We start from the raw sequence: 57,671 nt of genomic DNA, 5'->3' as shown, positions 1-57,671 counted from the left end.
TCTATAGGCAATTTTTTTAAAAGATAGGATTTCAAGTATAAATCAAATAACTTTGATCTTATGACAAACAAAATAAAACATATCGCTGTGCTCACTTCTGGTGGTGATTCGCCCGGAATGAATGCCGCTATAAGGGCGGTTTCTCGGGCTTGTGCCTTTCATGAAATTAAATGTACAGGAGTTTATCGTGGCTATCAAGGCCTTATTGAAGGAGACTTTAAAGAATTAGGTCCGCGAACGGTAAAAAACCTTATCAATAGGGGAGGAACCTTCTTAAAGTCGGCTCGATCTAAAGCATTTATGACTAGAGAAGGTAGAAATCAAGCTTTTGAGCATTTAAAGAATAATTCTATAGATGCGCTAGTGGTAATAGGAGGAGATGGAACCTTTAAAGGAGCCGAAGTTTTTGGCAATGAATTTCAATTTCCTATTGTCGGCGTACCTGGAACTATAGATAACGATATTCGCGGTACAGATCATACCATAGGCTACGACACCGCTCTGAATACCGTAGTAGAGGCAATAGATAAAATAAGGGATACTGCCAATTCGCACAATCGTTTGTTCCTTGTTGAAGTAATGGGGCGCAATGCGGGTGATATTGCTTTAAACGCTGGGATAGGAGCAGGGGCAGAAGAAATTTTAATACCCGAAGAGAATTTAGGAAAAGAGCGCCTACTAGAATCGTTGAAACGCAGTAGAAAATCTGGTAAAACCTCTAGTATTATCGTCGTAGCGGAAGGAGATCAAATTGGAAAAAACATTTTTGAATTAGCCGATTATATCGATACTAATTTAGATTCTTATGAAGTAAAAGTGACCGTTTTAGGGCATATTCAGCGTGGAGGTTCACCTAGTTGTTATGATCGGGTATTGGCCAGCAGGTTAGGAATCGGCGCGGTTGATGCTTTAATCAATCAGCATAAAGCGGTAATGGTAGGAATTGCTCATAAAAAAATTGTGAATGTTCCTTTTGAGCAGGCGCTAGCAGGAAGTAATGATATTGATACCGATTTGTTACGAGTAGCCGATATAACATCCATATAATAACATCAATCTAATAATAAAAATATGAAGAAAATTAAAATAGCTATAAATGGCTTTGGTAGAATAGGAAGATTGGCTTTTAGAATTGCCAGTAAAAATGATGCTTTTGAGGTAGTGGCAATAAATGATTTGGTTGATGTAAATCATTTAGCTTATTTATTAAAATACGATTCTGTACACGGCAGATTTGACGCTGAAGTTTCTACCAAAAATGGAGATTTGGTGGTAGACGGTAAACAAATCCGGGTAACCGCAGAAAAAAATCCTGAAAATTTAAAATGGAATGAGGTCAATGCTCAATTGGTTTTAGATTGTACCGGTTTATTTAAAACAGTAGAAAGTGCTAGTGCGCACCTAAGCGCTGGTGCTCAAAAAGTACTTATCTCGGCACCATCTAAAGATGCTCCTATGTTTGTTATGGGCGTTAATCACAAGGATATGCTTGCAGATCAAAAAGTAATTAGTAATGCCTCTTGTACAACAAATTGCTTGGCGCCATTAGCAAAAATTGTGAATGATCATTTTGGTTTGGAAGAAGGGCTAATGACTACCGTGCATGCTTCGACCACCTCACAGTCTGTAGTTGATTCTCCATCTCGTAAAAACTATAGAATAGGGCGCAGTGCCTTAAATAATATTATTCCTACTACAACAGGAGCGGCCATAGCGGTTACAAAAGTAGTGCCCGATTTAAAAGGTAAATTAACGGGTATGGCTTTTAGAGTACCTACACCCAATGTTTCGGTAGTAGATTTAACCCTTAAAACAAAAAAATCAACTAGTTTAGAAGAAATTAGAAAAGTATTTAAACACCAGGCCGAAAATGATTTGAAAGGCATTTTGGGCTATACCGAAGAAGAATTGGTGTCACAAGATTTTGTGTCTGAACCAAACATCTGCGTTTTTGATGCCAATGCTAGTATGGAATTAAATAATAACTTTTTTAAGTTAATTGCCTGGTATGATAATGAGTATGGCTATGCCAGTAAGTTAGTCGATTTGGCCGAATATAGCGCAAGTTTAAAATGATTTTAATAGCCGATAGCGGATCGACCAAATGCGATTGGGCATTATTAGATTACCATAAAAATACAGTATTAAAAACCAATACGGCAGGATTAAACCCTGCCGTATTAAGTGTGTCGCAGCTTCAAACTATAATATTAGAAAATGAGAAGATGTTGGCTCATGCTTCACAAATTCAAGAGGTATATTTTTATGGTGCTGGGTGCAACACAAAAGAACCAAAAGCTATTGTTGAGCACTGTTTGCAAACCGCATTTAAACAGGCTAAAATACATGTAAGTGAAGACATGCTTGGCGCTTGTTTGGCGGTGACCAATGCCCCTGGAGTGGTTTGTATTTTGGGAACGGGATCTAATTCCTGTTTTTTTGATGGTAATAAAGTGGATTTACCTTTTTTGGCACTTGGTTATACTTTAATGGATGAAGCCGGTGGTAGTTATTTTGGTAAGCAACTTTTGCAGGATTTTTTTTACAATAGAATGCCCGAAAAACTAAAAATTCATTTTGAAAATAGGTTTGAGCTAAATCCAGATATCCTTAAAAACAAATTGTATAAAGAAGAAGCTCCTAATGTTTATTTAGCTGAATTTTCTAAGTTTATCTATGAATACTACAGCCAAGAAAAACCTTATTTTAAATCGCTGTTAGAAAACGGTTTTAATCTTTTTATCGACAATCGTTTATTACCCGATGATCGCACGCGCAGTTACCCCGTGCATTTTATTGGTTCAATAGCTTATTTTTTTAAAGAAATCCTTGTAGATTGCTTAAAAAATAAGAATTTAGCCCCTGGAAAAATTATTAGACATCCTATTGATGGTCTTATTGATTTTCATAAACATAATATGTGATGGCATTAATTGCAAAAAATCCTACAGAAACAAAAGCTTGGGCGCAACTACAAGCCCACTTTGAGAAAATTGAGACGGCCGAAATGTTGACTTGGTTTAAGAAAGATGCTAAACGAGTAGAGCAGCTCAGTTTGGAATGGGAGGATTTTTATGTGGATTTTTCAAAAAATAGAGTTGATGAAAAAACAGTGGAGCTGTTACTTGATTTAGCGCATGAGATGCAATTAGAGCAAGCTATTCAAGCTCAATTTAATGGAGTAAAAATCAATCAAACAGAGAATAGAGCGGTATGGCATACTGCCTTGCGTGCGGCAGAAAAACCTAAAGAAGTGCAGCAAAATCTGGAGCAAATAAAAATTTTTTCAGAAAAACTAATTACTGGAGAAAAAAAAGGCTACTCCGGAAAGGCTTTTACAGATATTGTAAATATAGGTATTGGAGGAAGTGACTTAGGGCCAAAAATGGTAGTGGAAGCATTGCAATATTATAAAAATCATTTACAAACACATTTTATTTCAAATATTGATAGCGATCATACAGCAGAGCTTTTTAAAAAAATAAATCCAGAAACAACCCTTTTTATCGTGGTAAGCAAAAGCTTTGGCACTCAAGAAACCCTTGTAAATGCTTCTACTATAAGATCATGGTTTGTAGAACAAGCGAGCCAAGAAGCAGTTGAGCATCATTTTGTAGCAGTATCCAGTAATCTTAAAGCTGTTCAAGATTTTGGAATTTTACCAGAAAACACTTTTCCTATGTGGGATTGGGTGGGAGGTCGTTTTTCGTTATGGAGTTCCGTTGGACTTTCTATTGCCTGTGCGCTAGGATATAAAAACTTTACTGATTTGTTGGCTGGAGCTCAAAAAATGGACTCGCATTTTTCGCAAGCACCTTTTAGGCAAAATATTCCAGTTTTAATGGGCTTGATAAGTGTATGGTATAATAATTTTTTTAAAACCGAAACTGAAGCCGTAGTGCCTTATTCTACTTATTTAGAGAAATTGATTCCCTACTTGCAACAGGCCGTTATGGAAAGCAACGGAAAACAAACCGATCGATCTGGAGAACCAGTGAATTATCAAACTGGTACCATTGTTTGGGGAGCAGTAGGAAGCAATGCACAGCACGCTTTTTTTCAGTTACTACATCAGGGAACCAAGTTAATTCCTTTAGATTTAATTGGTTTTAAAAAACCTTTACATCCCAATAAAGAGCATCACGGTATTTTAATGGCAAATTTCTTTGCTCAAAGTCAGGCCTTATTAACTGGGAAAAGCGCCGAAGAGGTTGAAAAAGAAATAGCCGGATTCACACCAGATCTTAAAAAACGTCAAGCAGCTTACAAGCTTTTTAAGGGGAATAAACCTAGTACGAGTATTTTAATAAATAAGCTCACCCCAAGTTCAATGGGTAAGCTTTTAGCGATGTATGAACATAAAATATTTGTTCAGGGAGTAATTTGGAATATTTTTAGTTATGATCAATGGGGTGTTGAGCTGGGAAAGCAATTGGCAAAAAAAATTATACCACAACTTAAAGAGAAAGAAATAAATCAGCAACTAGATGCTTCAACGCAAAAGCTATTAAAAGAATTTTTAAGCTAAACCATTATTCTTGATAAACTTTTTTTCCCAACCAAAAAACTTGAGTTATATATCCCATTTGAGTTTTATGTTTGCGCAATCTTGGTGAGATAAAGTAACCAATGCACAAAGCAATTATTAAGTTGTAGGTCGGTTCTAATTCAGAATAGTAATCTAATAGAAAATAAATTCCCCCAAAAAGCAATCCGAAGATGATATTTTTTACTAAACTGATTTTGATAAAGCTAGACATGCTATATTTTTAAGCAAATGTAATAAAAATTATTTCCAGAACATATCTTCGGTATTTTCAACAAAATCGGTTGATTGATGTAGTTCTGCGACTTGGTTGAGTTGTTTGGGGGTGGCTCTGTTTTGAATTTCCATAAATAGCTCCCTTTCTTCGAAGCGTATATGAGCGTCTAAAAGGTCTTTAAAGGCTAGTAAACTTGAAGCTTCTGCCTGTAGATTTATGACTTTCGTGTAAATTTCCTCATGCTGTTCTAATGCCTTTTTTCTTAGCGGATTGCTTTCGGGTAATAAAGGAAATAATAAACGTTCTTCTTCTTCAAAATGAGGGATGAGATGGTTTTTCCAGAACCAGTTCACATACCTTAGTATACGATTAGGGTCTATATTTTTATTTAAACCTGTTTTAATTTTCCATCCTAATAACAACCCAAAATGATGTTCTCTACTAAAATCTCGTATTTGTTCTACTCTTTTTAAAGGTGGCATAATTAATTGTTTTCTAGATATTCCTTAAGAACTTTCGCGTGGTTCGATTGGGTGTTTTTAGCTCCGTAAAGCAAACAAATTTGATGCTTTTCTCGTTTTTTATTAAGTTCTATTATGACCTCCTCATGATTCTCACTCAGCTCTTTTTGGTATTTTTTACTGAATTCTTCGAAACGATCATCTCTGTGGTCAAACCATTTTCTTAAATCTGGAGATGGAGCAATTTCCTTGAGCCATTCGTCAAGCTCAGCATCTTCCTTACTTATGCCTCTGGGCCAAATTTTATCAATTAAAACCCTATAGCCATCTTGTTGGTTGGGCGGTTCATAAATGCGTTTGACAATTATACGTTTCATACCTTAAATATAGACAACGAATTTTAGAGTAGCTATCTTTTTATCGATATTTCCTGGTATTATAAAGAAAGGCTCTTATAGTTGTCTTATCGAATTGGTTTTAAAAACAGATTTATTAGTATAACTTAATAAGCTTTTAGGTGTCACTATAAATTTTTACAACCTTCATTTGCTAAAATTGAATTAGAAATTCGTGCTAACTTATACCTCTTTGTTTTTAAATTTATAATACGGCCAAATGATAAAAAGTTAAGAGAATGCTGCTTAAAACACTTATGATGAGAAGATTAAACACCCAGCTTTTGTTGAGATTAGATAGTACCGCCGCGTTATAGCCCATACAAACACTTGTGATCCAGAAAAGTTCTACCATTTCAATTGCTCGGCTGCCACTATTAAGTATAAGCAATGCTGCGACAGAACCCAAACAGCTAGAAGCAATAATGCCTAAAGTGGCGTGCATATAATAACCTCCTTTAAACTCTTCATAAAATTTTTTATAAACACTCATAGTATTAAATTTTATACAAAAATAAGAAGGGGAGTCGCCACTAATTTATGACTGTAATCATAAGTGTTTTATCGATATACTTTTCGATTAATTATTTTAACCTCGTTTTTTTGTTCTAGCTCTTTAAGCGTTCTTATGACCGTCTCAACTCTGAGTCCGGTTAAATCGGCAATATTTTGTCTTGTAAGATCGGTTCTATATCCGAATGGAGTGACAATATGATTAACCTCAAACTTTAAATAATCGAGAATTTTCAAAATCCTATTTTCGGGACTTTGCTGTGCCAATTCCGCTGCCATTAAGGCTTTATAATGCAATCGTTTGGCAATAGCTTGACTTACCCTAAGATGCGTATCAGGTTTTTGACGAAGTAATTCATAAAAAGCCGATTTAGGAAGTCGCCAAATATAACTTCTCTGGGTCGCCATAGCATTGGCAGGATATACGATATCGGCAAATAGAGGAGGCTCTCCAAAACTTCTAGGCGCCGAAAAAATGGCCTGAATAAACTCCTTACCATCTGGCTGGTAATTATTCATTTTTACCTCTCCAGAAGCAATTTGAAAATAAAATAAGGCTGGCTGGTTTTGTTTAAAAATATATTCCTCCTTGGTATAAAATTTTTTTTCAGCTCCAAAATCAATTAAACTTGACTCTTCAATCATAATTTTTATTTTACTTTTTAAAAGTACAATAGTTTTTCAATTAAGCAAGCTTGACTTTTTGGGTAAAAATTTATCCGCTTTAGCGTGAGAAAGCCTTGCTTATAAATGGAAATATTTCAACAAGAGGATTTTTTTCTATTGAATTAAGCTAAATAATTATCTTATTTAAAATATAATTAGCTAGTTTATAGTGTGCTAGCTTTTTGTCTTAAAATTACTAAGAAAAAGCCTGGTAAAAGTTTGGTAAGAACATATTAAGACTCTATATTTGCAATCGCAATTTAGGTTGCAACGTTCATACATATTGGAGAGGTGGCAGAGTGGTAATGCAGCAGCCTGCTAAGCTGTCATCCTTTTTGGATGCCCGGGTTCGAATCCCGGTCTCTCCGCAAAAAAAAATGTTTGTGAGTTTAAAAAATAGTTTTATATTTGCAAACCGAAATACACCACTCGGGGTGTAGCGTAGCCCGGTCATCGCGCCTGCTTTGGGAGCAGGAGGTCGCAGGTTCGAATCCTGCCACCCCGACTTTTCATATTTATAAATAATTATAAATAGTACTAAAAAGACCTGTAAGTCATTGATTTACAGGTCTTTTCTGTTTTGGTGAAGTTAAGAACTTTCTATTTAGTAATAAATAGAAAGTGACCTATTCGGTTACCTATTCGGTTACCTATTCGGTTACCTATTCGGTTACCTATTCGGTTACCTATTCGGTTACCTATTCGGTTACCTATTCGGTTACCTATTCGGTTACCCATTCGGTTACCCATTCGGTTACCCATTCGGTTACCCATTCGGTTACCCATTCGGTTACCCATTCGGTTACCCATTCGGTTACCTATTCGGTTACCCATTCGGTTACCCATTCGGTTACCCATTCGGTTACCCATTCGGTTACCCATTCGGTTACCTATTCGGTTACCTCTTTTTGATTTATTTTTAATGATGCCACTTGCGTCAAACAACTTAAAATCAAAAAACAACAACTTTCTATTTATCAAAAAATCTATATATTTACAATTGAATTAAAAATAGGCCGACTTTCCATTCAACCTATTTCCATAAATTCTTTTGCTTGTTTTGAGACTTTTCGATTAATCCTCTAATCGAAAAAGTTATGTTACCAAAAGTCACCACCTTAGCCTGGGTTAAAAAGGCAAAACCAGACTCTTTAAACCAAGTCCCGATTTATTTAAGAATCACCAAAGATCGAAAAAGAGTAGAGATCAGCTTAGGGATTAAAATTAAGCTAGAGCAATGGAACGCCAAAGCTCAAAAAGCTAAAGGCAATTCTATAGATTCGCGAAAAATCAATAATGCAATCGATAAAGCCAAATCTAAAATTGCATCAATCTGTGAGGAAATTGAGCGCCAAGGCGAATTTCTCACACCAATACTGGTTAAGAATAAATATCTTGGTCTTGATGTAAAATATGAAACACTCAATCAGCTTATAAACTACCATCAGCAAAAAATGAAAGCGACTTTGAAGAAAGGAACGCTTAAAAACTATTACACTACCCAAAGGTATCTAAACGAGTTTGTGAGGCTAAAACACAAATCTACAGATGTCTATATCAAACAAGTCAATTATAAGTTTATGATTGATTTTGAAGATTTCCTGAGAGAGCAGGATGGCCTAAACAACAATGGCTTGATGAAGCATCTTGAGAGACTAAAGAAGCTCATTAATTTTGCAGAGGATTTAGAGTGGATTGAAAAGAATACGGTCAAACGCTTCAAGCTGAGGTTTGATCAAGTTGATAAAGGTTACCTTACTAAAGCCGATCTTGCCAAGCTCATTAATGCAGAATTTGAAAATGACACTTTAGAAGTTGTTAAAGATGTTTTTCTTTTTGCTTGTCATACGGGTCTTGCTTATTCCGATTTAAAGAAACTTTCTAAAAATGAAATAACTTTAGGAATTGATGGTAAGAAATGGATTTATACACGCCGACAGAAAACAAATACTTCCTTAAGAATTCCGCTTTTAGAATTGCCATTGCAAATTATTCAGAAGTATAAAGATCATCCGCGCGTCTGTAAAACCGATAATTTACTACCGGTCTTTACCAACCAACGAATGAACAAATACCTCAAGCAAATTGCTGAAGAGCTCAACATTAAACAAGCCTTATCTTCACATATCGCTAGACATACTTTTGCGACAACGGTCACTTTGTCTAATGGTGTTCCCATTGAAACAGTCTCTAAACTTTTAGGTCATACCAAGCTTTCTACTACTCAAATCTATGCTAGAATCGTTGATACAAAGGTCGCTGATGATTTGAGATGCCTAGATTCAACCCATAAATCAAGAAAAACCATAAGTCGTTAGGGGGTGTATTTATTTAGTGCAAATGTTATTTAATAATATATATTTACAAATATTTATGTTAATTATACATTTTGCAATGGATTATCAGTTAATAATCGATTCTTTTAACGAGGAATTAAGTCAGATCCAGAAAAAATCGAAAGAAATTGAGAGTGAAGCAATCAAGGTTTTATCCATGTCTAAGGAATATCTTGTCAAGCTTAAGAAAAACTATTATTTAGATAAAGACAAATCTGTTCTAAAACGAACAAGATTCTTTAGGTATTTAAAACCGAATATAACGCAGCATATTTATTTTTATAAGAAAGTAAGAAACTTCGAACTGGAGCTTTTAGGTAAATCTGCTTCAAAAGCAAATAAAATCTATGCTAAGCAATTAAAGAAAATAGATAAGTTTTATGATAAACACAAAGAGTTTGTTTTCGACCTAAGATACAATCCCGATAAAGTGGATGAGCTATATTTTACCGGCAAAAGATTGATGGCTACAAAAAATGAAAAGTATGTAAAGTCCATTTCATATGACTTTTATGAATGCTCCTATAGCGGTATTTATGCGGAGAGCCTGGCAATAGAAAAATTTAAATCTTATCTATATAAAAGGCAACATCAAAAACAATTTGAAAAAATACAAATAGCAAACCTCGAAGTGAAACATCCTTGGACCGCTAGTACAACCGATATTGTCGAACTCGCTTACGCCCTTTATTATTCAAAAGCAATCAATAACGGCGATACCACCATTAAGGAAATTATCCAAGCCCTATCCGCGGCTTTTCACGTCAAACTTCCTAAAAACTACTACCAAACCATTGATGATATTAAAAACCGAAAAGACCTTACAAAATTCATCAATAAGCTTGAATTCGCGCTGAAAAACAATTTATAAGCCTACTTAAATGTTAAATTTTCACCCGATATACACCTGATATCGGGTGATTTGTTCCTGCTTCATACTGATTTTTACTCCTGGAAAGTCTCAAAACAAGTATTAATCAAAATCAAACACTATGAACGCAGAAATTGTAACCACAAAACACTTAAAAGATCTGAAAAATGATCTTCTCAAGAAGTTAAACGAAATTGAGCTCAATCAGAAAAAAGGGATTAAAAAACGCTGGCTAAGAACCGAAGAAGCAGCGGAGTACCTCAATATTTCTAAACCTACTTTGCTGAATTACAGAGTGAATAATGTCATTCCTTCTAGTAAGATTGGTGGCTCGTATTATTATGATGTTGAGCAAATTGATAAACTTTTAACCGATAATAAAATCTAGTCTCATGAACTACATCGAACACCTCAACCAGGCGTTCCGGAAGATTCATGAGGATACCAAGCTCAGGCCCACGCATATTTCACTTTACATGGCCTTGTTTCAGTTTGCCAATGCAAGCAGATTCAAAACCGAATTCCAAGCAGGGCGAGAGGAGCTTATGCAGTATTCAAAAATAGGTTCTACAAAAACCTATTACAAATGCCTGAACGAACTTCAGAAGTGGAATTACATCCGCTATTATCCGTCCAAGAACGTCTATCAAAGCAGTCGCTTTAGCTTAGGTAATTTTTACCCAAAAGCTAAACAAGCGATAAACAAGCAGGGAACAAGTGGTAAACATGTACTACCACCATATATAAACATATATAAATTATATAAAGATTATAAATCTTATAAACAGCTTAAGCTGAATTTTAAAAATGAAGTCATCCACTTTTTTAAAAAAGAAGATCAATCAAGCAAGCTTGATTTATTAATGGAGGCAGAAAAGTTTATCGCGTATTATGAGAAGCTCAACTGGAACATAGCAGGGGTGAAGCCAATCACAAATTGGCAACCCCTGGCTAAAAAGTGGCTGACCTCAGCCAAAGGTTTTCAGCAGTTTAATCAAAAAGGTATCGATAATAATCATCAACTCAACCAAAACAAAATCTACAATGAACCACTCTAATCCTATAGGTAAACTTATTAAGGCGGCCAATAACCAAGAGTTTTGCCTTGCCATAAAACACGATAATCATTTTCATTATAGCCTAAAACAAGTGGTTGTTTTCTTAACCGCGAAAGGCAAAGAACGCTTTGGGAGCCATTTTAAAATTCATTCATCCGATTACGAACTGATTTACAAACTCTGCGTACTTATGATCCAAGATAAGCGCAACGCCAAAAGGTTACACCTCAACCTCAACAAAGGTGTTTTGCTGTCTGGCCCCGTTGGTGTGGGCAAAACTTCGCTTATGCAGCTTATGCCAGAAATATGCTACCAAAAACCCGAATACCAAATGGTAACGGCGCGCGAAATTACCTTCGCTTATAATGAACATGGGAGTAAGATCATCTCTCAATACGGCAATCAAAAGACCTATTGCTTTGATGATCTCGGCCTAGAGCCAACGGGTCGTTTCTATGGTAAAGATACAAACGTAATGGCTGAGGTGCTGCTTAGCAGACACGAGTTTTATACCAACTACAGAACTAAACCCAAGTTTTTTACAAAGAGAATGACGCATATTACCACCAACCTAAACGCTAGTGAAATAGAAGAGCGCTACGGCAAACGCGTGCGATCAAAGCTCAGAGAAATGCTCAACCTCATCGCATTTCATCCCCATACCCAAGACAAAAGATAATTATTAGCCAACTACTAAAATCAAATAAAATGATACAGATTTCAATCAAAACCGAATTAAAAAAACAAGTCATTTATAACAATCCACAACATTTTTGGAGCTGGTTCCGCCAGCATATATACAAGGTTCAAAACTACCCCTCTCAAAGTGCAATTAAGGAATTTATGAACGCTTTTAATGTACATCTTAACTATTACTGCAAAGATTTGTCCTTTACCGTTAGTTTTGTAAATGAGCAAATTTTTATAAATTTCTATGCCAGAGGAAACCCAATTTTTATAGAAGCTATTGTCGCTTTAGTTCAAGAAGCACCAAAGTTAGAAGGACTTGAAATTACTGCCTTTGAAGAAGCCGATATTTCAGCAGATGATATCAAAAACGACTCCATTAGCATCAAAACAAATAATATAAAATTCCAGTTCGCTGAGCTTACTTATTTTATAAATGAATTCTGTGAAGGATCAAGACGTTATGCGGTAATGATATACTGCCCAGAATATGTCTTTATCCAAGACACAGCAAGCCTTATCAATCAAATTTATGAACACTTAGTTCGTTTTCTAGGAGAGCAATTCATTTACCAGAAAATACTTGATTTTAGCTTTGTGAAATCACCATTTCCAGGAGTAGGGGAGCCATTAGCATATTTAAAACAAGACCTTGAAAAGGATATCACCTGCTTCTTAAATACGCACAAAACCTAGCGATATTTGATAAATACCACGGTATATATTAAAATATATAGAAAAAGTTATATATTTTTGAGGTTATATACTAGTTAGTGGCAATGGCAGAACAACCGTACCCCTGAAATTAAACGGATGAAAAATAACAACCTGACACAGAAAAAAATAATAAAAATCTACCACACAGGATTTTTTTGCAGTACAAAATTCAACCTTGCTTCAACACCTTTTTCCTTTTAAAATACAAAGCTACATAAGACAAAACCGCACAAACAAGTCCAATCCAAATCATAGCCCAAATTGCACCCGAACATTGGGACAACGTTCCTTCTTCTATCAGCAAAATTCTGAATGCCTGTAAGAAATGCGTAAGCGGAATCACATTTGCAACAGCCACAACCCAATCGGGCATTTGCGAAAGCGGCCACGTAAATCCGCTCAAAATAAAACTCGGAGTGGCTATTACCATCAATATTTCGGTTGCTTTGAGCTGACTCGGAATCAATATGCTTACCAATATCCCGATAAAGCATACCGACAACACGAAAATTCCCGCTACAAAGGTCAAAGCACCTAGATTTTCATAAAACGGAATCCTGAACCAAAACGTAAACAGATAATACAAGATCCAAATACCGAAGCTCATTATCAGATACGGAATTATCTTAACTGCCATTATTTTAAGTAGGGATTTGTTTTCCGAAACCAATGTTCTGAAAGTTCCGTTTTCGTATTCGGAAGCAAAGGACAAAGCCAAGCCTAACAGCAAAACCTGTTGTAAAACCGTTGCCAAAATGCCAGGCCACAAAAAGTACATATAGTTCGTGCTTCGGTTGTATTTTTTGATAAAGGTGGTTTTGAACGGCTCATATTGCGACATTGCTACACTTTCAGGCATTCCTTGTTTTTTAAGAGCTTCAATCTGAACTCCCGCTTTAAGTGTTCCTAAACAAATCTGAATGGCAGTCGAAGCATAATTGGCTGTTAAAACATTCGAAGTATTTACAATGGTAAGCACTTCGGGATATTTTTTGGTCATTACCTGTTTCTCAAAATCTTTCGGAATAATCACAACCGCAGGAATATTATCGTTTTCCGCTACGATTTTAGCTAAATCGTTCTGGTCGTACCGGATAAAAGCCACGTTCAGAACCTCATTATCCTGCATCATTTCAATAGCTTTTCGGCTCATCTGACTTTGGTCTTCATCAACCACCACAACAGGCAAATCGGTAACCTTACCTTTCTGATAAACAAAGCCTAAAAGTATTCCGTACATAATCGGAGCCCCAATAAAAAGCAACCGAAGCACACTGTTATCCCAAAACAAACGGAATTCCCTTTTTATAAGCGAAAAAAAGTTTTTCATTTGATTTTTATTTTAACAGTTCTAAAGTAACCGTAGTTTTCGTAAACAAATCTTTGGCCTGACTGATATCAATCGGACTGATTTTTATCTCAAAAAGACTCTCCTGAATTTCGTAATCGGGATAAGCCGTTGCAATATTTGCATAAGCTCCCAAAGCCTTAACCGAAGTTATTTTTCCCTTAACCTGACTTTTGTTATAGACCACATTAACCATTACTTCCTGTCCTTTCTGAACCTTTGAAAGCCGGCTTTCGGGAATCGTAAAACGGAAATAAGTCGATTCCGAAATCGTTCCGCTAATCAAGGTATAACCGGGAAGTGCCAGCTCCCCTGCTTTAAGCGTAATGGACTCTACCGTCATATCCTGCGGAGCAATGATATACCGCTCGGAATCCGCAACCGAAACTTCCTGTAAAGCTCCCAAAGCCCTTTCCTGCTGTCCCAATGCCATTTTTTGCTGTTCGATTCTTGCTCCGTATTTCACGTCCGAAATTTCAGCCTGAACAGCCAGATACTGCGATTGAGCCCCCTGATATTTAGCGAAAGCCTCATCATACATCTGTTGGGAAACCAACGAATCTTTAAGCATATTTGACAATCGGTTAATGGATTTTTGAGCCAGTTCGTACTGTTCTTTGAGTGCTTTTTGTTTGGCTTCTAGCTGTTTGAGCTGATTGTCCGTAGCTCCTTTCAAAGTCATATCATATTGGGCTTTTGCCGACTGAACAGCACCCTTTGCCTGACTTTTTTTGGCATCGACTTCGGGAATGTCCAAAATAGCAAGCGTATCGCCTTTTCTCACAAAATCTCCTTCCTGAATACGGATTTCAATGATTTTTCCGGGAATTTTCGATACGATTCCGATTTGCTCCCTTTCGATTTTTCCCTGAATAACCTCGGTTTTCGGCTTACCACAACCGACAGCGGAAATCACTACAACTAATAATAAATATATCTTTTTCATTACTTTTGATAATTTAGTTTAAAATGGTTTTGGTTAATTCTCCGGTTACGGAAAGTGTTTCTAAAGCGGACAGCCTTTGCTCTACTAAAATCTGAATTTTATTGGCTGATGCTTTAAACAAATCGTTTTCTGCTTCCAATCTTTGGGAAATGTTGATAAGCCCTTCCTGATATTGCCTTACAGCCATATTCAGATTGTTTGAAGCCACTTTTTCCTGCTCCAGACCGATTTGGTATTTCTGATTCTGAATCCTGTAATTCGCCAGGTTATTTTCCAAAAGCAAAGCAAATTTCTCCTTGGTATCGTCTAATTGATTTTGCACCTGTTCCGCATTTATCTTGGCTTCGTGGATTTTGTGCTTACGTTCAAATCCGCTGAAAATTTCCCATTTCATCGAAAGCCCTACCATCCAATTCGGACTCATCGTAAATTCGTTCATTCTTCCGTAAAGTCGGGAATTGACCATTGGAATTTCAGGTGTAATCATCGTAGCGTCAAAAAGGCTCGTATAAGTAACACCTCCGAATGCTCCCAAAACGGGAAGATAACTCCCTTTTTCTTTTTTAATCATATAATCCGATGCTTTTTTGAACGATTCCAAAGCCTTAAGCTCCTGTTTGTTCTCAACCGATAATTCTTCCGAAATCATATAAGGTGCAAGTAAATATTCTACTTCTTTGATTTGGTTTTCAGAATATCCCGTAAGGTAATTTATCTTTTGGTAAAGGACTTTTCGTTTTCCCTGAAGTTCTATTTTTTTGGATTGTAATTCGAGATTCGCCAATTTGATTTTGTCCCTGTCATACGGAATGGCAAGTCCTTCTTCGATAGCCCTTTCTACTCTTTTGGTTTCTGTAGCCAAGCGTTTTTCGCTGTCATTCAGTAATTTTTCGACTTCGTTCAGCAAATGGACCTGGTCAAACGAATGAATCACTTCTTTAATTAAATTTTCTTTTTCAGCCTCGGAAAGATAAGCCGTTCCGATTCGTTTTTGCTCTAATGCCTTTGCTCCGTTTTCGATTTGAAAGCCACTGAACAAAACCGTTTTTGCCATCAGGCTTCCCATCAGTACGTTTCCGTAACTGTCAAACGATTGCTTTCCGTCAAAAATCGGCTGATTGATAACCGGAATGTTCCCCGTTGGTAAATCGAGCGTTATGTTCGTATCGAAATACATATAATTTGCCGAACCTTCTACTTTCGGAATGTATTTGTTCCAAACACTTTTCTTTTCCGTACTGATTTTTTCCACTTCCAAATCTTTGTTTCGGATAGAAGCGTTTTTGTCGATTGCTTTCTGAATTGCTTCCTGCAAAGACGAGCTCACATCAATTTGAGCCTTTCCTTCAAAAGCCAAAAGGCAGGCAAGTATAGGCAGTAATTTTTTAATTCTCATTTTACCTCTAAATTTTGATATATTTTATGAAACACTTCTTTTACTGTCACTATATTTTCCACACTGATTCCTTTTATGGATTCTTCGACGGTAGCATTGACAAGATTCATAACTTTTTCCTGTATTTGCCTTCCTTTTTTTGTCAGAAAAATCAAATTAGACCTTCTGTCATTTACATCGGGTTTCCGGTCGACCAAACCGTCTTTTTCCATATTGTCAATCAAACGGGTTACGCTTGGTCTGTCCCGAAAGCTCTTATCTGCCAAATACTGTTGCGAGCAACCGTCATTTTCCCACAAAACAGCCAAAATAGACCATTGTTCCTTGGTTAATTCTACTCCGTTCTGTCTGAAATTCTTATTCAAAATACGATTAAATGCCTGTGGTGTCCTGCCAGTAAGCAGATTGTAAAAATCCTGATATTCTAAATTTGATTGCATAAACAATTGTTGTTACGACAACAAAAGTAAAGAATATTGTTATCCTGAAAGTATTTTTTAGAAAAATTAACATTTCGAGAAAATGAAAAAGTTCTTTAATCTTTTGATTTACAGATAAATGTATCAAATAAAGAGTAAACAAAAAGCCACAGCCACTAACAAGGGTTTTGCAAGAGAGCGGGTTAAGTGCTAAATTCAACTTTTGTGCTTCTATTCCGCAAAAACCATTTTTTATTTGCTTGAAAAGTGTAAATTAGCAAATAAAAAAATGGTTTTGCTACGTTGGTGCTAAATTGAAAGTTTGTGCTTTCTAATCCTCTCCCTCGCAAAGCCCCGAACCGTTGTGAACAATTGGAAGAGGAATCGGTCAAAGAAGAAAGATATCGCTTAGAAATAAATGAAAAGGCGCAAAACGAAGAGATTGTCCGATTGAATTTGTCGGAATTTCGATTTCGAGAAGAAATAAAAAATGGTCAAAGAGAAGAAATAGCTTATCACAAAAATGTTCACTTAAGTGGATTTGAGGAAAAGCCATTTGACTCATTACAATTAGACGACATTTCATATTCAATTTCACTTGATTTGAATAAAAGACTTGAGAATGCTTTTGAAGATTTAAAAGAAGACACCACAAATCCTTTAGTAATCGCTCATTTACAAAGTTCCGACAGAAAAGCTAATGTTTATTTGGTCGCAAAAGACCCTAACGACAAAATGTATTACGGAATATTAGAAACAGAATTTACCGACAAAAGACAACTAATGGGAATTCCAGAGTCAAACATTCGTGCGATAGAAGTTCGAGAAGTGTCTATGAAACCATTTGGAGCGAAAAAGTATATTGAGGAAGGAATTAAAGAATAAAAACGTGTTACAACAATATATATAAAAAATAGGCGAATCAGTAATAAACTCAAGGCTTTTAGCTCGTATCAAACTTTGTGTCTAACCAAAGTTTGGTGCTTCGAAATCGCCTACTTGTCATATACAAACACGTCACCAAATACACCTACTCCAAAACCTCCATCTGTCCAGGATCATTAACAACCATTTGGGGCTTGCCCCGATAAGTTTCTATAGTATCTAAAACTTTTATTGTTTTACCCTCATAGGCACAGTAGTTAAATTAACAACTTGATCTACTTTACCTTGTAAGGTAACTTCCTGTACAATATAATCGCGGATTTCGTTAACTGTGATAACGGCATCTTGAGCAAAAAGATTAGAGATAACTAAAAGAAAGAATACTCTTGTTTTATAGAGGTCAAAACAGTTTCCTTAGATTGTTTCTATTAATTATTCCTTGTCTTTTCCTTCTAAGTTCATTATATTTTAATGTTCATTGTCACTGAACAGTTAAAAATAATGAACAAAAAACTATGTATCGCAATAACGATTTTATTTATGAAGCTGTAGCAAAGCTAGAGAGCCTTATCAATTTAACAATTGATATTGAAACAGCAAGAAATAAATCCGGCCCCATTTTTTTATCAGATTGCACTTAGGCTAATTTTTCTACACCTGTTATTGCAAAGATTTATTCTTTACCGTTAGTATTGTAAATGAGAGGATTATAATAAATTTCAATGCCAGAGGAAACCCAATTTTTATAGAAGCTATTGTCGCTTTAGTTCAAAAAGCACCAAAGTTAGAAAGAATTGAAATTACAGCCTTTGAAGAAGCCGATAGCACAGCAGATGACATTGCAAACAACGCGATTAGCATCAAAACAAATAATATAAAATTCCATTTCAGTGAACTCACCTATTTTATAAATGAATTTTGTGAAGAATCAAGACGTTATGCGGTAATGATATACTGCCCAGAACATGTCTTTATCCAAGACACAGCAAGCCTTATCAATCAAATTTATGAACACTTAGTTCGTTTCCTGGGCGAACAATTCATTTACCAGAAAATACTTGATTTCAGCTTTGTGAAATCACCATTCCCAGGGGTAGGGGAGCCAATAGCACATTTAAAACAAGACCTCGAAAACGGTATCACCTGCTTCTTAAATAAACATAAAACCTAGTGATATTTAATAAAAATCCTTATAAATAGTAACATATTTCAAAAAAGTTATATATTTTTACGAATACAAACAAAATGCTCTTACTGGTACCCGATTTTAAAGTGTTCTCCTTGACTTGAAATTTAAGTCAACCTTGACAGGCTATTGACGAACACGCTAGATTTTCGCACAATAACCTTGAGGCGGTTAATCCAGTAAAAAAATGTATAAAAATAGTATATAATTGAGTTGGTATAATCAGTTGTGTGCAACGAAGAGCAACATTCGAAATAACAAATGAACGAATTACAAAACGCACTGTTAAAAATTAAACAAGAAAGACAAAAACAAGAAAATACGGATAATCTTGCTGTTGCTTTAAGCACATTAGTTGGAGCAAATGTTGTTAAGAAAAATGATTTCGACAAACTAAATCAAGAAAAAAAACAGCTTCTTGACACAGTAAAAGATATTGGCATAATTAAAATGGAACTGTTGAAATCGCAATGCAAATTCTTTGCTTTTAAAGAGTATCATTCTCAATGGAAACCAACAACTCGAAAATTTGAAAAAAGACTTTCAAAACTTAAATCTGAAAAACTGTATTTGACATTTAATGATTACCCTAAAGACATCGCTGAAAATCTGAAAGAGGCTTATAATTGTTATATCAATGGTCTTTCAATGGCTTGTTATATAATGATTTTAAGGACAATTGAAATTACCGTATCGATTATTTATGAGCAACATAATCCTAAAGAGTACAAAAGTAATGGACAACCTAAATTCGTGCCAGCATCAGTCAAATTAAATTGGGTGAAAAATGAAAGTATGATTGGTGGAGCAGACTACACTTTAGCAAAAGCATTCATTGAAGCTCGAAATGATAGTGTTCACGAATTGTTCGTTCCGACTGAAAAGCAAATATTTTCAGCATTTGAAACAGTAATAAATTTGATAACGAAGTTGAAAGTTGAAATAAAAAATTGAGAAAATGGCAACTCATAACAAAGTATTACCGCAATTTCGGCGTCCCGAACCGTCGGAAGACTACGTCTGAATTCACTCGGAATTGCTAACGTCACTGCTAAACCGGAAATTAAAGTATATTAATCCGTAATTGACGGTTATACGATACCATTAGGTTTCTTGCAAGAAAAACAGCTCTCTAAATCAATAGCTAAATGAGAATAAAAAAAATTGAAGTTGAGAATTTCAGGTTACTTGAAAAGATTAATTGTCAAATCGAAAATGATATAACCCTCATAGTTGGTAAAAACAATACTGGTAAAACTTCATTTTTTGAAGCTATCAGAATAGCTACCTCCAATGATGGTAAATTTATCTTTGAAGATTTTTCTCAAAGTACATACACCGTTTTTAAAACTGTCTATCAAAAGTATTTAGGAACACTTGAAAAAGGAATTTCAGAAGAGAGTAAAGATGAACTTGAAAAGCAACTTATCTCTGAAATTCCTAAAATTAAAATCAATTTTGAAATAGAATATGATAAAGAACTCAATGAATCACTCACTGAATTAAGTGAGTTTATTACCGATTTAGAGGATGCAAGAAATGATGCAACTATTTCCATTTCATTCGAACCTAAAAACACGTTAAGAGTATTTCAATCTTTTGATAACAGAGAAGATACATCTTTAGAATTAATTAAATACCTGCATAAAAATATAGATCTGTTATACGAAACTGTTTGTTATGCTGTTGATAAGGAATCAGACTATTATAGAAGAATAGAAGATAGTTTTATTTCAAAGATTCAAAAAGTAGTTCTCTTTGAGAGCATTAAAGCAATGAGAATATTAGATGATGTTAAAAGCGACTCAAATAATTCATTAGCTCTAGGTTTTTCAAATTACTACAATCAACGTGATAAAACAACTAATCAAGATGTAAAAGCATTAGAAGATAAATTAGACGAAGTTTCAGAGGAATTAAAAGAGAAATATGCCAAAGTATTGGAGAGCATAATGTTAAAACTTGAAAGGTTTGGTGCTAAAACTCCTATTGTAATTCCACCAATAACAATAGACTCAAGATTTGATTCAGAAAAGGTCATAAGAAATAACATTTACTACCTCTATAAACAAGACGAGGTTAATCTACCTGAAAGCTATAATGGACTTGGCTATAGCAATTTAATATATATGATTCTTGAGCTCGCAAGTTTTATTGAAAAATTCAAAAACTCTAAAGAGGAAAAATTATCTAATTTTCTTGTTGTACTAATAGAAGAACCTGAGGCTCATATGCACCCTCAAATGCAACAAGTATTCATTAGTCAAGTTACTGAAGTTCTAAAAGACGCAAAAAAGGAAACAGACCTTCAAGTTCAAGTAATTATTACAACACATTCCTCTCACATATTATCAGAGTCAGGCATTGAAACAGAGAGAGGATTTAATAGAATAAGGTATTTCAATAAATTAAAAGCTGATAATCGATATAAAATTGTAAATCAAGACTTTAATAATTTAAAAATCAAAGATAATAAACGAACTTTTAGATTTTTAAGACAATACCTAACACTTCATAAATCTGATTTATTTTTTGCAGACAAAGTAATATTAGTAGAAGGAACTACTGAACGTATGCTGTTGCCTCAAATGATAAAAAAGTCAGCACCTTCATTATGTGGTGAATATGTTTCTATTCTCGAAGTAGGTGGGGCTTATGCTCATTCATTTAAAGAAATTTTAGAATTTATCAACGTTAAAACTTTAATTATAACTGACATCGATTCGGCTCAAGAATATCAAGATGGTCATAAAAAGAAAACTAGAAAATGTAAAGTTGATGTTGGGGAATTCACAACAAATTACACTTTAATAAATTGGCTACCAAAAAAAAGAACCATATCTGAATTATCAAGTTGTTCTGAAGATGAAAAAATCAAAGACAATATAAGAGTAGCTTACCAAACTAAAGAAAATAATTTTAATGGTAGAAGTTTTGAAGATGCCTTTATAAATACAAATAAAGAGTTTTTACTTAAAGAACTTGAAGAAGACAAACGAACCCCTAAAGATGAAATATCTTGTCTAAAAAATAAAGATATTAATGTAGAAATTCCTGATAAATTTTCCTCCAAACAAAAAACAGAGTTCACCTTTGATATTATGTCTTTAGATGAAGAGAAATATGGAGAATGGAGCGTACCAGAATATATAAACGAAGGTTTAGTTTGGTTAGCACAAAATGATTAGTATGACTGCTATTGAACAAGTAATTCAACAAATAGAAACAAACAAGAGTTTTGTACTTGAAGCTGGAGCTGGGTCTGGTAAAACTTATACGTTAATTCAGACATTAAACTATTTGTTAGAAACAAGAGGTGAAAGTATTAGGTTGAATAATCAAAAGGTTGTTTGTATTACCTACACCAATGTTGCTAAAAATGAAATTATTGAAAGGCTTGAAAACAATCCTTTGGTTCTTGTTTCTACAATTCATGAATTTTTATGGGATTGCATTAAAAGATACAATAAGCAATTGATTATTGAATTGGATTTATTGAATGAAGCAATGTTAATTGATAAACCTGAAAAGTTTAACACAGGATTAAAAGACAGAATTTCAGAAGTTACGTATGACGATAGAGGCTATAGAAATTTTGAACAAGGAAGTTTACATCATGATGATGTAATTACTCTGTCTCTTCAAATGTTTAAAAACTATCAATCTCTAACTCAAATTTTAGGACAAAAATATCCCTTCATTTTCATTGATGAATATCAAGATACAGCTGCTGAAACTATTCAAGCGTTAATTGACTATCTATTAGAAAGGAATAAGACGAAACTGCTATTAGGGTTTTATGGTGATTCTTATCAGAATATTTATGATGAAGGTGTAGGTTCATTAGAATCATTTATAGCCTCTTCTAAAATTGAATTTGTAACAAAAGAAGATAATTATCGTTCTTCAAATAGTGTAGTTACTCTCTTAAATAAAATTAGAGATAATATTGTTCAAAAAATTCCTGAAGGCAAAGAATCAGTAAGTGGAAGTGTTCAGTTTATTAACTGCACAAACGACACAAAAGCTAAGGGAGAAAAGGTCAAAGATTATCGAGAAAGAATTTCACCAAAAAAAGATGCGGATTACGAAAATGTAATTAGTGATCTAGAAAATAATGGGTGGGATTTTTCAGAAAAAGGCAACGATAAAGTTTTAATAATTGCAAATAGTAAAGTAGCAGATAGAGCTGGTTTTGGGAATTTATATAAAACATATAATAACCGTTTTTTTGACCCTAAAGCAGAATTATTAAATAGAGATAACCATTTTGCCTCTTTCTTCTTAGGTTCTAAAGACAAAAAGACTTCGAAAGAACGTGAAACAGGTATTGAACATTTAGTTTCTTTTTGGAATAACAAAGATTTTAATAGCGTTATAAAGTATTTAAAGAGACATGGTATGATTAGTTCACTTTCTAAACATTCAGACAAAAAGCAAATAGAAGATAAATTAACTAAATTAATTAGTTTAAGGGATACTGGTACAGTTCAAAACGTATTTGAGTTCTGTATTGAAAATCAATTATCAGTTCCTTCAAAAAGCTTACAAAAGTTTCTTAAAAAAGTAAAAGTAGACTCTTCAACTATATCAGATGAAGATGAAAGGAAAAAAGCTGAAAAGAATAAATCTTTTTATACCTCATTGATGCAAACAAAATATAGTGAGGTAATATCCGTCTTTAAACATATCAAAGAGCAAACATCATATTCAACGAAGCATGGAACAAAAGGTGAAGAGTACAGAAATGTTTTAGTTGTGATTGACGATACAAGTTGGGTTTCTATGTATAATTTTGAAAAATTCTTTGATAACACCGATGATAAGGAACGTAGAAAATTAAGAACTAAAAACCTGTTTTATGTTTCTTGCTCAAGAGCCAAAGAAAATTTAGTTGTACTAGCTCTTTCTCAAATGGGTGATTTAGCAATGAAAAAAATAATTGAATGGTTTAGCGTTGAAAATGTAAAAACAATATAAAAAGCACGAAAACCTAACAATGACAATGAGTAATTGAATGTTCTAGCCTATTTCTGAATCCCAAAGTGTCGGTACTTGCCGGCTTTAAGCTTGATGTGTACTTGCAAAGTTTCATGCTAACCTACGTATCTACTCATAATCTAGATCGTTGACAATAACTAAAACAAAATACACTTCATTGTTTATAGTTCATAAACAATTTGATTGCTTGTTAACGAATAATCTACCTCACTATAAAGCATGCATTTTTAAACTCCGTTTCTTGCATTTCATATTTCAAAAATATTAATCGAAATTTCAAATAGCATTGCGAATTATTAAGAGTTAAAGTAAATGGGGCTAAGGAAAATAGATTAGACGCACTTTCTATTTATAACATACTTCAATAGGAGGTAAAAAGAATTTCTACAAAACTTATTTACCTAAATCTTTAATTCTTTATCTTTACTGAAGCTAAACTTTAATTTTTTTTAAATAGATGCTGAAAGATGTGATCAAAGCTAAGGGCCTTAAACAGGCATACCTTGCCCAACGTATGGGCGTAAGTGTGGTTACCATGTCCAACTGGGTAAAAGAAAAATCTAGCCCAAATAAAAAAAACTTAGAGAAATTAAGCCAATTATTAGAAGTACCTATAAAAGATCTGGTCAACTGATGCTATTAGAGGAAAAATATGATTTTGGATTCACAGCGCTGTCTTTAAGAGTAAAGGAACTGGTAAAGGTAGCTGTATCCAGACAAAGCGAAACTGATTTTGATGAAATCCAAGAAATAGGACAAGGTAAAACCAGCTCTGGAAAAAGATTTTTAATTGAAATAAATAAGCGTTTAGATAGTTTAAATGATCAGCAAATTGACATTTTAGTGAATGGTGATTTTTATGAACAAAAACAGATAGCTTTCTTGGCTATGTGCAAGGTGTATGGGTTTGTGCGAGATTTTGTCATAGAAGTTTGTAGAGAGAAAGTCCTTCTTTTTGACTATGCTTTAACGGAGGGTGAATACTTATCTTTTTTCAGAAATAAAATCGAAATACATCCTAAAATGCAAAATTTTACTGAGACTACTAACGAGAAAATTCGTCAAGTTCTGTTTAGAACATTAGTGGAAGCTGGAATTATTGATAATACTAAAAACAAAGAAATTCAACCTCAATTGTTAGATAGCAAACTAATGAGAGTTATTGCTAATGATGATAAAAAATGGCTCAAACTATTTTTTGTTAGTGATACGGATATCGAAAATTTTAATTGATGCAAAACCTAACCAAAAAATTTAGACACTTATACGATGTCGTTTCCTCAGAAAGATTTCTTAGTAAAGAGGCTTTAGGAGGGGAAATTCCTTTTTTTATTGCTGCTTATAAAGCAGAACAGGAACTTCAAGTAGTAGATGCAACTAAACGACTAATCAAAAAACTGGAAACCTCTGGTGTTCCTGTTTTAGAAATAAATCTGTACGATATTGCCTGTGATATTTTAGAGGAAGAAATTGGGTTAGAAGAATTCTTCAGTATTGAAAAAGATATGGATAAAGAAGAATTTTTAGATGCCATCCAATCAGTTCTTGAAATTCATCAAGTATTAATGCCAAAAATTGATAGCTTAATCAAAGCATCATCTGCTAAGGTGTATTTCTTAACGGGTATTGGCTTGGTATTCCCTTTTATACGTTCACACACCATTCTAAATAATTTACAAAGCATAGCAAAAGATTCACCAACGGTAGCATTCTTTCCTGGCGAATATAATGGACATGCTTTAAACCTATTCGGTTTATTGAAGGACGATAACTATTATAGAGCATTTAACATTGATAACATAGAAGCAAAACAATGATTATTAAAGATTTTTTTGAGAAAGATATTAATAGAAATATTGAAACGGTTATCAAAGCAGATGACCGTGACCAAATTTCTAATGAAGTAGAAGAATATGTAATTACCAATGAAATTGGGGAAAAAATACGAGACCTCTTTCAAGCCTACAACAATTATGCTGGTGTGAATGGGGTATGGATATCAGGTTTTTTTGGTAGTGGTAAATCACACTTGCTAAAAATATTGTCTTACGTCTTTGAAAACAAAAAATTTGATGGTGACGAAAGCGGAAAGGTGTTTGCTAATAAAATCACTAATGACGAAATGCTCAAAGGCGATGTTTTAGCAGCGACCAAAATTCCCTCAGAGTCTGTTTTGTTTAATATTGACCAGCAAGCACAGATCACAAGTAAGGAAGATCCAAATGCTATATTATCTGTTTTCTATAAGGTTTTTTATGACCATTTAGGCTTTTATGGTTCCAAAAGACCTGTAGCCGAGTTTGAAATGTGGCTCAATAGCGAAAATAAATGGCAATCTTTTCAAGAGGCATACCTAGATAAAAGCGGTAACAATTGGACGGATGACAGACGAAAGTATTTTGCTCCAAAAGTAAAGCAAAAATTAGGGGAGGTTTTAGGCGAGCTCTTCGATGATGATGCGTCAAAGTACCAAAACATCATAGATACAATGCGTAAAGACAGCACCTCTTCTATAGAAGACTTCTGTGTACGGGTACAAGAATATATTGCATCTAAACCCAAAGGTTTTCGCTTAAATTTCTTTGTAGATGAAGTTGGTCAATACATTAGTGACAACACTAAGTTAATGCTAAATCTTCAAACGGTTGCAGAAACATTGGCTACCAGAACTAAAGGTAAATCTTGGATTCTAGTGACCTCTCAAGAGGATATGGAAAAGGTCGTAGGAGATATGAACAAAAGCCAGCAAAATGACTTTTCTCGTATTCAAGCAAGATTTGCAATCAAAGTACCACTAACCTCGGCAAACGTAGATGAGGTGATAGAAAAAAGATTGTTAAGCAAAAACGAAGATGCACAAAAACAATTGATGGCATCTTTTAAAGAAACGAGTGCACAATTAGATACCTTGCTTTCTTTTTCTGAGGCGGGCGTGCAGTTTAAAGGCTTTAGCGATGCTTCCGATTTCGGTAATAAATTTCCATTTGTTCCCTATCAGTTTGACTTATTTCAGCAATGTAGAAGAGCATTGTCTATGCACAATGCATTTCAAGGAAAGCACGCTTCGGTAGGTGAACGTTCTATGCTAGGCGTTTTTCAGCAAGTAACACAAATCATTGAGGGTAAAGGTGAGCAAGCCTTAGTGAGTTTCGACTTAATGTACGAAGGGATTAGAAATGAATTGCGTGGCGAGATTCAAAGCTCTGTGATTATGGCAGAACGAAATCTGGATAACCCCTTTGCTATTAAAGTGCTCAAAGCGCTATTTCTCGTCAAATACTTCGGGAACTTCAAAACCACCAAGAGAAATGTGTCGGTGTTGCTTATTGATGATATTCAGGTCGACTTAAACGAACATAACCAGAAAATAGAAGAGGCTTTAAATATACTAGAAAATCAGAGTTATGTGCAACGTAATGGGGATGTGTACGAATTCTTAACCGATGATGAAAAAGACGTAGAGGAAGAAATAAAAAACACAGATATTGATGACCAAGCAGTCACGCAATTACTTAAAGAATTGTTCTTTGATGAAATTATCCGTGATAATAAGATTAAGTTTCTAGATAATAAGCAAGACTACGATTTTACCAGTAAAATTGACGGTAGCTTATTAGGTAGAGAAAAGGAGCTGTTTATTGAAATCATCACAGAGAATTTTATGGATTATGATAACGACACCTTCCACCAGTCCCAAACAATGGGTGCAACAGGTATGAAGCTCAAGCTAGCCTCTAACGCCTTGTTTATGAAAGATTTAAAAATGTATTTACGTACCAATAAATACGTAAAGCAAAATCAATCGACTACTAATCGTGTAGAGGTAAAACGTATTCTTCAAGAAAAAGCACAACAAAATGCAGAGCGCAGACGTAACCTCATCATAATGGCAAATAACACATTAGCAGATGCCGAGGTGTTTATGAATGGTAGCAAACACGAGTCTGGTCATAGTAAAGAGGGTAAAACCAAGGTTATTAATGCTTTTCAAGATTTAATTAAACAAGTCTACCCAAACTTAAAAATGCTAGGGAGCACTTTAATTACAGAAGATGCCATACGCCACACGGTGCGCAGCAAGCAAGATGATTTATTTGGTACAGATGATAAAACCATTTCCGAAGCAGAATCTGAAATTCTAAATTTCATCAAAAGACGTAAAAAACAATCGGATAGAACCTCTCTAAACGATATTAAAACCTACTTTACGAAAAAACCTTATGGTTGGTACCCTAATGCGATTTGGACAATTACTGCAAAACTATACAAACGTGGTAAGGTTGAGTTAAAGCAGAATGCAAGCTTATTAGAGGATGAGGCTGTGCTTACCGCACTCGTCAATAGTGCAAACCACGGTTCTACACTGTTAGAGCCACAAACCGAAGTGGATCCAAGACAACTAAAGCAACTAAAAGAACTCTATGCAGATGCTTTTGATGAGACGACGGGGCTTAAAGAAGCAAAAGATGTAGCAGTAGCCTTTAAAGAAAAAATTAAAGACCTCGCAGCTGAGGTAAAGCAATTGTATTACAGAAAAAGCGACTTCCCATTCTTGTCAGTTTTAGAAGATTTTAGTGAGAGATTGCAAAGACTATCAGATAAAGATTATAAATACTTCTTGACCAGTATCTCAGATTTTGAAGATGATTTACTGGACAATAAAGAAGACTTGCTAGATCCTATCAAAAGTTTTATCAATGGGGAACAGGCAAATATCTATCTCGATATTAAAAAGTTGGTGAACAGCAACACGGCAAACATAGATTATATAGAAGGCGACGAGTTTGAAACTTTAACTGCACTGATCAATAGCAAAACTCCCTACAAAGGCAATGCCATCCAGATAGCAAAAGCTGCTAAAGATAGCTTAACCAAAAAGGTAGTTGAGAGTATTGATACTGAAAAAAAGCGATTCAATGAAAAGTTAGATATAATTTTCTCTGACCTAGAAAAAGCAGAATCTTTCAAACAGTTAAATACTGATCAACAAGATGAAATTAAGAATAAAATTATTTCGCTTAAAGAGAAAGTGAAAGCAGAACGCTTTATTGGTAATATTCGTAATGAAATACGGAAGGTTGAAGACAACTTCTACAACGATCAGCTCAACCATATGGCTAAATTGCTGGCGCCTAAAGACGAGTCTGGTAAGGCAAAAGAACCTAAAGCAAAATATATCAAAAAAACATCCATTTATGTAGATTATCCTAATCGTGAGTTAACCTCAGAAGAGGATGTCCTCGAATACACCGAAGCTCTTAAAAAAGCTTACTTAGAACGCATTAACCAAAACTTAAAGATTACCTTATAGAATGGTGTTGGTTGATGGTGAATAAAAAATATGAATATGGTTAAAGATTATAAAGATTTAAGAGTTTGGCAGCAGAGTATGGAGCTAGTTGCGCAAGTGTATATTTTAACGAGAGAAATGCCCAGCATTGAGCAATTTGGTCTAACAAGTCAAATAAAGAGAGCTGCTATTAGTATACCGAGCAATATCGCTGAGGGTCAAGCTAGAGCGTCTAAGCAATTTTTACATTTTATAAGAATAGCACAAGGTTCTCTATCAGAATTAGAAACGCAGTTAATGCTATGTATAAAACTTGATATGCTGGCTGAAACAACAGTAAATGAAATCTTAACTGAAATAATAAGTATTAAAAAACAATTACATAGTCTTTCAAATAAGCTAAAACAAGCCATTAACTAACCACCATACACCAACCACCAAATTATGAACACCAACCAACTCAAAAAATTCGCCCAAGAAGCGCGTATCAAAATCGTTTCGCAAGTCGCTGCAAAGCTAGAGTATGTGTTAACCACAGACTCTGCCGTGTTACGTGAAAAAGAAGTTCAGGTAAAAAAGCTTAAAGCCGAAATACAAAAAACCTCAAAAGAACAGGTTGTAGATAAGGTGGCTTATACCTGGTTCAATAGGTTAATGGCATTGCGTTTTATGGATGCTAACGACTACCAACCTATAAAAATAGGCGTAGTCACACCAAAAGAGGGCTACACTTTACCAGAATTACTAGACGAAGCCAAACAAGGCAACATTCCAGATGAGTTACCTGTAGATACCAAACATATTTTTGACTTACTAGATGGTACCATACGCAGCAGCGATGCACAAAACGAAGCCTACAAAGAACTACTCATAGGGGCTTGTAACCACCTCAACACCATTTTTCCTTTTCTGTTTGAAAAGATTAATGACTATGCAGAGCTACTCTTACCTGACGATTTAACCTCTGAGTTTTCCATAGTACAAGACATAAGAGACGGAATGGCAACAGAAGATTGTGCTGAGGTAGAGATTATTGGTTGGATATACCAGTTTTATATTTCTGAACGAAAAGATGAGGTCTTTGCTGCCAAAGGAAAAGTAAAAAAAGAAGACATACCAGCAGCTACGCAATTGTTTACACCTCGCTGGATTGTAGAATATATGGTGCAAAATACGGTAGGGAAACTATGGTTACAGAATAGACCTAGCTCTAACCTAAAAGACCATATGCCGTATTACATCGAGTCACCAAGTGCAGAAATTGAGGACTTTCTTAAAATTGATTCTGTAGAAGAGATTACGCTTCTAGACCAAGCTTGTGGTAGTGGTCACATTCTAGTGTATGGTTTTGAGTTATTGACTAAAATCTATGAAGAAGAAGGCTATAGCCCAAGTGAGATACCACAGTTTATAATTGAAAAAAACCTCTACGGTTTTGAGATTGATGAACGTGCTGCTCAGTTGGCAGGTTTGGCTTTAATGATGAAAGCTCGTGAATACCATAAACGTGTTTTTAGAAAAGAACTCACACCACACATACTGTGCTACCAAGACTTAAAATTAACCACAGATGAGATAAAAGAAGTCTTTAAAAGCATTGATGTAAAATTATCTAATGAACTACTAAACGATTTAGAAAACATACAAGAAGCAACCAATCTTGGTTCACTCATTCTACCGCAATCAAGTACCTCTTTTTTAGAAGAGACTTTAGAAGTATTAATGCAAAAAGAAAAAACGAGTACTGACTTTTTTCTTAAAGACAGCATACAACAACTAGTGACTAGCTGCCAGCAACTAGTGGCTCTAAGTGCAAAATACCATTGCGTAGTAGATAACCCACCATATATGGGTGGTGGTAATATGAACAAGCCACTTGCAAATTTTGTAAAGATAAATTACAAAGACAGTAAATCCGATTTAATGGCGTGTTTTATGGAGGCTGGTTTAGCTGTTTTGCACCCTAAAGGCTATTTAGGTATGATTAACCAACATTCTTGGATGTTTTTAAGTAGTTATGAAAAACTACGAGAAAAACTCATCAAAGAAACACACATTGATACGCTACTGCATTTAGGAGCTAGAACATTTCCTGAAATTGGTGGCGAAGTCGTGCAAAATGCTGCTTTTACCTTAGTTAAAAATGAAAGCAAAAATGAAGGAAGTTATATCCGTTTAGTAGATGAAAAACATACCAATTTAAAGAGAGATAAAACTTTAGAAGGTATTCAAAACTCAGATAGTGATTGGTTTTATATTGCAAATCAAGAAGATTTTTGTGAAATACCAGGTAATCCTTTCGGATATTGGTTCTCAAAAAAAATACTTGAGCTTTTTAAAAACAAAAGTTTGGAGGATATTGGAGAACCACGTCAAGGTTTGGCCACTAGTAACAATGATAGATTTCTAAGGTATTGGTTAGAGGTTGATAACAATAAAGTTTTCAACTCATCCAATTTAAAATGGTTTCCTTTTAATAAAGGTGGGGCGTATAGAAAATGGTATGGAAATCAATCCTTAGTGATTAATTGGGAATTTGATGGAAAAGAAGTACTTGAATATGCTAAAAAACTATATAAATCACCTACTAGAACAATTAAAAATATTAAATACTATTTTAAGCCTGGGGTTACATTTTCCTTAACTAATACAAATGGTTTTGGTGCTAGATTAAGTCCCGATGGATTTATTTTTGACGTTCAAGGAAGTACAGTGTTTAGTGAAAAAAATAGACTTAATTTTATTTCAGGATTATTAAATTCTAATACTGTACGGTTACTAATGGGTGTTTTGAGCCCTACAATGGTAACACACGTTGGATATCTTAAGAAGATACCTGTTGTAAAAGATAATGATTCGCTAATTTCCGACAACGTTAGTCTGTGTATTGAAATTTCCAAGACTGAATGGAACTCAAGAGAAACTTCTTGGGACTTTAATCAAAACGAACTCATCAAACATAAATCAGATACTTTAGAAGAATCCTACGACCTATACGAACACTACTGGAAAAATAAATTTTTCCAATTGCATAAAAACGAAGAAGAACTCAATAAGCAATTTATAGACATCTATGGTTTGCAAGAAGAGCTTACGCCTGAGGTTCCGCTAGAAGCTATCACCATCTTAAAAGAAGAGTTAGACCAAAAAGCCTTAAAAGAGCTTTCTGCTAATTATAAAAGTGGCTGGGAATTAGTAAATGGTAAATGGCAATTAAAAAGCCAACCACCAACCACCAACCACCAACTACCATTCAACGCCAAAGAAGTACTCATACAATTTATAAGCTATGCAGTCGGTTGTATGTTTGGTCGTTACTCGCTAGATAAAGAAGGCTTAATTCTAGCCAATCAAGGAGAAACCTTAGAGGATTATTTTAAATTGGTGAATAGTGAACAGTTTATGGTGAATGGTCAGGAGGAGCCATCTACCAACCACCAGCCACCAACCACCACTTTTCTACCCGACGACGACAACATCATCCCCATACTAGATGACGAGTGGTTTGAAGATGATATTGTAGGTCGTTTTTATGAGTTTTTAAAAGTCACTTTTGGAGCAGCTAATTTTGATAAAAACCTTGCTTTTGTAGAAGATTGCATAGGTAAAGACATCCGTAAGTTTTTTGTAAAAGACTTTTACAACGACCACATAAAACGTTACAAAAAACGTCCTATCTACTGGATGTTCTCATCACCCAAAGGAGCCTTTAACGTGCTTATTTATATGCACCGCTATACACCAGATACATTAAATCAAATCCTCAATGGCTACTTAGTGGAATACAGAGAAAAACTCAACACCCGTATGGAGCATTTAGATCACTTAATTGAGTCTGGTACCTCTAGCGAGCAAACCAAAGCAGCCAAAGAAAAGGACAAACTAAAAGCAGTCTTGCTAGAACTACAAGAATACGAAAGAGAGGTCTTATACCTACTTGCTACAGAACGTATAACCATAGACCTAGATGATGGTGTACTAGTCAACTACAACAAGTTCGGTACAGCTCTTAAAAAAGTAACAGGCTTAAACGATAAAAAAGCAAAAGATAAAGTGAGGAAGTTTGATTGGATTGATACAAGTGAAATTAGATAAACTATGAGCGCAACATTATTTTCCGAAGAATCGAAAGACATAAAACCAATAAAAATTAAGGATGGGGAATATATCTATGTACCTAATTTTTACAAAAAGGAATTGGCAGACAAGTATCTTGCTCGGTTGTTATCTGATATACACTGGAAACAGGAGTCAATGAAAATGTACGGGAAAGAAATACCTTTTCCTAGATTAACGGCTTGGTACGGCGATCAAGACAAGCCATATAGTTTTTCAGGTATAACATTACAGCCGCATCCTTGGAGTCCTGGTCTTTTAAAAGTAAAAAACGATATAGAGCCTATCGCTGGTGTCTCTTTCAACAGTGTGCTGTTAAATAGATATAGGGATGGAAGCGACTCTATCTCTTGGCATACTGATGCAGAAAAAGAGTTGGGGAAAAATCCAGTTATAGCGTCAGTCAATTTTGGCGCCGAACGCAAATTTCAACTGAAACATATAGAAACCAAAGAACGCATAGATATAGTTCTACAACACGGTAGTTTGCTTATAATGCAAGGAGAGTTACAGCACTACTGGAAACACCAGATTCCAAAAAGTAAAAGGGTAAAAGAAGAAAGAGTAAACTTAACCTTTAGAATAATAAAATAGCTATGCCATATAATTTTGAATTACCATTAATCACAGATCTCACGCCAGATCAACAAACCGTTTTAAACTATGCTGAAGCAGTAGCCGTATCTGGTGGTCCAGGAACAGGTAAAAGTGTTATAGGCTTATGGCGACATATACGTAATTATGACACTGGGAATGCTAAGAGCTTGTTGTTGACTTATACGGTTTCATTAGAGCGTTTTTTAAAAGAGACCTGTAGAACAATAAATGAAGAAGCAGCTAATAACGTAAACAGAACATTCCGCTATACAACTGGAACAGATCAACAGCAATATGATGAAATTATAGTTGATGAGGCGCAAGATGTCAATATAGAAAGATATGAGATTATAAGGCGAAACGCCAATAGAGTTTCTTATACAACTGACGACAATCAAATTTTGTATCCTGAGCAGTCAACAAAATCCGAACAATTACACAATGTATTTGGTAATCAAACCTTTACACTTCGAACTAATTTTAGAAATACGCACGAAATCACAAGATTTGTAAGAAGTCTATTTCCTGATCATATAATACAAGATGGGAATTCAAATGGTCCTATACCGCAATTAATTCATACTGACAACGACGAAGATGATCAGCTACAAGCGATAATTGATATCATAAATACTTACCAAGATCCTACGCATAATATTGCAGTTTTAGATCCATTTCAAAATGGTGTGAGAAAGTTGCGTCAAAAATTAAGTGATCGCGGTATCAATTGCTCATATTATGTAAATGAGGCAGACAATCTTAATCAAATTGAACGTGTACACGTCACCACATTTAAATCGTGTAAAGGTTTAGAATTTAACACTATCATAGTTCCAAATTTTGCTAGTTATAGTTGGTGGCTAAGAGAGCGACCGAATATTGTTACTGAAAATGATATTTATGTGGTATTAACACGTTCTAAAAATAACGTATTTCTTATAAATAATAGCCCAAACTATTACAGTAAGAAAAATATGGCTCCACTTGCTATACCGTTGCAACGTGGTACAGTACAAGAAGAAGATTATGTGCCTAACCAACAAATTCAGAACAATCAACAACAAAATAATAATCCAATTATCGATGATGACGATGATTTGCCATTTTAATTATTATGAAAAAAACTGCGACATTCTACATACATATACAATCTGATACTCTGGCTCATTATCTGGTGCGTGGCATTTTTTGCCCATCACGATTCTTGACCAACAAGAATAAAGATATGCAAGATCAATTTGATTCATTTCTAATCTTGTCTGATAAAAAATGGAATACAGAAAGCGACTGTTCCATTAAAATTATTCTATTAGAAGAAGAGATTGCAAAATTATTCGATTTACAAAAAAACTACGTAGCACTAGCGGGGTGTTTACCTATCTCTCGCCTGAAAATGATTTATTTTGCGGATAAGAAGAAAGCAGAAAATGTGATTTGGAATATTAACCAAGGTGCTGCTTACGTGCCTGAATGGGCGATCTCATTTGAAAATAAAAATAAACAAGAAAGTGTGTCGCTTACTGAAAAGCACAGTTTCCCAGGAGATGATAACGAAGGTCTTCTAAAAACCCATCTACAGAGGTATGATAGATTAATGGGTGGCTTTGCTTTTATGAGGACTGCCCATTTACTCAAAGAATATCATCAATTGGATATAACACGTAAGAGTGCTTCTGCTATCTCATATTTCAATACTGAAATTGCAGAATCGGTAAAGAATCAAAATGTCAAATTAGATACTAATATCTTAAATGTTTTCTCTGGTAAAGATCCTATTTATAGTTATCTAGGTAAAGAAATAACCGATGAAATCATAACAACCGTCTCTAAAAAGGAAAATCAAAAGGTTACAAAACAATTTAATACTATTATATTGGACCAACTGGATCAGAATAGCTTAACGTTTGAGCTGGCGATGTTGTTCACTTATGGGAAAGGGAAAGTAAAAAGTGATAGTGATTTAGTTTCGGGTTTATTTAACAATATAAATGTCGAGTTTGTTGAGAAGCTGGCATTAGTATATGGCCTCAATTCTGGTTATAAAGCTTTGCGCAATGCTTATTCAAATGCTAACTATACCGAAAACATCAAGTTTAAACTCTTAACAAAACTAGAATTCTATCTAATCGAATCACTTTATAGATATGCATTTTGGAATCATACGATTAGTAATTCATTTTCTTTTATTAATGACTTAGAGATCAAGAAGAATAGCATTATTAAAAATGACAACTTTCAATATCTACGGCTATTTGATTCGGTATACGCTTACGAGAAAACTAAAACTAAGAAAGATAATAAGGAGTCTCTATCGTCAATGATAAAGCAAACAGTAAATAAATGGTGTTCGACAAATGCTGTAGAGCTTGATGTGAGTGGTTTTGACGAGACTCTTATTAATAAAATCTTACCACTTATAAAAGAAAATATTATTGTGAAAAAAGTTGATTATTCTTCTAAAACTAATAATGTAAAGAACGATAAAGAATTTAAAAGCCGTGTTGATGAGTCCAAAATCGAAAAACAAAGCTTAAAAAATTCAATAGAAGATGTATTAGAAAAAAACTCTAAAAAACAACCGTCTGGACCGCTTAAATTATTTGATGACACAGAACAATGTTCCACAAAAGATTCAAAAGATGATGATGAACTGAGCTACAAAGATCTTGATAATCTTAAAGTCACGGAATTAAAAAAACTTTGTAAGAAAAAAGGTTACACCAATTATTCAAAACTTTTAAAAGAAGACCTTATCAAATTTATAATGTCGCAACAATAAATATGGATTTTCTATATGACTATAAGGTAGCGCTTCAAAATTCGGTACAACTTCAATCTTTCATTGATGATAGATTGGATGAATTATTTGATTATTACAGCTTGAGTAACTTTGAAGCGCTTAATAAAGATCGACATTTATTTAAGAGCTTACCTACTCTAGATAGTATTGCGGGATTAAATTTCTCGTTATCAAAAAATGAGGCTTATCTAAATCTCCTATTGTCAACAGCAGTAAGGTTAAATGAATCATTTTCATTTGAACATTTTTTAAACTTATTAAATCAGGAAGGTTTAGAACAATCTAAAATTATTGAAGCGTCGGCCAACTTTATGAATTGTCGAAATGCAATTGAGTTAATAGATAGTTATGATACTATGCTATCTTTATTAGAAGAAGCATTTCTTACTGAGACCGACTATAGAAAAGAGCCATTAACAGTGTTGCTAAATTTTTATGCCACGGCTATTAAACATTTTGGTGAATTTAATGAACCAAGATTGAAAGAAGTCCGTAGCTTAATTTTTAGAAGTTTTGAAGATGAGGAAATAACTTTCGCAACTGATCCTGTTTTAGAAGATGCTCTTAAACTAGACCTAGCATTTCAAAATAATCCACATAAAGAGCTACAGTTAATCATTGATCGATTTCTGACAGAAGATCCAATTATAGAAACTTTTGCACCTGGCTTTATAATTGAAAGCGATACAGCGTATGCTGATGTTATTGAATCTAATACATTTAATATGGATGAGATATGGCAACTGAACCGAGATTTTTATAATCAGATGGGAGAAACCAATCCTATATTTCGCTCTCTAGGTCGTGGGACTGCAGTGCTAACAACCACAGATCAATTGATTGTATATATGTCTCAGCTTGGACAAATGCATTTTGCAAAATTAAGAGATGCTTTTGAAGGATTACCTGATGGTTTAAGTGACATCCATCTGTTCGACTGGGGTTGTGGTCAAGCACCAGCATCAAAAATGTTTATAGATCATTATACGGCACAAAATATAAAGACAGTAACCTTGATAGAACCCTCTGAATCAGCTCTAAAAAGAGCATCTTTACATATATCGCGAGACACTCAAAACATTTATACGATTAATAAAGATTTTGATTCATTAAATATAGATGATATTACACGTCATAAAGAACCAACTGATGTTACAGTTCATATCCTTTCTAATGTGATAGATATGGAAAACTTCCAATTGCACACCATATTAGATTTGCTGCGTAATCAGAATAACGATGTTACGTATTTCCTGGTTGTTAGCCCCTATATAAATAGCGCTCGCGTGCAGAGAATTGAAACATTTGTAGAAGAGATGTGTGAGAATATAGAAAGTGAATTATTGCTTACTGATACAAAGAAGAGTGGAAGTTGGCATAATAGCTGGTCAAAAGTAATAAGAGTATTCAAAACAGAAGGTTAGGAAATAATGAGCCAAAAAATAAAACAAGCGTTAATAAAACGGTTTCAAGACCATAGAGTCATTTTCTGGTACGATGAGAAAAAAGACTTCAACGAAGAATTTGATAAATTGGAGATTGCTGATGTCGAAAAAATTCACGTGAACCAAAATGAGTTTGAGATAAAACACATCTTAACCAAACAACGACCTGAAGATAAGTTTTTACTTTACTTCACAGCAAAGAAACCTAGTAACGAAGAAAACTGGTTACTAGATATCGAACTGGCAAACCATCTATTCCATACAGACCAAGAGGCAATGTTCTTACAAGAGATGGGTTTAGGCTATCATCTAAAAGAACTCGTGGCAGAGCATATTGAATTCTTTAAAGCCAAAGACCGCAGAAACAAACTCAAGGAGTTATTGGGTGCTGGTGATGAACACGAAGACATCCGTAGTAAAATGCTTGCGGTAGTATTTAATACAGACTATGTAAACCTCAGTACATTTATACACGCGCATAGTGCTGCATTCATCGATGGTAATGAAAAGTTTGATAAAGATTTAAACCGCTTTAGTTTAAAGAGTTACTACTGGGGTAAAATTAAAAATGTCTTTAACTATCTTGCTGAGGAACCGTCTATTTACGATTTCTTATTAGAAGTCTTTAATTATGGTTTTAGTTTAGGTCGCCCATCAGAACTGACTAAAGAATCACGTTTATTAATTGCGCTTTGGAAAGATACCATTCAATATCGCGAAAGCTTTGGAACTGTTTCAGATAAAATCGCAGCCGATATTGATGTAGAAACCAAATTGCAACAAGCTCAAATAGAAGACATTATTAAGGATGATTTATTTCGCTTAAGCGATAAAAAAATTATCTATGATCTAGTCAACCTCATTGCAGAAGAAGGTATTGCTTATGATAAAGTAGTTCAATATAAAAAGCAACGGGAAAACAAATATTGGTATGCTGCTTCAGAAGCGCTATATGATGCTTTAGAATACGGTGCAGAGACCCTACATCTCATTCGTAAATACCACAGAACCACCTATTCTAATTTTAGTGAAGGGATAGAAAGTTATGCTTCAGAATTATATGAAGTAGACCAAGCCTATAGAAAATTTATTTGGAGTTATAGACAATCCAAACAAAACAGAATACTTGCAATCCTAGTTGAAAAAATAGAAAAGGTTTATGCAAACGATTGGTTGCTAACATATAACAACAACTGGCAAAAGGTAATAGATGACCTAACCGTATGGCCAACCCAAGAACGCTATAGTCAGCAACGCTTTTTTGAACAGCACGTACAACCTTTTGCAAAGAAGAAACAACGTTTATTTGTTATCATTTCTGATGCCTTACGTTACGAAAATGGCGCCGAACTGAGTAGAAGGTTACAATCAGAAAATAGGTATGAGTCGTCTATTGAACATATGCTAAGTAGCTTGCCTTCATATACGCAATTAGGAATGGCTTCTTTGTTACCGCATAAAAGCATTTCACTTAAAGCGAAAACAGATACCATACTCATCGATGGTATGTCAAGTGCTGGGACCAAAGGTCGCTCTAAAATACTATCCGAAAATTCAAATGTAAGAGCCACAGCCATTAAAGCAGATGACTTTATGAGTATGAATGCGAATAAAGAAGGTAGAGCATTTGTAAAACAATACGACCTCATTTACATCTACCACAATAGAATAGACAAAACAGGCGACGATAAAGCGACGGAAGAGCGTGTTTTTGATGTCGTAGAACAAGAGTTCGATTTCTTGATGGATATGTTGAAGAAGATTGCTAATATGAACGGTAACAATATGATGATTACCGCAGACCACGGTTATATCTACCAACACAGCGATTTAGATGAAAGTGATTTTGTAACCTCTAGACACGCAGGTAACATCTGGAAAGAAAACAGGCGCTTTGTGATAGGGGAAGACCTTAAAGGTGACAACACCACAAAAGCCTTTAAAGGTTCAGAATTGAATATTGATTCGGATGTGGATGTGTTGATACCAAAGTCTGTAAATAGATTGAGAATAAGCGGTGCTGGTTCACGATTTGTTCACGGTGGCGCAACGATGCAGGAAATTGTTATTCCATTGCTTAAAGTGAGTAAAAAACGCCAAGATACCACGTCTCAAGTAGATATTGACATCATTAAATCTACAGATAGGATTACGACTAATATCCTTGCGGTTTCATTTATTCAATCAGATTTGGTGACAGAGCAGGTATTACCACGAACTATTAGAGCGGCCATCTATGCTGAGGACGAAGAACGTTTAAGTGACTTGTTTACCTATAATTTTGATATTGAAGAGGGAAGTGAAAGACAACGAGAAGTAAAACATCGTTTCCAATTGATGTCTAAAGCGAGTGGAAAATATAAAAATCAACGGGTAAAACTAGTCTTAGAGGAACCTGTAGAGGGAACCACAAAGTGGAAAGAATTTAAAAGCTTTTTCTACACACTTAACATATCATTTACGAACGACTTTGATGACATTTAAGATATGAAAGCATTAGATATAAAACTAAACGAGCACTTTGAGGGAAAAGTGGTTAGAAAAGACCTGACCAAACTAGTTAAAGGTAATGCTATTGTACCTACCTATGTTCTAGAATATTTATTAGGTCAGTATTGTGCTACCGATGACGAAGAGACCATTAATCAAGGTGTAGAAACCGTTAAGAATATTATATCAAAACATTTTGTTCATAGAGATGAAGCGAATATTATAAAATCTACGGTAAGAGAGAAAGGGTCGCATAGAATCATTGATAAAGTGTCTGTTAGACTAAACGATGTAAAAGACCAATATGAAGCCTCTTTTGCTAACTTAGGTCTCAGCCGTATTCCCATTTCTAGTGATGTGATTAAAGAACACAAAAAACTCCTTTCAAGTGGTGTCTGGTGCATTTTAACCTTAGCCTACTATTCTTCTGATGAAAAAGGTTCTGTTCCTTGGATAATTGAGAGTCTTAAACCTATTCAAATTTCAAATGTTGATATAGAGGAATACAAAAGTGCAAGACAACAATTTTCTACAGAGGAGTGGATAGATGTATTGATGCAATCCATAGGTCTTAATCCAGATGAGTTTACCAAACGCTCAAAGCTATTGCAGCTTTCACGATTAATTCCTTTTGTAGAAAATAATTATAACCTAATCGAATTAGGGCCAAAAGGTACTGGAAAATCTCACATATTTTCAGAATTATCTCCACACGGTATGTTGATATCTGGTGGGGAAGTATCTAAAGCAAAATTATTTGTAAATAACAGTACAGGTGAAATAGGCCTTGTTGGTTATTGGGATGTGGTAGCTTATGATGAATTTGCAGGAAAAACCAAAAGGTCAGATAGAGGGCTAGTCGACATCCTCAAAAACTATATGGCGAATAAGTTTTTCTCAAGAGGAACACAACAGTATGGTGCTTCTGCTTCAATGGTTTTTGTAGGGAATACAGATCATTCCGTTCCTTATATGCTCAAACATAGCGACCTTTTTGAAGCATTACCAAAAGATTACTACGATACTGCCTTTTTAGATAGAATGCACGCTTACTTGCCAGGTTGGGAAGTACTCAAACTACGTAATGAAATGTTTAGTTCGGACTATGGTTTTATTGTGGATTACCTGGCGGAGGTTTTACGAGGGTTACGTAAGGAGGATAGAACCAACGAGTATTCGCAATTCTTTGAGTTATCTAATTCTATAACTACGCGTGATAAAACGGCAATAGAAAAAACTTTTGCTGGTTTAATTAAAGTGATATTTCCACAAGGTGGTTTTGAGGAAAGTGAAGCAAAAGAATTGTTAGATTTTGCTATAGAAAACCGCAAGCGGGTAAAACAACAGCTTGAAAAAATGGATGAAACCTTCTTAGAGCAACCGGTAGATTTTAGTTACACGATTAAAAGCTCGGGTGAAATAATAAATATAGAGACCTTAGAAGTTATTCAAAACGGTACAGGAAATTTAACCAAAATCAATCAAGTTGAGACTTCAGTAAATGAAGACAGCAATATAGGTGAGATATCTCAACAAAAACCTTCAGAGCTTTCTGAAGGACAGGAAATAATTCGAGACAATCAATCGGGTATTTCTTATGACTTTTTATTTGGTCCGTATCTTATAGGTGCTACTGAGGTAAAAGTTATAGATCCTTATGTAAGGCTACCCTACCAATTAAGAAACTTTATGGAGTTCGCAAAATTGCTATCCAAAAAGAAAGAACCAGAGACTGAAGTTAAACTTCATCTTGTAACAACAAATAATGAAGACTATGTTGAGAATGCTAAGGAAGCATTTCAACAAATGCAGTATTCCCTAGAACAAATAGGTATAATTTTTACTTACGAGTTTGATGATTTCATCCACGACCGTTCAATCATTTTAGATAACAGCTGGAAGATCATCTTAGGAAGAGGACTTGATATTTGGCAAAAAACAGGAGGATGGTATGATATTAAAGAATATGTTCAAGAGCAAAGATTATGTAAAGCTTGTGAGATTACTTATTTAAAACATTAAACACAAAAATTTTTTAAAATAAGATAAATCCCCCAAGCAAATAAGTATAACTTCCATTGCATTTCAGCCATACCCATTTGCTTTCCGCGCAGTAAAAGCTATAATACTTTCATTACATTGCAGCATTACAGCCTTTACTTGTTGCCTTTGCGCTTTTTTTAATCCGTTTTCAAAAAAATACCTCTTGGTTTAAAGTTTAAAGCGTGGCAGGTAAAAGGTGTGCCTCCGTCATTCTGTTTTGTTCCATAATACATAGCTGCAAGAACTAAGAGAATAAATTAATATTTCCAAGTCCCTAATCCCTAACCCCTGGTCCCTAATCTCTAATCCCTAATAAATCTCTTGCATCTACCATTCATACGCTTTCTACGCCTTCCGTCCTCAGGCCTCAAAAGCTATTCATTTGTAGTATTACACACACGCCATTCCTACAGCACCCGCAGCTACTCTTGCACCCAAACCCATAATGATATGCTGCGCAAGTACAAAATTTGGGTGCAACCGCTGCTTATTAATGTGCGAGCCTGCGATCACAACGGGCTAATAAGTTTGTCACAGTAATTGAAACATCCATATTTGCATAAAGCTTATTTGTTTTATTCCCGATGCTCATAAAAAAACAAGCCTTATAGCAAACCGCGCAAAAGAGCTGATTTTACACTTCATTACAAGCACTACGCCCTGCACTTTATTACAATACACCTATGTGATTGCCAGACCTCTTTCCATTACGCCTATGCTACCGCATAACCTTCATTTCATTTCATTGTGGCAATTCCAAATTTTTACTATAAAACGTGCAAGCTCCGATGCTTTTCATTCCGTTGCAAAACAGCCCTTTCCTTCCCCAACCGATTCAATTACTGCGCCAAACCAGTGTAAACATAGCACTAGCGGTATTACATACCTCTAGCTAGTACACCCGTTGCTCAACTCGCAGTCGGCTCGCGCCTTTAGATTACCTGCCGAATGATAATAAGGTCTTATAAGAATTGATGATTATTAATCCAGTTAAATTATATAACAATCTCAAACATAAAGCAAAGGTACAGGCGTGCGGATGCGAGAGCCACAAGGGTACGCTTTCGCCTGTTGAGCAAAATCTCCACCCTTACGGGTAGTATTTTTACTCACAGCCCTTGCACCAATCGCACCGTTCCTGTGTAAACGGCAATATGTTTACTATTTTATATACCGCTCACATCTGCAACTGGTGGTTGCACGTGGGCACACGCTCAAAAGGCAATCCTTTTGGCATAAATGTAAATTATAAAGGCTATAAAGAGCTTTCAATACGCATTTTTTGGCTAGAGGTTTGCCTTTCAGAGCTCCCATTTTAGGGGGCTCTTTTTTTTTAATCTTTTTAGGAAAGAAAATTTGCCGAAAATTTTATCAAGTATTGGTTTTATTCCGGTTAAACCGATTTTTTTCTACGGATCTAATTCCAATTCCGTTTAAGTTCACAAACTCTTGTTGAATTACGGATTGGACCTTATGACGGTCGCCAATTTAGATGCGGCTTGAAGTATTTCATAATACTGATTTAAATCTTTTGAGAGCTTTAAAAGAAACCGACTTGCTTTTACATTTTAGGTAAAAAAAAACCCTCCGAAAGGGAGGGCCAATCTTTAATTAGGATCCTTACAACTATGAAACTAAGGAACGCGAAGCACCACCAACGCCAATTCACTTTTTGTCCTTATCCTTTTTAAAGCACCTACTAAGAAATTTTAAAATCACCGAACTCATAAAACTGACACTTGCGCCCGTAATGGCCAAAACGCTAGTGGTAATCAAATCATCAAGCTTTACACTACCTAATAAACTTAATAATGATCCGCCAATAAAACCAATTTTCTCGTGTGTCGTCATAATCCTTTCGCGTTTTTAATCCTCGTTCTCTTGGGGTTTTGGCTCATCTTCGACTTCTTTGCCAGTCACCACCTGACTCACCGCTGAAATCGCTGCACCTGCAGCTAATCCATAGCCTGCAATCGTCACGACTAAGGCAGGTAAGGAAACTGGCGCGGTTAATAGAGCTCCGGCAACGGCCGTAATGCCTAAGCCAATGTTTCTTAGCTTTCTAAAAAACTTAGGTGTTTTTGATTTATATCGATCTTTTACTGTCATTGTTCTGTGTTTTTTTTTTGTTTTAAAATAATTTCTTCGAAATGTGAACTCTTAAATTCGATGATCACATTTTTCTCTTCTAAAAAGTAGGGGCGTAGTCGCTCTAAAATTTTTTCCAAGGCTTTCCTTGATGAATAGCCTTTCGCTACCTCAACCAAACTACTAACCGGAGCGATGCAGCCTTCCAATTCTTTTAGTGCATCATTCGCGGGATGAAATAGTATCAAATCCCTATTGGAAACGCCTTCAACTAATAAATGCCATTCAAATTTTTTTGAATACCGCAACTTTAACGCATAAATGCCATCGGGAATCGCTGAAATATTCCGTTGATTTTCCCTCCAGGGAAGTTCAATCGTAAAACTTAAGAACTCATCAAATAAATAGAGGGCACCAATCGTACCCTGCGGAAAATGCCCTCTATATAAACCAAGTCGAATCAAAACTAACTATTATCCACTGCGATGATGTTTAAAGCGTTAAATGCACCGTTCTTAAGCGGATACATAGTCCCGTTGACTTCCTGATAAAACTCAACTCCAACCACCTGAATCAAAGGCAAAGTGGACGCAGCCGTCACCGTTGCCGACATACTGATCGCTGAGGTTGTCGAACTATCCCAGGGAAGAATACTTGACTCATCAGAATCAAAGACTGAGTTTTCATTCACAAAATCTAATTCGGCAACACCAGTCACTACCTTAAAATGCGTTGTTCCGCCAGGCGCCTCAACCATTGTCATCGGTTCAAATGGCTGAATGTCAATAGTTCCTTCCCCTGTCACACGATCTAAGTTGTGCGTGATATCCGCATAAAGCGTTCTTCCAAACTTCGCTTTCGTGTTGAAATCAAAATTCTGTAAAAGGCTCATATCACCATCTTGGATAGTCCTTTGCCCACGATCATTGACCGCATCCGTCTTGATGACTTTCATCAAGTTTCGCTGCAAGTTGTTAGACAAACGCTTGTCTGTCACATTCTGAAGCAACAACCGGATTGCATCTCTCAAAACCTTGCCAGCTTTACCCGCTCTTCCAAATTCAGAACCATTCTCACGCGTTCTTTGAAACGCAGGATCATTCTTGATTCTGTTACCATCTACGCCACCTTTTTCTCTCGCAAGGTGTCCATCTGAGGTCTTATAGAATGAAATACCACCTATAGTTCCCTTTAATTTAATAATACCTGTCTGCTTAGCCATAATGTTTAATTTTTAATCAAATCAAACACATAAAAGGCTCTTAAACAATTGGTTACTTCGCTTTTGACGTTTTTGGCAGCTTAGGCGCAATTGGCAAGCTCGATTTTATAATTTAAGTGCAAAACGCTTTATATTAGCTATATAATGTAGGAATAGGGTAGAGGTGAAGCATAGATAAAGCACACACAAAGCAAAAAAGTACCAAAAAGCCATAAAATGAAAATTAAACGACGCATACAAGTTCACCCAACAGACATCCAGAACATCACTGGATTCAGTTTGCGTCATTCCCAACGCATCTTAAAAAGACTCAAGGAGATGAAAGGCAAGTCTAAAAACCAAATCATCACCACCCAAGAATTAGCAGATTATCTAGGAATTGATCTTGAAATTGTCCAAGATTTTATTGATTATTAATTGACAAATTAATTATAAATACTTATATTTAATCTACGTTCATTAATATTCGGATTAATCAAAAATATCAAATTAGATATATATAATGATAAAAAGAAAGTGACCTTTTAGGTTACCACTTTACTTTCAAAACACTGAAATACTGATTATTACAGGGATTAGAGGTGCTAGTCTTCGGGCTGCCACCCCGACTTTAAGAACCTTAAACACTTAAATAGTAAGGGTTTAAGGTTTTTTTTATTGCAATAAATGTATCAGAAATGTATCGCTAGAGGCTAGAAAAGGGTCTTTTATTTCTTTAATTGATACATTAATCATTTTAAGCTCAATTTTTTCACACTTCAAAGTAATCCAAGGCTATCTTTTTAATTTTAATTGTACTCTGATTTTGCAGGTAGGCTTCCCCTTTTTGTAGACTACTCCAAAATTCTGGCATTTATTAAATAGAAGATTCTAATTTTAAACATTAAATGTTACTACAAATATTTGTCCTTTACCGTTAGTTAGGTAAACGCGTAAATTTTTATAAATTTCTATGCCAGAGGAAACCCAATATTTATACAAGCTATTGTCGCTTTGGTTCAATAACCACCAAAGTTAGAAAGAATTGAAATTACAGCCTTTGAAGAAGCCGATAGCACAGCAGATGACATTGCAAACAACGCGATTAGCATCAAAAAAACTTATGCCGTAATGATAAACTGGCCAGAATATGTCTTTATCCAAGACACAGCAAGTACAATCAATGAAATTTATGAGCATTTAGTCCTCTTACTCAGCGGGAAATTCATTTACCAAAAAAATACTTGATTTCAGCTTCGTAAAATCACCTTTCCCAGGAGTAGGGTAGCCATTAGCATATTTAAAACAAGACCTCGAAAATGATATCACCTGCTTCTTAAATAAACATAAAACCTAGTGGTATTTAATAAAAATCCTTATAAATAGTGACATTTTTCGAAAAAGTTATATATTTTTGGAAATACAAACAAATTGCTCTTACTGGTACCCGATTTTAACGTGTTTTCCTTGACTTGAAATTTAAGTCAATCTTGACAGGCTATTGCTGAACCTGCTAGATTTTCACTCCAATAACCTTATTGCACTTTATTCAGTATAAATTGTATTAGGAGTATATGTTAATTAGGTGTTACCAGTTGGCAATAATTAGAAAAAAAAATGGGGAAATTAGCCGAACAGGAACCATAAAACAATAGTAGGCACAAACTAAATTTTAATAATTATGAAAAATTTAAAGTTATCATTGCATTTTTTAATTGCACTTTTCGTTAGTGCGATTATTTTTACAGGTTGTTCAGTAGACAATCAACAAATTGACGAAAAAGCAGCAATTGAAGGAGAATCATTAAATGAAGGTTTAATCTCCTCTCAAAACTACACCGAATCAACAATCAGAACAGCTGAAATTGATGGTTATATTATTAGAGAAGTTTTTGTTGGAGATGAAGAAATAGCTAGTAGATATTCATTTGAAAATACTCAAACAGATGGAGCGGGTACTACTGTAGATGTAGACAGAGTAAACTTTACATTAACTGTAACAAATACAGAAACATCAGAAAGAGTAGTTTATAATGAAATCAGTCAATATCATGAGTATGAACCAACAGACCAGTTTGATATTATCAGAATTATTAGAAATCCTACCATTCCAGATCCAGTAACAGGCAATCCTCAACCAATCGCGCTAGGTTGACGCTATTCTTATGGAGCTTGTGTAAATGGTGAAAGAGGTGTATATAGAGCATATTATTTTCTAGGTTTCAAACTTACAGACGATGAGTCAGTTATGAAAGAAAATGGCTATGGACAAGAAACAGTTGGGTGTAATGAAGAATATCAACCTTAAATAATAATGAACTGAAAGCTGTACTGTTGAATTCAACAGTACGGCTTATTCTTAAATAGGATAAAATGAGGAAAACAATTTTTTATATTTTATTATTTTTTTCTTTAAACATTTTTGGCCAAAAATTTATTGCTTTAGATACTGATACGTATGATTTAATAGATTCTGTTACTTTTATACTTTATAATGACGATAAAATTGTTTACACCAATGTAACAAAAAATAATAGTGCTACTGTTATTCCTAGTAATATTAAGTATAACAAAATAGAGTTTATTAAAACAGGCTATAAAACAAGTATAATAAAAATGGAAAACCTGAACGAACCTGTTTTTTTAACTAAAGAATACATAAGATTAGATGATGTTGTAGTCTCTTCAAAAAAAAACGAATATATTATATTAGGAGAATCAAATAGAATTAGACATTCAAGAAGTAGATTATTGATGCCAGAACTAACCTTTGGTACTATTTTTCATAATTACAAAAATAACTTAAACATTAATCATACTATTTTTTATGTAGATAAAGTAAAATATAAAACAGCCTATAAGATTCACTTTTTTGAAGTAGAAGAAAGTTTACCATTTGGTAACTTACAAACACTACAGTTTAATCAAAACATTTACTCTACCGATACCCTCTATTTAAACTCAAAACAGAAAAACAGAATTGAGATTGAACACAAAGAGGATATTTTATTCAAAGAAAACACGAAATTATTTGTATATATAGAAGCTTTATATTACTTAGATGAAAACGATAAAAAAATTCTTCCAAAAAATAAAGATCGTACTAAATTGAAATTTCAATTATCCAATGAAAATAATTATTATTCCAAAACTTTTAATACAACAACCTCTGAACAGTCAGCTAATTTAACAAATAGTAATTTAAGGATTAAATATGATTTTGCAAATTACTTGTTTAAAACTCCTCACAAAAGAATACTTTTGACCCCTGCAATATTGTTAAATACAACAGAAATAAAATAAAACCTATTGCCAACAACTAAACCTTCTTGTGGCCTGTGCACCTGCTCCCGTGCGTGACCTAAACCTTGCTGATTTTATCCAACAAATAATTGTATTTAAAGTGCATAATTGAGTTGAAAAACCGGATGTGCTTAATTTGATTAAATCAAAGTCTATGAACAAAATATTAAAAAAAGTAATCTATTTAATTTTCAGCATTTTATTCATCTCCTGCGGAACTAATAAAGATTTTACTAATACTAATGTAAACACCCAACCAAATACCAAATACAAGAAAAGCAGAACAGCTTACTCAGGAACCTTAAATAAACATGAATACAAAGAACTGATTAAAAGATTGGAAGTAGAATTAAAAACTACAATTCCAAATGACAAGTCAATTCTAATAAATTATAACCAAAAAGCACCAAATTGTATATATGTTGGTTACAGTGTTAAAAACAACAAACAAGTAGCTAATAATCGAATTAGAATCTCTTCAAGAATGAGTTCTAATTTTAATGCAGTTGATTTCTTTGTTTATGCTAAAGATTCATATAACAAAGAGATTTATGAGCAAATGCCTGAATTTATAATGGATTCAGGCTTCTTCTATGAAAATGTTTTTACGGAACATCAAAATTGTGCTGGATTTTTAATCATTAAACCAAACGGTGAATTTTATAAACAATACGGTGAAGATTATTACTCTGAAGTAAAAGCTTACTTTGAGAAAAAATAAAAAAACTTAACATAATAATTAAGCCTTCGCGCGGCCCCCGCTGCTGCACAATTGCATCGTGTTCACCTTACTTAATAAACCAAGTCAGCCTCGACAGGCGATTGGCGAACCTAATAGCTTTTCGCCACAATCACCTTGTTATTCTTTATCCAGTAAAAATTGTATTAAAAGTGTATATTTGAGATGATGTAACGAGTTAGGCAAAATTTGAATTTGTTGAAAATATCTGAACTAACAGAATTTCGAAAAGTAAACAGACCAACTAAAAAAATAATAGATGGAAAACGAGTCTACGAAAAAATTGAATTTGAATTAAAGTACGATCCAAATATAAAAAATGATAGTTATAGGTTATTTGCGAAAATTTTAGACATTTTAATCGGAATTTTTTTGCTGTATTTATTAATAAAAAATGATGTTATAAAATTAACTCCAACTGTTTATTTCCTACCATTTTTTTTAATTTTTTTGAATTCAGTTATGGAATCAATTTTTGGTTCTTCCATCGGAAAATTCATTCTTTGGATTGAAGTTGTTAATGACAAATGCGAACATTTGACTCTTTTAAAATCTGTAGAGAGAAATTTTTATTCCTTTTTATTATTTTTTTCATTTCCTATTTTAAGAGGTGCTCTCGCAGATACACTTGATTATTACGATAAAAAGATGGAAAAAAAACACATTTATATTATATCAAAACGAAAAAAGAGAAGAATTAAAGCAATGTTGAATAAAAAAAATACACCCAATAACTAAACCTTCGCATAGCCGGTACAGCCTGTCCTGACTTCTTTTTTTCGGGAGTCTAACATGAACGCAATGTTAACAAATCCACCTGTTTGTCGCTTGGTACTATGGGGATTATTCTTTTAGTGTGCTGCTCTTTTAGGGAAGGTTAAACCCACTTCTTGTCTTATCGCTAGGTTTAGAATATCTTAAGTGTTTAAATATTCACCTCCTTGAATATTGAATCCTTAATGACTACCACTTTATGCGGTTATTCTTGATTTTGGGAAGCCTACAACATAAATATCCATTATTTAGACTTTGCCATTCTTATTCTTCCTAAGTTCATTATATACCAAAGTTCATTGTCACTGAACACTTAAAAAAAATGAACAAAAAACTATGTACCGCAATAAGGATTTTATTTATGAAGCTGTAGCAAATCTAGAGAAGCTTATTAAATTAGCAATTGATATTGAAACAGCCAAAAATAAATCCGGCCCCAATTTTTATGATCAGATTGCACTTAGGCTAATATTTCTACACCTGTCATTGCAAATATTTGTCCTTTACCGTTAGTTAGGTAAACGCGCAAATTTTTATAAATTTCTATGCCAGAGGAAACCCAATATTTATACAAGCTATTGTCGCTTTGGTTCAATAACCACCAAAGTTAGAAAGAATTGAAATTACAGCCTTTGAAGAAGCCGATAGCACAGCAGATGACAATAAAAACGACTCCACTAGCATCAAAACAAATAATTTAATAATCCAGTTCGGGGGGCATACTTATTTTATAAATGAATTCTGTGAAGAATCAAGGCGTTATGCCGTAATGATATACTGCCCAGAATATGTCTTTATCCATACTCAGTAAGCTTTATCAATGAAATTTATGAGCACTTAGTTCGTTTTTTAGGAGAGCAATTCATTTACCAGAAAATACTTGATTTCAGCTTTGTGAAATCACCATTTCCAGGAGGAGGGAGGCATTAGCATATTTAAAACAAGACCTTGAAAACGATACCACCTGCTTCTTAAATAAACATAAAACCTAATGCTATTTAATAAAATCTCTGTAAATAATAACATATTTCTAAAAAGTTATATATTTTTGGGAATACAAACAAAATGCTCTTTCTGGTACCCGATTTTAACGTGTTCTCCTTGACTTGAAATTTAAGTCAACCTTGACAGGCTATTGGTGAACCTGCTAAATTTTCACTTCAATAACTTTTTGCACTTATCCAGTATAAAGTGTATTAAGAGTGTATGTTGATTAGATGTTATCAGTTGGCAATAATTAGAAAAACAAAAATGAAAAAAATTTTACTATTATTTTTTATTGGGCTCTTAGCAACATCGTGTTACACATCTTACAAGGTTGTCCCAAAAACTTATGATTATACTAATAGCATCAATTTTACAATTGATAAAATTGAGGAAGGGAATAGCGTTGCGCACGGAAACGGATCCTATAATACAAGTCGTGGAAATAAATTTGTGTTTGTTTACTTGACACTAAAAAACGAACTGGATGAAAAACAAGAATTGGATTTCGACCATTTTGTTCTATTAAATCCGAGAACAAAAACCAAGCATATAGCTGAATGGTCAATGGCTGTTGGACCCATAAATGTGTGGGGTAAAATAGATTCTTATATCCGAAAAGGAGATGAAAAAAAAAGAAAACTAGTCTTTATTTACCCAGAAGAGGATAAAGCGGAAATATTAATGGTCAAAGACAAAATCATCGAAATCGAATACGCTAAATAACTAGGGGGAACAACTAAGCCTTCGTGTGGCCGGTACAGCGGGTCCTGTTGGCTTCCCTGAAAACTCTGCAGAACTCCATCCAGTAAAAAATTGTATTAAAAGGGTATAGTTGAGTTGATATAAACAGCTATGGGTAAGTTAAGAAAAAGATTTAAGAATTTAAAATGCTATGGACAAATTCTTAAATAAAATTTAAAAAGCAATCCTGTAAATAATTTAAAGATTTAAGCATTATATACGTTTAATGAATGATTTAATTTAACTTTAAGTGGAGTTCAGAAACCACTATAATAAACGAGGTGAAGCCGAAAAACCTAAAGAGTAGGATATTAATGTCAAAAATATAATTATGAAAAAAATTATCTTAAAATCAATGTTTATTTTGTCAACTGCACTTTTATTTTCAAGTTGTGCAGCAGGTTTATCTGGAATGATGTCAGATTCTGCTTCTTTGAGCTCAAATAATTTTATTTACGCCAAAAAGAATGTTCAGGGAATGTCTCAAGCAACCTATGTTCTAGGTATTGGAGGAATGAAAAGAGAAGCAATTGTAAATGAAGCTAAAACAAAAATGTTAGAGAATAATTCTCTACAAAACAACCAAGCTATTGCAAATTTGAGTGTTGATTTTAAATATTCAAGTTTTTTAGGTATTGTAAATACAGTGAAATGTTATGTTAGCGCCGATATAGTTGAATTCAAATAAAACTACATCATAAAGAAAGTGAGTTTTTTAAGATATTAAATTGTCTTATAAAACTCACTTTTTAAATTTAAATTTAATAGATATGATAAATAAAATATTGCAATTTATTTCTCGGATTTAAAGTTAACAATATTAGTTCCTAGTTGTTCTAGCACAACATTAATTAGCTCAATTCCAAGTGACTCTAAATTTTATGTCAATGAAGAATGTAAGCTTCCCCTAATTAGAACTGCTTAGTTTTTCAAAATTACATATTTATTTGTTTTTTAATTCCTCTTCGGCTAGCCCAAGAGGAATTAAGTTTTGCGAATTTTACAGGCGAAACTTTACCTAAGCTATCGTGTGGTCTTTTATGGATGTAATCCTCCATCCAAATTTTAGTTTGCTCTCGAACCTGATCTAGGTTTTCAAAAGTATACTTGTTTAGAACCCCTCTTCTATATGAGCTGTTGAAGCGCTCTACAAAAGCGTTTTGGATCCTGTTGACTTCCCTGAAAACTCTGCAGAACTCCATCCAGTAAAAAATTGATTAAAAGTGTATATTTGAGTGGAAATAACGAGTTGTAAATAATACCTAAAAAAACACTTCGAACGAATTGAAAAAACGACTTTTACTTATAATTGGAATTCTTATTTTACTTACTATTGGGTTCTTCTTATCTAAAAAAATAAATCTGAATCCGAATTATGAAGTCGGACAAAAAATTGATAGTCTTAATGGTGTTGCCGTTTATTATAATGGACGAGTTGGAAATGTGGACGGAAGAGCATTAGCAAAAGATGGGTATAATCTTGGACTGAAATACCAATGTGTAGAATTCGTTAAACGATATTATTATGAAGAGTTAAACCATAAAATGCCTGATTCTTATGGACACGCAAAAGACTTTTTCAACCCACAAATTAAGGACGGAAAAATAAACATACAACGAAAATTAAGGCAGTTTAATAATCCAAGTGAATCCAAACCCAAAGTAAATGATTTACTGGTTTACGCTGCAACAAGGCTAAATAAATACGGACACGTTTCAATTGTTTCTAAGGTAACAGAAAATAAAGTTGAGATTATTCAGCAAAATCCAGGACCTTTTGGAAGTTCAAGAGAAAAATATGAATTGATAAATAAAAACGGAAAATGGAAAATAAAAAACGACCGAATTTTAGGTTGGTTAAGAAAATAGCCCCGTTGCTGGTCTATTGCATCGCGTTGCTTGGCCTATTAACCAAGTCTGCCTCGATAGGTTAATGCTGAACCTACTAGATTTTCGCCACAATAACCTTGTTATTCTTTATCCAGTAAAAAATTGTATTAAAAGTGTATATTTGAGATGATATAACGAGTTGTACACAAGCTGAAAAAAAAATGAATCCTTTTGACCTTAATGATATTTTTAAAAAGAACGTAGGTGAATTTATACTTACATTTTCCGAAATTGAATTTGGTCTAGGTGTTATGGTTTCGTATTTAGAAAATGGAACTCAAGAAAACCCACTAAAACCTGATATAATTGGGCTTAACTTGGATGATAAACGTAAACGAATTAGAAACGGATTAAAGGATAATTCGGAATTATCAAAACTATGGAATAAAATTGACGGGAAAATTTCTGACTGTAATGAATTTCGGAGATTAATTGCTCACGGAATTGTATCTAACCATTTACCAAATCCAAGTTTACAAGGTTTAGTTAAGGCAAAACCGAGAAATGGTGTTAAAGGATTTATATTTAAGGATATTACCAATGAAGAAGTAGAAAAAAAACTTAAAAAACTAATTGATATAAATTCTGGTAAAATCGGTCTTGGAGTTTTAAATTCTGAAATTAAAGAATGGAAAAAATAAAAGCCAGTGTACAACAATGTATAACCGCAATTACGGCGGATTCGACTACGTCCGAATCCACTCGGAATTGCTAACGTCTGTGTCAAAACGAAAGTAAACGCTAATTAACCCGTAACTGACGGTTATACGAAGCCGTTGTACTGCATTTACGCAAACCAAAAAACCAATGAACTAAATGAAATACTATTGCCTTCCCGAAAACGATAACGAAAAAAGATTTGCACTCGGAAAAAAGGGAAAACGAAATTTATTGTGCATCGGACTGAACCCAAACACAGCGAACGAATTAAATCTTGACGGAACAACGAGGAACGTTGAGCGGATTGCAAATGATAATGGATATGATGGATGGCTAATGGCAAACCTCTATCCTACTCGAAATCCAAAAGGCTATAAATTGGACAACCAAGCAGATGAAAATCTGTTTTGGAAAAACATCCAAGCAATTGATACGCTTGTATCATCAAAAGAATTGAATATACAGGACGTTCTTCTTGGTTGGGGCGATGATATCAAAGCGAAACCATATTTTGCAGCAAGTATTTATGCTATTTACGACAAGCTCGACAAACACGGACTGAATTACTTTGCGTTTAGAATAAACAAATCTGGTAATCCAAGTCCTCCATCACCAATGACTATCAACACGAAATATAAAGCGGACGAAAAAATTGAACTGGCAATTTTCGATTTCAAGTCTTATGCCAAACAATTTAAACCTCTAAATTTCCAATAGCGATGAAAAAAAAAACGCTGCTGCGCGATTGCATTGCGTTGCGTGCCTCATAATCCAAGTTAGCCTCGATAGGTTATTGGTGAACCTGCTGGTTTTTCGCCATAATCACCTAGTTAATTTTTATCCAGTAAAAGATCGTATTAAAAGTGTATATTTGAGTTAATGTAACGAGTTGTAAAACATTTACCTAACCAAGAGGCTATTTCATAAATCGAAAAAACTGATTACTAAATTGATTTTTTTTAAAGCACAAAACGAATAAATTTGAATAAATAGCTATTATGCAATTGAAGGCAATTTTAATTTTGACAATTCTTTTAATCAGTAAAAACCTTTACTCTCAAGAAAATAATAGAGAAAAAATCTTCTTTACATCTGATAGTCTATCTTTTATCCATTTATTTTCAAATCAAAAATTTGGTTTTATTTCATACAAAGGAGATTCACCATTATCATATTATAACGATAAAAATCAAATAAAAGGACATATAGATGAACCATATTTTATAATCAATGAATTTGGTTCAGGAGAATATTCGATTCAAAACAAAAAAATTCAATTGAATTTCATTAAGCCGAAACACCCAATTGACAGCATTTCAATAAAAGAATCTGAAAACTTAACTGATTCCATAAAAATCAAAATATCTTTCAAATCCTATGTGAATTCTAAAAACAATGACGGAATTGGAATTGGAAGTACTATAAAATCAAAGGATAGTTTAATCAACATAAATACGATGTTTGAAAGCTTCACGACATTTGGAGTTAAAAAAAATGAACTTCCTTTAAAATTAACAATTAATGAAAAATATGATTTAGAAATAGTAAGTGACAAGAATCATAATATTACTCTTTTTGTAAATGATTTTAAAAAATTCACGACTGACAATATTGAAAACAAAGTATTTGAATTAAATACTTTAACTGAACAAACGAATGAATAAAAAACGTTTTACATCAATGTATAACCGCAATTACGGCGGATTCGACTACGCCCGAATCCACTCGGAATTGCTAAAGTAAGTGTAAACCGAAAAATTTGCTTACTTTAACCCGCAATTGGGGATTTGCCAGACTATTACCATACAAATTACACCAATGTAAATTTCTTGAAAGATGAGATTCTAGGTGGGTATTTATACCTTTAGTAAATGGAGTTTTAGGAGTAGTTTTTTCGTGAATTGATAAAGTCACCCTTAACAATGTCGGTCGATTTGCATCATGATATCTTTTCTTTAATTATACTTCTCACCCGATTTCACAGCGTTTTCATAATTATACTTCAACTATTCTCGTGTTTCCAGTAACGCATAACCTAGTAAAATCAATTACTCAAACCAAAGATTTTCTGATAAATAGGTTGGGTGTATGATAAAACCCTAACCAAGAAGTAATAACTTTTGTTCTAATGTTTTACCGTTTAAAACTATAGGGGTCTAAATCTCAAATTGAAAGTTCCTGCTTATCTACCCATCAAAACAGCAATATAATGCTCTTATTTTTAATGATGGCCAAAAAAGACTCGTGTAGAAATTTATTTTTTTTGTGCTCTCAATAGTTTAATGATGTTTTACTGGTGTTGTTGAGTTTCCGTTTGACTGTTTATTTATGATAAATACTATAATTTAGTGAAATAAATTGCAATCAATTAATAGAAGTATTTTCGTTTAAACCCTGATATAGCCACATCTTTGGGTTTTTGGCTATGATGACAACTTGGTAACGCTAACAGAACAACCTGTTTTTAAGTGTTTTTAAGATTTCTTTAACAGGCTTTTTGTAAAAATCTCTGTTAATAAGTATTTTCAATAAATTTTTTAATCACTATAAATAACTCTAATTTTAAGGTGTTAAATAATTTTTGTTTAAACAAATATGTTAAAGCAACGCCTATGATATAGTATTAAAAATGTACCCCGAGGTTTTTTCTGGTTTTTTTTACAGCATCCAGAACCAGGCTACCAGGTAGCTGACCTCTAATAAAACCTATTGAAAATGCTGTACAATAATTTAAATTGTTTCTTTTATGGTTTCTTTAAAACCCGTGGGCAAAAAAAACCCACAAGATGTGACTGCACCACCGCAGTTTTATGCGCAAGCGGTAAAAACAGGTTTAACCGACCTAAATCGTTTGGCTTG

At 34.2% G+C, this 57,671-nt stretch carries 51 protein-coding genes, 2 tRNA genes and 1 pseudogene; 39 read left to right on the top strand and 15 right to left on the bottom strand.

Annotation, left to right across the window (positions count from 1 at the left end):
• The first annotated feature begins 60 nt into the window (after positions 1-60).
• From pfkA to pgi, 4 genes are read left to right on the top strand one after another with little or no spacing between them, the layout of a single operon-like run.
• Positions 61-1,047 (top strand): 6-phosphofructokinase, encoded by a 987-nt coding sequence (gene pfkA, locus ACFSQ0_RS05485; RefSeq protein ID WP_379045274.1) that lies wholly within the window; start codon positions 61-63, stop codon positions 1,045-1,047.
• 24 nt (positions 1,048-1,071) lie between these two features.
• Positions 1,072-2,076: a type I glyceraldehyde-3-phosphate dehydrogenase gene (gap, locus tag ACFSQ0_RS05480; RefSeq protein WP_379045271.1), complete on the top strand. Its 1,005-nt coding sequence runs from the start codon at positions 1,072-1,074 to the stop codon at positions 2,074-2,076.
• Positions 2,073-2,924: an N-acetylglucosamine kinase gene (locus tag ACFSQ0_RS05475; protein WP_379045268.1), complete on the top strand. Its 852-nt coding sequence runs from the start codon at positions 2,073-2,075 to the stop codon at positions 2,922-2,924. Before gap ends, ACFSQ0_RS05475 begins: the two co-directional genes overlap by 4 nt.
• Positions 2,924-4,528, top strand: a complete 1,605-nt coding sequence (gene pgi / locus ACFSQ0_RS05470; protein ID WP_379045265.1) for a glucose-6-phosphate isomerase — start codon at positions 2,924-2,926, stop codon at positions 4,526-4,528. Before ACFSQ0_RS05475 ends, pgi begins: the two co-directional genes overlap by 1 nt.
• A gap of 4 nt (positions 4,529-4,532) precedes the next feature.
• On the opposite strand, the gene ACFSQ0_RS05465 is transcribed toward pgi, so the two are convergent.
• The 5 genes from ACFSQ0_RS05465 to ACFSQ0_RS05445 all read right to left on the bottom strand — a co-directional run bounded on the left by ACFSQ0_RS05465 (position 4,533) and on the right by ACFSQ0_RS05445 (position 6,777).
• Positions 4,533-4,760, bottom strand: coding sequence for a hypothetical protein (locus tag ACFSQ0_RS05465; RefSeq protein WP_379045262.1), 228 nt, complete (start codon positions 4,758-4,760; stop codon positions 4,533-4,535).
• Between the two features lie 29 nt (positions 4,761-4,789).
• Positions 4,790-5,245 (bottom strand): hemerythrin domain-containing protein, encoded by a 456-nt coding sequence (locus ACFSQ0_RS05460; RefSeq protein ID WP_379045259.1) that lies wholly within the window; start codon positions 5,243-5,245, stop codon positions 4,790-4,792.
• Positions 5,246-5,247: 2 nt separating this feature from the next.
• On the bottom strand, positions 5,248-5,601 hold the full coding sequence (locus tag ACFSQ0_RS05455; RefSeq protein WP_379045256.1) for a DUF488 domain-containing protein: 354 nt from the start codon (positions 5,599-5,601) through the stop codon (positions 5,248-5,250).
• 223 nt (positions 5,602-5,824) lie between these two features.
• Positions 5,825-6,112: a hypothetical protein gene (locus tag ACFSQ0_RS05450; RefSeq protein ID WP_379045253.1), complete on the bottom strand. Its 288-nt coding sequence runs from the start codon at positions 6,110-6,112 to the stop codon at positions 5,825-5,827.
• A 68-nt stretch (positions 6,113-6,180) separates the two neighbouring features.
• On the bottom strand, positions 6,181-6,777 hold the full coding sequence (locus tag ACFSQ0_RS05445; RefSeq protein ID WP_379045250.1) for a Crp/Fnr family transcriptional regulator: 597 nt from the start codon (positions 6,775-6,777) through the stop codon (positions 6,181-6,183).
• A gap of 306 nt (positions 6,778-7,083) precedes the next feature.
• Here ACFSQ0_RS05445 and ACFSQ0_RS05440 point away from each other — a divergent pair.
• Together ACFSQ0_RS05440 and ACFSQ0_RS05435 are read left to right on the top strand one after the other, a co-directional pair.
• Positions 7,084-7,166 (top strand) — tRNA-Ser (locus tag ACFSQ0_RS05440).
• Between the two features lie 62 nt (positions 7,167-7,228).
• Positions 7,229-7,303 (top strand) — tRNA-Pro (locus tag ACFSQ0_RS05435).
• A gap of 95 nt (positions 7,304-7,398) precedes the next feature.
• Here the strand turns inward: ACFSQ0_RS05435 and ACFSQ0_RS05430 are convergent.
• The gene (locus ACFSQ0_RS05430; RefSeq protein ID WP_379045248.1) at positions 7,399-7,779 is read right to left on the bottom strand and encodes a hypothetical protein; all 381 of its coding nucleotides are present in this window, start codon (positions 7,777-7,779) and stop codon (positions 7,399-7,401) included.
• Between the two features lie 116 nt (positions 7,780-7,895).
• On the opposite strand from ACFSQ0_RS05430, the gene ACFSQ0_RS05425 reads away from it, so the two are divergent.
• The 6 genes from ACFSQ0_RS05425 to ACFSQ0_RS05400 all read left to right on the top strand — a co-directional run bounded on the left by ACFSQ0_RS05425 (position 7,896) and on the right by ACFSQ0_RS05400 (position 12,446).
• Positions 7,896-9,116, top strand: coding sequence for a site-specific integrase (locus ACFSQ0_RS05425; RefSeq protein WP_379045245.1), 1,221 nt, complete (start codon positions 7,896-7,898; stop codon positions 9,114-9,116).
• Between the two features lie 76 nt (positions 9,117-9,192).
• The gene (locus ACFSQ0_RS05420) at positions 9,193-10,005 is read left to right on the top strand and encodes an RteC domain-containing protein (RefSeq protein ID WP_379045242.1); all 813 of its coding nucleotides are present in this window, start codon (positions 9,193-9,195) and stop codon (positions 10,003-10,005) included.
• A 121-nt stretch (positions 10,006-10,126) separates the two neighbouring features.
• Positions 10,127-10,393: a helix-turn-helix domain-containing protein gene (locus ACFSQ0_RS05415; RefSeq protein WP_379045239.1), complete on the top strand. Its 267-nt coding sequence runs from the start codon at positions 10,127-10,129 to the stop codon at positions 10,391-10,393.
• Between the two features lie 4 nt (positions 10,394-10,397).
• Positions 10,398-11,063, top strand: a complete 666-nt coding sequence (locus ACFSQ0_RS05410; protein WP_379045236.1) for a hypothetical protein — start codon at positions 10,398-10,400, stop codon at positions 11,061-11,063.
• On the top strand, positions 11,050-11,742 hold the full coding sequence (locus ACFSQ0_RS05405) for an ATPase (protein WP_379045233.1): 693 nt from the start codon (positions 11,050-11,052) through the stop codon (positions 11,740-11,742). Before ACFSQ0_RS05410 ends, ACFSQ0_RS05405 begins: the two co-directional genes overlap by 14 nt.
• Positions 11,743-11,771: 29 nt before the next feature.
• Positions 11,772-12,446 carry a hypothetical protein gene (locus ACFSQ0_RS05400; protein ID WP_379045230.1) on the top strand — a complete coding sequence of 225 codons (675 nt, stop codon included), beginning with the start codon at positions 11,772-11,774 and terminating at the stop codon, positions 12,444-12,446.
• A gap of 190 nt (positions 12,447-12,636) precedes the next feature.
• On the opposite strand, the gene ACFSQ0_RS05395 is transcribed toward ACFSQ0_RS05400, so the two are convergent.
• Genes ACFSQ0_RS05395 through ACFSQ0_RS05380 form a run of 4 tightly spaced genes read right to left on the bottom strand, consistent with a single transcriptional unit; the run spans position 12,637 to position 16,597 of the window.
• Complete coding sequence (locus ACFSQ0_RS05395) at positions 12,637-13,797, bottom strand: ABC transporter permease (protein ID WP_200122895.1); 1,161 nt, start codon at positions 13,795-13,797, stop codon at positions 12,637-12,639.
• Positions 13,798-13,804: 7 nt separating this feature from the next.
• On the bottom strand, positions 13,805-14,761 hold the full coding sequence (locus ACFSQ0_RS05390; RefSeq protein ID WP_379045227.1) for an HlyD family secretion protein: 957 nt from the start codon (positions 14,759-14,761) through the stop codon (positions 13,805-13,807).
• A gap of 13 nt (positions 14,762-14,774) precedes the next feature.
• The gene (locus ACFSQ0_RS05385) at positions 14,775-16,157 is read right to left on the bottom strand and encodes a TolC family protein (protein WP_379045224.1); all 1,383 of its coding nucleotides are present in this window, start codon (positions 16,155-16,157) and stop codon (positions 14,775-14,777) included.
• Positions 16,154-16,597, bottom strand: a complete 444-nt coding sequence (locus tag ACFSQ0_RS05380; RefSeq protein WP_379045221.1) for a MarR family winged helix-turn-helix transcriptional regulator — start codon at positions 16,595-16,597, stop codon at positions 16,154-16,156. Before ACFSQ0_RS05380 ends, ACFSQ0_RS05385 begins: the two co-directional genes overlap by 4 nt.
• 351 nt (positions 16,598-16,948) lie before the next feature.
• Here ACFSQ0_RS05380 and ACFSQ0_RS05375 point away from each other — a divergent pair, with 351 nt between their 5' ends.
• From ACFSQ0_RS05375 to brxL, 16 genes are all read left to right on the top strand, one after another.
• The gene (locus tag ACFSQ0_RS05375) at positions 16,949-17,461 is read left to right on the top strand and encodes a hypothetical protein (protein WP_379045218.1); all 513 of its coding nucleotides are present in this window, start codon (positions 16,949-16,951) and stop codon (positions 17,459-17,461) included.
• A 1,447-nt stretch (positions 17,462-18,908) separates the two neighbouring features.
• The gene (locus ACFSQ0_RS05370; RefSeq protein WP_379045215.1) at positions 18,909-19,601 is read left to right on the top strand and encodes a hypothetical protein; all 693 of its coding nucleotides are present in this window, start codon (positions 18,909-18,911) and stop codon (positions 19,599-19,601) included.
• Between the two features lie 194 nt (positions 19,602-19,795).
• Positions 19,796-21,835 (top strand): ATP-dependent nuclease, encoded by a 2,040-nt coding sequence (locus tag ACFSQ0_RS05365; protein ID WP_379045212.1) that lies wholly within the window; start codon positions 19,796-19,798, stop codon positions 21,833-21,835.
• A gap of 1 nt (position 21,836) precedes the next feature.
• Positions 21,837-23,627, top strand: coding sequence for a UvrD-helicase domain-containing protein (locus ACFSQ0_RS05360; protein ID WP_379045209.1), 1,791 nt, complete (start codon positions 21,837-21,839; stop codon positions 23,625-23,627).
• A gap of 478 nt (positions 23,628-24,105) precedes the next feature.
• On the top strand, positions 24,106-24,282 hold the full coding sequence (locus ACFSQ0_RS05355; RefSeq protein ID WP_379045206.1) for a helix-turn-helix domain-containing protein: 177 nt from the start codon (positions 24,106-24,108) through the stop codon (positions 24,280-24,282).
• Complete coding sequence (locus tag ACFSQ0_RS05350; RefSeq protein ID WP_379045203.1) at positions 24,282-24,881, top strand: DUF1819 family protein; 600 nt, start codon at positions 24,282-24,284, stop codon at positions 24,879-24,881. Before ACFSQ0_RS05355 ends, ACFSQ0_RS05350 begins: the two co-directional genes overlap by 1 nt.
• Positions 24,881-25,465 carry a DUF1788 domain-containing protein gene (locus ACFSQ0_RS05345; protein ID WP_379045200.1) on the top strand — a complete coding sequence of 195 codons (585 nt, stop codon included), beginning with the start codon at positions 24,881-24,883 and terminating at the stop codon, positions 25,463-25,465. The genes ACFSQ0_RS05350 and ACFSQ0_RS05345 overlap by 1 nt, the downstream gene beginning before the upstream one ends.
• Complete coding sequence (brxC, locus tag ACFSQ0_RS05340) at positions 25,462-28,959, top strand: BREX system P-loop protein BrxC (protein ID WP_379045197.1); 3,498 nt, start codon at positions 25,462-25,464, stop codon at positions 28,957-28,959. The genes ACFSQ0_RS05345 and brxC overlap by 4 nt, the downstream gene beginning before the upstream one ends.
• Positions 28,960-28,989: 30 nt before the next feature.
• Positions 28,990-29,358, top strand: a complete 369-nt coding sequence (locus ACFSQ0_RS05335; protein WP_379045194.1) for a four helix bundle protein — start codon at positions 28,990-28,992, stop codon at positions 29,356-29,358.
• Between the two features lie 24 nt (positions 29,359-29,382).
• Entirely contained in the window at positions 29,383-33,033 is a 3,651-nt protein-coding gene (gene pglX, locus ACFSQ0_RS05330; RefSeq protein WP_379045191.1) for a BREX-1 system adenine-specific DNA-methyltransferase PglX, read from the top strand.
• A gap of 3 nt (positions 33,034-33,036) precedes the next feature.
• Positions 33,037-33,648, top strand: a complete 612-nt coding sequence (locus ACFSQ0_RS05325) for an alpha-ketoglutarate-dependent dioxygenase AlkB family protein (protein WP_379045188.1) — start codon at positions 33,037-33,039, stop codon at positions 33,646-33,648.
• A gap of 2 nt (positions 33,649-33,650) precedes the next feature.
• On the top strand, positions 33,651-34,760 hold the full coding sequence (locus ACFSQ0_RS05320; RefSeq protein ID WP_379045185.1) for a DNA/RNA helicase domain-containing protein: 1,110 nt from the start codon (positions 33,651-33,653) through the stop codon (positions 34,758-34,760).
• A gap of 5 nt (positions 34,761-34,765) precedes the next feature.
• A complete protein-coding gene (locus tag ACFSQ0_RS05315; RefSeq protein WP_379045182.1) occupies positions 34,766-36,430 on the top strand; it encodes a hypothetical protein in 1,665 nt (554 codons plus the stop codon).
• A 2-nt stretch (positions 36,431-36,432) separates the two neighbouring features.
• Complete coding sequence (locus ACFSQ0_RS05310; protein WP_379045179.1) at positions 36,433-37,875, top strand: hypothetical protein; 1,443 nt, start codon at positions 36,433-36,435, stop codon at positions 37,873-37,875.
• Positions 37,876-37,881: 6 nt separating this feature from the next.
• Positions 37,882-40,380 carry a BREX-1 system phosphatase PglZ type A gene (gene pglZ / locus ACFSQ0_RS05305; RefSeq protein ID WP_379045176.1) on the top strand — a complete coding sequence of 833 codons (2,499 nt, stop codon included), beginning with the start codon at positions 37,882-37,884 and terminating at the stop codon, positions 40,378-40,380.
• Positions 40,381-40,383: 3 nt separating this feature from the next.
• Positions 40,384-42,408: a BREX system Lon protease-like protein BrxL gene (brxL, locus tag ACFSQ0_RS05300; protein ID WP_379045173.1), complete on the top strand. Its 2,025-nt coding sequence runs from the start codon at positions 40,384-40,386 to the stop codon at positions 42,406-42,408.
• A gap of 1,686 nt (positions 42,409-44,094) precedes the next feature.
• Here brxL and ACFSQ0_RS05295 read toward each other — a convergent pair.
• The 4 genes from ACFSQ0_RS05295 to ACFSQ0_RS05280 are packed head-to-tail and all read right to left on the bottom strand — an operon-like array spanning position 44,095 to position 45,739.
• Complete coding sequence (locus tag ACFSQ0_RS05295) at positions 44,095-44,280, bottom strand: hypothetical protein (RefSeq protein WP_379045171.1); 186 nt, start codon at positions 44,278-44,280, stop codon at positions 44,095-44,097.
• A 15-nt stretch (positions 44,281-44,295) separates the two neighbouring features.
• A complete protein-coding gene (locus ACFSQ0_RS05290; RefSeq protein WP_379045168.1) occupies positions 44,296-44,538 on the bottom strand; it encodes a hypothetical protein in 243 nt (80 codons plus the stop codon).
• Positions 44,535-44,981 (bottom strand): DUF5675 family protein, encoded by a 447-nt coding sequence (locus ACFSQ0_RS05285; RefSeq protein WP_379045165.1) that lies wholly within the window; start codon positions 44,979-44,981, stop codon positions 44,535-44,537. Before ACFSQ0_RS05285 ends, ACFSQ0_RS05290 begins: the two co-directional genes overlap by 4 nt.
• Positions 44,982-44,983: 2 nt before the next feature.
• The gene (locus tag ACFSQ0_RS05280) at positions 44,984-45,739 is read right to left on the bottom strand and encodes a hypothetical protein (RefSeq protein ID WP_379045162.1); all 756 of its coding nucleotides are present in this window, start codon (positions 45,737-45,739) and stop codon (positions 44,984-44,986) included.
• A 216-nt stretch (positions 45,740-45,955) separates the two neighbouring features.
• Between ACFSQ0_RS05280 and ACFSQ0_RS05275 the strand changes: the two genes are divergently transcribed.
• From ACFSQ0_RS05275 to ACFSQ0_RS05245, 7 genes are all read left to right on the top strand, one after another.
• A complete protein-coding gene (locus ACFSQ0_RS05275; RefSeq protein WP_141420815.1) occupies positions 45,956-46,156 on the top strand; it encodes a hypothetical protein in 201 nt (66 codons plus the stop codon).
• A 1,243-nt stretch (positions 46,157-47,399) separates the two neighbouring features.
• A complete protein-coding gene (locus tag ACFSQ0_RS05270; protein ID WP_379045159.1) occupies positions 47,400-47,873 on the top strand; it encodes a hypothetical protein in 474 nt (157 codons plus the stop codon).
• A 218-nt stretch (positions 47,874-48,091) separates the two neighbouring features.
• On the top strand, positions 48,092-49,021 hold the full coding sequence (locus ACFSQ0_RS05265; protein WP_379045156.1) for a hypothetical protein: 930 nt from the start codon (positions 48,092-48,094) through the stop codon (positions 49,019-49,021).
• Between the two features lie 154 nt (positions 49,022-49,175).
• Positions 49,176-49,742, top strand: coding sequence for a hypothetical protein (locus ACFSQ0_RS05260; protein WP_379045153.1), 567 nt, complete (start codon positions 49,176-49,178; stop codon positions 49,740-49,742).
• Positions 49,743-49,958: 216 nt separating this feature from the next.
• Entirely contained in the window at positions 49,959-50,498 is a 540-nt protein-coding gene (locus tag ACFSQ0_RS05255) for an RDD family protein (RefSeq protein ID WP_379045150.1), read from the top strand.
• A gap of 1,287 nt (positions 50,499-51,785) precedes the next feature.
• Positions 51,786-52,244: a hypothetical protein gene (locus ACFSQ0_RS05250; RefSeq protein ID WP_379045147.1), complete on the top strand. Its 459-nt coding sequence runs from the start codon at positions 51,786-51,788 to the stop codon at positions 52,242-52,244.
• Between the two features lie 349 nt (positions 52,245-52,593).
• Positions 52,594-52,950, top strand: a complete 357-nt coding sequence (locus ACFSQ0_RS05245) for a DUF6567 family protein (protein WP_379045144.1) — start codon at positions 52,594-52,596, stop codon at positions 52,948-52,950.
• Between the two features lie 247 nt (positions 52,951-53,197).
• Here the strand turns inward: ACFSQ0_RS05245 and ACFSQ0_RS05240 are convergent.
• Positions 53,198-53,425: pseudogene (locus tag ACFSQ0_RS05240) on the bottom strand (integrase core domain-containing protein); the annotation flags it as partial.
• A gap of 121 nt (positions 53,426-53,546) precedes the next feature.
• Here ACFSQ0_RS05240 and ACFSQ0_RS05235 point away from each other — a divergent pair.
• From ACFSQ0_RS05235 to ACFSQ0_RS05220, 4 genes are all read left to right on the top strand, one after another.
• Positions 53,547-54,131, top strand: coding sequence for a CHAP domain-containing protein (locus ACFSQ0_RS05235; RefSeq protein WP_379045141.1), 585 nt, complete (start codon positions 53,547-53,549; stop codon positions 54,129-54,131).
• 182 nt (positions 54,132-54,313) lie between these two features.
• The gene (locus ACFSQ0_RS05230) at positions 54,314-54,793 is read left to right on the top strand and encodes a hypothetical protein (RefSeq protein WP_147862095.1); all 480 of its coding nucleotides are present in this window, start codon (positions 54,314-54,316) and stop codon (positions 54,791-54,793) included.
• Positions 54,794-54,968: 175 nt separating this feature from the next.
• Positions 54,969-55,529 carry a DUF1643 domain-containing protein gene (locus ACFSQ0_RS05225; protein WP_379045138.1) on the top strand — a complete coding sequence of 187 codons (561 nt, stop codon included), beginning with the start codon at positions 54,969-54,971 and terminating at the stop codon, positions 55,527-55,529.
• A gap of 281 nt (positions 55,530-55,810) precedes the next feature.
• Complete coding sequence (locus ACFSQ0_RS05220) at positions 55,811-56,476, top strand: hypothetical protein (RefSeq protein WP_379045136.1); 666 nt, start codon at positions 55,811-55,813, stop codon at positions 56,474-56,476.
• Positions 56,477-57,671: the final 1,195 nt, after the last annotated feature.

This window comes from Mesonia sediminis (assembly GCF_042684705.1).
GTDB lineage: Bacteria > Bacteroidota > Bacteroidia > Flavobacteriales > Flavobacteriaceae > Mesonia > Mesonia sediminis.
Note: the sequence above shows the minus strand (reverse complement) of the source record. Positions and strands in the feature narration are given on the sequence as shown.

Excerpts from the sequence above, each read along its gene's own strand:
- ACFSQ0_RS05320 (WP_379045185.1), top strand. The coding sequence starts at position 33,651 with ATGCCATATAATTTTGAATTACCATTAATCACAGATCTCACGCCAGAT.
- ACFSQ0_RS05275 (WP_141420815.1), top strand. The coding sequence starts at position 45,956 with ATGAAAATTAAACGACGCATACAAGTTCACCCAACAGACATCCAGAAC.
- ACFSQ0_RS05270 (WP_379045159.1), top strand. The coding sequence starts at position 47,400 with ATGAAAAATTTAAAGTTATCATTGCATTTTTTAATTGCACTTTTCGTT.
- ACFSQ0_RS05350 (WP_379045203.1), top strand. The coding sequence starts at position 24,282 with ATGCTATTAGAGGAAAAATATGATTTTGGATTCACAGCGCTGTCTTTA.
- ACFSQ0_RS05465 (WP_379045262.1), bottom strand. The coding sequence starts at position 4,760 with ATGTCTAGCTTTATCAAAATCAGTTTAGTAAAAAATATCATCTTCGGA.
- ACFSQ0_RS05345 (WP_379045200.1), top strand. The coding sequence starts at position 24,881 with ATGCAAAACCTAACCAAAAAATTTAGACACTTATACGATGTCGTTTCC.
- ACFSQ0_RS05265 (WP_379045156.1), top strand. The coding sequence starts at position 48,092 with ATGAGGAAAACAATTTTTTATATTTTATTATTTTTTTCTTTAAACATT.
- ACFSQ0_RS05230 (WP_147862095.1), top strand. The coding sequence starts at position 54,314 with ATGAATCCTTTTGACCTTAATGATATTTTTAAAAAGAACGTAGGTGAA.
- ACFSQ0_RS05450 (WP_379045253.1), bottom strand. The coding sequence starts at position 6,112 with ATGAGTGTTTATAAAAAATTTTATGAAGAGTTTAAAGGAGGTTATTAT.
- ACFSQ0_RS05425 (WP_379045245.1), top strand. The coding sequence starts at position 7,896 with ATGTTACCAAAAGTCACCACCTTAGCCTGGGTTAAAAAGGCAAAACCA.
- ACFSQ0_RS05405 (WP_379045233.1), top strand. The coding sequence starts at position 11,050 with ATGAACCACTCTAATCCTATAGGTAAACTTATTAAGGCGGCCAATAAC.
- ACFSQ0_RS05410 (WP_379045236.1), top strand. The coding sequence starts at position 10,398 with ATGAACTACATCGAACACCTCAACCAGGCGTTCCGGAAGATTCATGAG.
- ACFSQ0_RS05445 (WP_379045250.1), bottom strand. The coding sequence starts at position 6,777 with ATGATTGAAGAGTCAAGTTTAATTGATTTTGGAGCTGAAAAAAAATTT.
- ACFSQ0_RS05400 (WP_379045230.1), top strand. The coding sequence starts at position 11,772 with ATGATACAGATTTCAATCAAAACCGAATTAAAAAAACAAGTCATTTAT.
- pglX (WP_379045191.1), top strand. The coding sequence starts at position 29,383 with ATGAACACCAACCAACTCAAAAAATTCGCCCAAGAAGCGCGTATCAAA.
- ACFSQ0_RS05355 (WP_379045206.1), top strand. The coding sequence starts at position 24,106 with ATGCTGAAAGATGTGATCAAAGCTAAGGGCCTTAAACAGGCATACCTT.
- ACFSQ0_RS05280 (WP_379045162.1), bottom strand. The coding sequence starts at position 45,739 with ATGGCTAAGCAGACAGGTATTATTAAATTAAAGGGAACTATAGGTGGT.
- ACFSQ0_RS05325 (WP_379045188.1), top strand. The coding sequence starts at position 33,037 with ATGAGCGCAACATTATTTTCCGAAGAATCGAAAGACATAAAACCAATA.
- brxC (WP_379045197.1), top strand. The coding sequence starts at position 25,462 with ATGATTATTAAAGATTTTTTTGAGAAAGATATTAATAGAAATATTGAA.
- pfkA (WP_379045274.1), top strand. The coding sequence starts at position 61 with ATGACAAACAAAATAAAACATATCGCTGTGCTCACTTCTGGTGGTGAT.
- ACFSQ0_RS05390 (WP_379045227.1), bottom strand. The coding sequence starts at position 14,761 with ATGAAAAAGATATATTTATTATTAGTTGTAGTGATTTCCGCTGTCGGT.
- ACFSQ0_RS05290 (WP_379045168.1), bottom strand. The coding sequence starts at position 44,538 with ATGACAGTAAAAGATCGATATAAATCAAAAACACCTAAGTTTTTTAGA.
- ACFSQ0_RS05335 (WP_379045194.1), top strand. The coding sequence starts at position 28,990 with ATGAATATGGTTAAAGATTATAAAGATTTAAGAGTTTGGCAGCAGAGT.
- ACFSQ0_RS05395 (WP_200122895.1), bottom strand. The coding sequence starts at position 13,797 with ATGAAAAACTTTTTTTCGCTTATAAAAAGGGAATTCCGTTTGTTTTGG.
- ACFSQ0_RS05365 (WP_379045212.1), top strand. The coding sequence starts at position 19,796 with ATGAGAATAAAAAAAATTGAAGTTGAGAATTTCAGGTTACTTGAAAAG.
- ACFSQ0_RS05245 (WP_379045144.1), top strand. The coding sequence starts at position 52,594 with ATGAAAAAAATTATCTTAAAATCAATGTTTATTTTGTCAACTGCACTT.
- gap (WP_379045271.1), top strand. The coding sequence starts at position 1,072 with ATGAAGAAAATTAAAATAGCTATAAATGGCTTTGGTAGAATAGGAAGA.
- ACFSQ0_RS05315 (WP_379045182.1), top strand. The coding sequence starts at position 34,766 with ATGAAAAAAACTGCGACATTCTACATACATATACAATCTGATACTCTG.
- ACFSQ0_RS05460 (WP_379045259.1), bottom strand. The coding sequence starts at position 5,245 with ATGCCACCTTTAAAAAGAGTAGAACAAATACGAGATTTTAGTAGAGAA.
- ACFSQ0_RS05380 (WP_379045221.1), bottom strand. The coding sequence starts at position 16,597 with ATGCAATCAAATTTAGAATATCAGGATTTTTACAATCTGCTTACTGGC.
- pglZ (WP_379045176.1), top strand. The coding sequence starts at position 37,882 with ATGAGCCAAAAAATAAAACAAGCGTTAATAAAACGGTTTCAAGACCAT.
- ACFSQ0_RS05415 (WP_379045239.1), top strand. The coding sequence starts at position 10,127 with ATGAACGCAGAAATTGTAACCACAAAACACTTAAAAGATCTGAAAAAT.
- ACFSQ0_RS05220 (WP_379045136.1), top strand. The coding sequence starts at position 55,811 with ATGCAATTGAAGGCAATTTTAATTTTGACAATTCTTTTAATCAGTAAA.
- ACFSQ0_RS05295 (WP_379045171.1), bottom strand. The coding sequence starts at position 44,280 with ATGACGACACACGAGAAAATTGGTTTTATTGGCGGATCATTATTAAGT.
- ACFSQ0_RS05260 (WP_379045153.1), top strand. The coding sequence starts at position 49,176 with ATGAACAAAATATTAAAAAAAGTAATCTATTTAATTTTCAGCATTTTA.
- ACFSQ0_RS05475 (WP_379045268.1), top strand. The coding sequence starts at position 2,073 with ATGATTTTAATAGCCGATAGCGGATCGACCAAATGCGATTGGGCATTA.
- ACFSQ0_RS05385 (WP_379045224.1), bottom strand. The coding sequence starts at position 16,157 with ATGAGAATTAAAAAATTACTGCCTATACTTGCCTGCCTTTTGGCTTTT.
- ACFSQ0_RS05310 (WP_379045179.1), top strand. The coding sequence starts at position 36,433 with ATGGATTTTCTATATGACTATAAGGTAGCGCTTCAAAATTCGGTACAA.
- ACFSQ0_RS05225 (WP_379045138.1), top strand. The coding sequence starts at position 54,969 with ATGAAATACTATTGCCTTCCCGAAAACGATAACGAAAAAAGATTTGCA.
- ACFSQ0_RS05370 (WP_379045215.1), top strand. The coding sequence starts at position 18,909 with ATGAACGAATTACAAAACGCACTGTTAAAAATTAAACAAGAAAGACAA.
- ACFSQ0_RS05250 (WP_379045147.1), top strand. The coding sequence starts at position 51,786 with ATGAAAAAAATTTTACTATTATTTTTTATTGGGCTCTTAGCAACATCG.
- ACFSQ0_RS05360 (WP_379045209.1), top strand. The coding sequence starts at position 21,837 with ATGACTGCTATTGAACAAGTAATTCAACAAATAGAAACAAACAAGAGT.
- ACFSQ0_RS05420 (WP_379045242.1), top strand. The coding sequence starts at position 9,193 with ATGGATTATCAGTTAATAATCGATTCTTTTAACGAGGAATTAAGTCAG.
- pgi (WP_379045265.1), top strand. The coding sequence starts at position 2,924 with ATGGCATTAATTGCAAAAAATCCTACAGAAACAAAAGCTTGGGCGCAA.
- brxL (WP_379045173.1), top strand. The coding sequence starts at position 40,384 with ATGAAAGCATTAGATATAAAACTAAACGAGCACTTTGAGGGAAAAGTG.
- ACFSQ0_RS05455 (WP_379045256.1), bottom strand. The coding sequence starts at position 5,601 with ATGAAACGTATAATTGTCAAACGCATTTATGAACCGCCCAACCAACAA.